The sequence below is a fragment of the Pseudomonas sp. A25(2017) genome (assembly GCF_002001065.1).
Lineage (GTDB): Bacteria > Pseudomonadota > Gammaproteobacteria > Pseudomonadales > Pseudomonadaceae > Aquipseudomonas > Aquipseudomonas kilonensis.
Genome location: NZ_MUOA01000076.1, coordinates 56,569 through 111,135, shown reverse-complemented (window position 1 = coordinate 111,135; position 54,567 = coordinate 56,569). Strand labels below are relative to the sequence as shown.

At 61.2% G+C, this 54,567-nt stretch carries 59 protein-coding genes (2 of these 59 cut by a window edge); 28 read left to right on the top strand and 31 right to left on the bottom strand.

All coding sequences use genetic code 11. The features are described from left to right. Positions 1-1,098 carry the 5' portion of a tetratricopeptide repeat protein gene (locus B0E42_RS20255; RefSeq protein WP_033062615.1) on the bottom strand. 627 nt of this gene lie to the left of the window's left edge, so the window shows 1,098 of its 1,725 coding nt (coding positions 1-1,098); the start codon lies at positions 1,096-1,098; its stop codon lies beyond the left edge, outside the window. Positions 1,099-1,270: 172 nt separating this feature from the next. On the opposite strand from B0E42_RS20255, the gene hemA reads away from it, so the two are divergent. The 6 genes from hemA (at position 1,271) to B0E42_RS20225 (ending at position 6,650) form a co-directional block, all read left to right on the top strand. Continuing rightward, positions 1,271-2,560: a glutamyl-tRNA reductase gene (gene hemA / locus B0E42_RS20250; RefSeq protein WP_018606462.1), complete on the top strand. Its 1,290-nt coding sequence runs from the start codon at positions 1,271-1,273 to the stop codon at positions 2,558-2,560. Then, positions 2,557-3,639: a peptide chain release factor 1 gene (gene prfA, locus B0E42_RS20245; protein ID WP_018606464.1), complete on the top strand. Its 1,083-nt coding sequence runs from the start codon at positions 2,557-2,559 to the stop codon at positions 3,637-3,639. The genes hemA and prfA overlap by 4 nt, the downstream gene beginning before the upstream one ends. A 14-nt stretch (positions 3,640-3,653) precedes the next feature. Continuing rightward, positions 3,654-4,484, top strand: coding sequence for a peptide chain release factor N(5)-glutamine methyltransferase (gene prmC / locus B0E42_RS20240; protein ID WP_018606466.1), 831 nt, complete (start codon positions 3,654-3,656; stop codon positions 4,482-4,484). Further along, positions 4,478-5,233, top strand: coding sequence for a molybdopterin-synthase adenylyltransferase MoeB (locus B0E42_RS20235; protein WP_024617811.1), 756 nt, complete (start codon positions 4,478-4,480; stop codon positions 5,231-5,233). The genes prmC and B0E42_RS20235 overlap by 7 nt, the downstream gene beginning before the upstream one ends. Beyond that, positions 5,226-6,017: a glutamate racemase gene (murI, locus tag B0E42_RS20230; protein ID WP_053189851.1), complete on the top strand. Its 792-nt coding sequence runs from the start codon at positions 5,226-5,228 to the stop codon at positions 6,015-6,017. The genes B0E42_RS20235 and murI overlap by 8 nt, the downstream gene beginning before the upstream one ends. A 114-nt stretch (positions 6,018-6,131) precedes the next feature. After that, on the top strand, positions 6,132-6,650 hold the full coding sequence (locus tag B0E42_RS20225) for an acyloxyacyl hydrolase (RefSeq protein ID WP_014340188.1): 519 nt from the start codon (positions 6,132-6,134) through the stop codon (positions 6,648-6,650). A 124-nt stretch (positions 6,651-6,774) separates the two neighbouring features. Here the strand turns inward: B0E42_RS20225 and B0E42_RS20220 are convergent, their stop codons facing one another. From B0E42_RS20220 to B0E42_RS20195, 6 genes are all read right to left on the bottom strand, one after another. Next, positions 6,775-7,080: a YkgJ family cysteine cluster protein gene (locus B0E42_RS20220; protein ID WP_024617812.1), complete on the bottom strand. Its 306-nt coding sequence runs from the start codon at positions 7,078-7,080 to the stop codon at positions 6,775-6,777. A gap of 27 nt (positions 7,081-7,107) precedes the next feature. Further along, positions 7,108-7,881 carry an SDR family oxidoreductase gene (locus tag B0E42_RS20215; protein ID WP_053181878.1) on the bottom strand — a complete coding sequence of 258 codons (774 nt, stop codon included), beginning with the start codon at positions 7,879-7,881 and terminating at the stop codon, positions 7,108-7,110. A 123-nt stretch (positions 7,882-8,004) separates the two neighbouring features. Next, complete coding sequence (gene phrB, locus B0E42_RS20210) at positions 8,005-9,456, bottom strand: deoxyribodipyrimidine photo-lyase (RefSeq protein ID WP_053181908.1); 1,452 nt, start codon at positions 9,454-9,456, stop codon at positions 8,005-8,007. A gap of 12 nt (positions 9,457-9,468) precedes the next feature. Further along, positions 9,469-10,416, bottom strand: coding sequence for a MerR family transcriptional regulator (locus B0E42_RS20205; RefSeq protein ID WP_053181875.1), 948 nt, complete (start codon positions 10,414-10,416; stop codon positions 9,469-9,471). After that, on the bottom strand, positions 10,416-11,378 hold the full coding sequence (locus B0E42_RS20200; RefSeq protein ID WP_077507131.1) for a DUF523 and DUF1722 domain-containing protein: 963 nt from the start codon (positions 11,376-11,378) through the stop codon (positions 10,416-10,418). Before B0E42_RS20200 ends, B0E42_RS20205 begins: the two co-directional genes overlap by 1 nt. Positions 11,379-11,552: 174 nt before the next feature. Further along, positions 11,553-12,539, bottom strand: coding sequence for an NAD(P)/FAD-dependent oxidoreductase (locus B0E42_RS20195; RefSeq protein ID WP_077507130.1), 987 nt, complete (start codon positions 12,537-12,539; stop codon positions 11,553-11,555). Between the two features lie 196 nt (positions 12,540-12,735). Between B0E42_RS20195 and B0E42_RS20190 the strand changes: the two genes are divergently transcribed. Both B0E42_RS20190 and hemH read left to right on the top strand, forming a co-directional pair. Further along, on the top strand, positions 12,736-13,635 hold the full coding sequence (locus B0E42_RS20190) for a TIGR01777 family oxidoreductase (protein WP_053181872.1): 900 nt from the start codon (positions 12,736-12,738) through the stop codon (positions 13,633-13,635). A 13-nt stretch (positions 13,636-13,648) separates the two neighbouring features. Then, a complete protein-coding gene (gene hemH / locus B0E42_RS20185; protein ID WP_018606482.1) occupies positions 13,649-14,674 on the top strand; it encodes a ferrochelatase in 1,026 nt (341 codons plus the stop codon). Positions 14,675-14,808: 134 nt separating this feature from the next. Here the strand turns inward: hemH and B0E42_RS20180 are convergent, their stop codons facing one another. Together B0E42_RS20180 and upp are read right to left on the bottom strand one after the other, a co-directional pair. Next, positions 14,809-16,083, bottom strand: coding sequence for a uracil-xanthine permease family protein (locus B0E42_RS20180; RefSeq protein WP_077507129.1), 1,275 nt, complete (start codon positions 16,081-16,083; stop codon positions 14,809-14,811). A gap of 2 nt (positions 16,084-16,085) precedes the next feature. Further along, on the bottom strand, positions 16,086-16,724 hold the full coding sequence (gene upp / locus B0E42_RS20175; RefSeq protein WP_018606486.1) for a uracil phosphoribosyltransferase: 639 nt from the start codon (positions 16,722-16,724) through the stop codon (positions 16,086-16,088). A gap of 162 nt (positions 16,725-16,886) precedes the next feature. On the opposite strand from upp, the gene B0E42_RS20170 reads away from it, so the two are divergent. After that, positions 16,887-17,444 (top strand): hypoxanthine-guanine phosphoribosyltransferase, encoded by a 558-nt coding sequence (locus B0E42_RS20170; protein ID WP_018606488.1) that lies wholly within the window; start codon positions 16,887-16,889, stop codon positions 17,442-17,444. 3 nt (positions 17,445-17,447) lie between these two features. After that, entirely contained in the window at positions 17,448-17,921 is a 474-nt protein-coding gene (locus B0E42_RS20165; protein ID WP_077507128.1) for a WbuC family cupin fold metalloprotein, read from the top strand. A gap of 171 nt (positions 17,922-18,092) precedes the next feature. Here B0E42_RS20165 and dauA read toward each other — a convergent pair whose 3' ends face one another. Beyond that, on the bottom strand, positions 18,093-19,835 hold the full coding sequence (gene dauA, locus B0E42_RS20160; protein WP_077507127.1) for a C4-dicarboxylic acid transporter DauA: 1,743 nt from the start codon (positions 19,833-19,835) through the stop codon (positions 18,093-18,095). A 324-nt stretch (positions 19,836-20,159) separates the two neighbouring features. Here dauA and B0E42_RS20155 point away from each other — a divergent pair, with 324 nt between their 5' ends. The 3 genes from B0E42_RS20155 (at position 20,160) to B0E42_RS20145 (ending at position 21,637) form a co-directional block, all read left to right on the top strand. After that, entirely contained in the window at positions 20,160-20,642 is a 483-nt protein-coding gene (locus B0E42_RS20155) for a hypothetical protein (RefSeq protein ID WP_003205495.1), read from the top strand. A 61-nt stretch (positions 20,643-20,703) separates the two neighbouring features. Continuing rightward, positions 20,704-20,991: a PA4642 family protein gene (locus B0E42_RS20150; RefSeq protein ID WP_018606494.1), complete on the top strand. Its 288-nt coding sequence runs from the start codon at positions 20,704-20,706 to the stop codon at positions 20,989-20,991. A 187-nt stretch (positions 20,992-21,178) separates the two neighbouring features. Next, positions 21,179-21,637, top strand: a complete 459-nt coding sequence (locus B0E42_RS20145) for a hypothetical protein (RefSeq protein ID WP_077507126.1) — start codon at positions 21,179-21,181, stop codon at positions 21,635-21,637. Positions 21,638-21,699: 62 nt separating this feature from the next. Here B0E42_RS20145 and mqo read toward each other — a convergent pair whose 3' ends face one another. Then, a complete protein-coding gene (gene mqo / locus B0E42_RS20140; protein WP_077507125.1) occupies positions 21,700-23,205 on the bottom strand; it encodes a malate dehydrogenase (quinone) in 1,506 nt (501 codons plus the stop codon). A 738-nt stretch (positions 23,206-23,943) separates the two neighbouring features. Beyond that, positions 23,944-24,177 carry a hypothetical protein gene (locus tag B0E42_RS20135; RefSeq protein ID WP_018606501.1) on the bottom strand — a complete coding sequence of 78 codons (234 nt, stop codon included), beginning with the start codon at positions 24,175-24,177 and terminating at the stop codon, positions 23,944-23,946. 205 nt (positions 24,178-24,382) lie between these two features. On the opposite strand from B0E42_RS20135, the gene B0E42_RS20130 reads away from it, so the two are divergent. After that, entirely contained in the window at positions 24,383-24,967 is a 585-nt protein-coding gene (locus B0E42_RS20130) for a YajG family lipoprotein (protein ID WP_003205489.1), read from the top strand. Positions 24,968-25,128: 161 nt separating this feature from the next. On the opposite strand, the gene B0E42_RS20125 is transcribed toward B0E42_RS20130, so the two are convergent. Next, positions 25,129-25,335 (bottom strand): hypothetical protein, encoded by a 207-nt coding sequence (locus tag B0E42_RS20125; protein ID WP_014340170.1) that lies wholly within the window; start codon positions 25,333-25,335, stop codon positions 25,129-25,131. 253 nt (positions 25,336-25,588) lie between these two features. On the opposite strand from B0E42_RS20125, the gene B0E42_RS20120 reads away from it, so the two are divergent. Next, positions 25,589-25,870, top strand: a complete 282-nt coding sequence (locus B0E42_RS20120) for a hypothetical protein (protein WP_014340169.1) — start codon at positions 25,589-25,591, stop codon at positions 25,868-25,870. A 185-nt stretch (positions 25,871-26,055) separates the two neighbouring features. Here the strand turns inward: B0E42_RS20120 and B0E42_RS20115 are convergent, their stop codons facing one another. Beyond that, positions 26,056-27,222 carry a 1-acyl-sn-glycerol-3-phosphate acyltransferase gene (locus B0E42_RS20115; RefSeq protein ID WP_053181857.1) on the bottom strand — a complete coding sequence of 389 codons (1,167 nt, stop codon included), beginning with the start codon at positions 27,220-27,222 and terminating at the stop codon, positions 26,056-26,058. A gap of 139 nt (positions 27,223-27,361) precedes the next feature. Between B0E42_RS20115 and B0E42_RS20110 the strand changes: the two genes are divergently transcribed. Genes B0E42_RS20110 through B0E42_RS20100 form a run of 3 tightly spaced genes read left to right on the top strand, consistent with a single transcriptional unit; the run spans position 27,362 to position 28,479 of the window. Continuing rightward, positions 27,362-27,544, top strand: a complete 183-nt coding sequence (locus B0E42_RS20110; RefSeq protein WP_053181855.1) for a CPXCG motif-containing cysteine-rich protein — start codon at positions 27,362-27,364, stop codon at positions 27,542-27,544. 11 nt (positions 27,545-27,555) lie between these two features. After that, the gene (locus B0E42_RS20105) at positions 27,556-27,816 is read left to right on the top strand and encodes a putative signal transducing protein (RefSeq protein ID WP_024619861.1); all 261 of its coding nucleotides are present in this window, start codon (positions 27,556-27,558) and stop codon (positions 27,814-27,816) included. A gap of 39 nt (positions 27,817-27,855) precedes the next feature. Beyond that, complete coding sequence (locus tag B0E42_RS20100; RefSeq protein ID WP_053181851.1) at positions 27,856-28,479, top strand: SOS response-associated peptidase; 624 nt, start codon at positions 27,856-27,858, stop codon at positions 28,477-28,479. A 233-nt stretch (positions 28,480-28,712) separates the two neighbouring features. Here B0E42_RS20100 and B0E42_RS20090 read toward each other — a convergent pair whose 3' ends face one another. The 3 genes from B0E42_RS20090 to algW form a co-directional block, all read right to left on the bottom strand. Beyond that, positions 28,713-29,432, bottom strand: a complete 720-nt coding sequence (locus B0E42_RS20090; RefSeq protein ID WP_024616622.1) for a DUF4198 domain-containing protein — start codon at positions 29,430-29,432, stop codon at positions 28,713-28,715. An 11-nt stretch (positions 29,433-29,443) separates the two neighbouring features. Continuing rightward, positions 29,444-31,546 (bottom strand): TonB-dependent siderophore receptor, encoded by a 2,103-nt coding sequence (locus B0E42_RS20085; protein WP_077507123.1) that lies wholly within the window; start codon positions 31,544-31,546, stop codon positions 29,444-29,446. Between the two features lie 243 nt (positions 31,547-31,789). Continuing rightward, a complete protein-coding gene (gene algW / locus B0E42_RS20080; protein WP_014340162.1) occupies positions 31,790-32,950 on the bottom strand; it encodes a Do family serine endopeptidase AlgW in 1,161 nt (386 codons plus the stop codon). A gap of 104 nt (positions 32,951-33,054) precedes the next feature. On the opposite strand from algW, the gene B0E42_RS20075 reads away from it, so the two are divergent. The 3 genes from B0E42_RS20075 (at position 33,055) to cysN (ending at position 37,049) form a co-directional block, all read left to right on the top strand. Next, on the top strand, positions 33,055-33,813 hold the full coding sequence (locus tag B0E42_RS20075) for a Nif3-like dinuclear metal center hexameric protein (protein ID WP_018612615.1): 759 nt from the start codon (positions 33,055-33,057) through the stop codon (positions 33,811-33,813). Between the two features lie 410 nt (positions 33,814-34,223). Next, on the top strand, positions 34,224-35,141 hold the full coding sequence (gene cysD / locus B0E42_RS20070) for a sulfate adenylyltransferase subunit CysD (RefSeq protein WP_003178041.1): 918 nt from the start codon (positions 34,224-34,226) through the stop codon (positions 35,139-35,141). Between the two features lie 9 nt (positions 35,142-35,150). After that, entirely contained in the window at positions 35,151-37,049 is a 1,899-nt protein-coding gene (gene cysN / locus B0E42_RS20065; protein ID WP_014340160.1) for a sulfate adenylyltransferase subunit CysN, read from the top strand. Positions 37,050-37,253: 204 nt separating this feature from the next. On the opposite strand, the gene B0E42_RS20060 is transcribed toward cysN, so the two are convergent. Genes B0E42_RS20060 through B0E42_RS20050 form a run of 3 tightly spaced genes read right to left on the bottom strand, consistent with a single transcriptional unit; the run spans position 37,254 to position 40,655 of the window. Further along, positions 37,254-38,162: an acyltransferase gene (locus B0E42_RS20060; protein WP_077507122.1), complete on the bottom strand. Its 909-nt coding sequence runs from the start codon at positions 38,160-38,162 to the stop codon at positions 37,254-37,256. After that, entirely contained in the window at positions 38,163-40,262 is a 2,100-nt protein-coding gene (gene pta / locus B0E42_RS20055; protein ID WP_014340158.1) for a phosphate acetyltransferase, read from the bottom strand. 54 nt (positions 40,263-40,316) lie between these two features. Continuing rightward, the gene (locus tag B0E42_RS20050; protein ID WP_018612608.1) at positions 40,317-40,655 is read right to left on the bottom strand and encodes a DUF3565 domain-containing protein; all 339 of its coding nucleotides are present in this window, start codon (positions 40,653-40,655) and stop codon (positions 40,317-40,319) included. Between B0E42_RS20050 and B0E42_RS20045 the strand changes: the two genes are divergently transcribed. The 3 genes from B0E42_RS20045 to B0E42_RS20035 all read left to right on the top strand — a co-directional run bounded on the left by B0E42_RS20045 (position 40,624) and on the right by B0E42_RS20035 (position 43,117). Further along, positions 40,624-41,109, top strand: coding sequence for a peptidylprolyl isomerase (locus tag B0E42_RS20045; protein ID WP_018612607.1), 486 nt, complete (start codon positions 40,624-40,626; stop codon positions 41,107-41,109). The genes B0E42_RS20050 and B0E42_RS20045 overlap by 32 nt on opposite strands. A 121-nt stretch (positions 41,110-41,230) precedes the next feature. Continuing rightward, positions 41,231-41,713, top strand: a complete 483-nt coding sequence (locus tag B0E42_RS20040; protein WP_018612606.1) for a glutathione peroxidase — start codon at positions 41,231-41,233, stop codon at positions 41,711-41,713. 300 nt (positions 41,714-42,013) lie between these two features. After that, positions 42,014-43,117: an NADH:flavin oxidoreductase gene (locus tag B0E42_RS20035; protein ID WP_018612605.1), complete on the top strand. Its 1,104-nt coding sequence runs from the start codon at positions 42,014-42,016 to the stop codon at positions 43,115-43,117. 118 nt (positions 43,118-43,235) lie between these two features. Here the strand turns inward: B0E42_RS20035 and B0E42_RS20030 are convergent, their stop codons facing one another. Both B0E42_RS20030 and cysZ read right to left on the bottom strand, forming a co-directional pair. Continuing rightward, positions 43,236-44,435, bottom strand: coding sequence for a glycosyltransferase family 1 protein (locus tag B0E42_RS20030; protein ID WP_018612603.1), 1,200 nt, complete (start codon positions 44,433-44,435; stop codon positions 43,236-43,238). 40 nt (positions 44,436-44,475) lie between these two features. After that, the gene (gene cysZ, locus B0E42_RS20025) at positions 44,476-45,231 is read right to left on the bottom strand and encodes a sulfate transporter CysZ (RefSeq protein WP_018612601.1); all 756 of its coding nucleotides are present in this window, start codon (positions 45,229-45,231) and stop codon (positions 44,476-44,478) included. A gap of 311 nt (positions 45,232-45,542) precedes the next feature. Between cysZ and trxB the strand changes: the two genes are divergently transcribed. Beyond that, the gene (gene trxB / locus B0E42_RS20020) at positions 45,543-46,505 is read left to right on the top strand and encodes a thioredoxin-disulfide reductase (protein ID WP_018612600.1); all 963 of its coding nucleotides are present in this window, start codon (positions 45,543-45,545) and stop codon (positions 46,503-46,505) included. A gap of 193 nt (positions 46,506-46,698) precedes the next feature. Here the strand turns inward: trxB and B0E42_RS20015 are convergent, their stop codons facing one another. From B0E42_RS20015 to B0E42_RS19980, 7 genes are all read right to left on the bottom strand, one after another. Further along, on the bottom strand, positions 46,699-47,949 hold the full coding sequence (locus B0E42_RS20015) for an aspartate aminotransferase family protein (protein ID WP_077507121.1): 1,251 nt from the start codon (positions 47,947-47,949) through the stop codon (positions 46,699-46,701). A 272-nt stretch (positions 47,950-48,221) separates the two neighbouring features. Then, the gene (locus tag B0E42_RS20005) at positions 48,222-48,560 is read right to left on the bottom strand and encodes a HopJ type III effector protein (RefSeq protein WP_077507120.1); all 339 of its coding nucleotides are present in this window, start codon (positions 48,558-48,560) and stop codon (positions 48,222-48,224) included. Further along, on the bottom strand, positions 48,553-48,849 hold the full coding sequence (locus B0E42_RS20000; protein WP_003205454.1) for a DUF1244 domain-containing protein: 297 nt from the start codon (positions 48,847-48,849) through the stop codon (positions 48,553-48,555). Before B0E42_RS20000 ends, B0E42_RS20005 begins: the two co-directional genes overlap by 8 nt. Positions 48,850-48,946: 97 nt before the next feature. Beyond that, positions 48,947-49,327, bottom strand: coding sequence for a dihydroneopterin triphosphate 2'-epimerase (folX, locus tag B0E42_RS19995; protein ID WP_014340149.1), 381 nt, complete (start codon positions 49,325-49,327; stop codon positions 48,947-48,949). Next, positions 49,328-49,888: a GTP cyclohydrolase I FolE gene (folE, locus tag B0E42_RS19990; protein WP_003205453.1), complete on the bottom strand. Its 561-nt coding sequence runs from the start codon at positions 49,886-49,888 to the stop codon at positions 49,328-49,330. Positions 49,889-49,908: 20 nt separating this feature from the next. Next, positions 49,909-50,619, bottom strand: coding sequence for a dihydromonapterin reductase (folM, locus tag B0E42_RS19985; protein WP_053181818.1), 711 nt, complete (start codon positions 50,617-50,619; stop codon positions 49,909-49,911). 211 nt (positions 50,620-50,830) lie between these two features. Continuing rightward, positions 50,831-51,400 (bottom strand): antibiotic biosynthesis monooxygenase, encoded by a 570-nt coding sequence (locus B0E42_RS19980; protein ID WP_018604180.1) that lies wholly within the window; start codon positions 51,398-51,400, stop codon positions 50,831-50,833. Positions 51,401-51,620: 220 nt separating this feature from the next. Between B0E42_RS19980 and B0E42_RS19975 the strand changes: the two genes are divergently transcribed. Then, on the top strand, positions 51,621-52,580 hold the full coding sequence (locus tag B0E42_RS19975) for a MerR family transcriptional regulator (protein WP_077507119.1): 960 nt from the start codon (positions 51,621-51,623) through the stop codon (positions 52,578-52,580). Here the strand turns inward: B0E42_RS19975 and B0E42_RS19970 are convergent. After that, positions 52,577-53,182 carry a hypothetical protein gene (locus B0E42_RS19970; RefSeq protein WP_018604184.1) on the bottom strand — a complete coding sequence of 202 codons (606 nt, stop codon included), beginning with the start codon at positions 53,180-53,182 and terminating at the stop codon, positions 52,577-52,579. The genes B0E42_RS19975 and B0E42_RS19970 overlap by 4 nt on opposite strands. Positions 53,183-53,236: 54 nt before the next feature. Further along, positions 53,237-53,710 (bottom strand): PAS domain-containing protein, encoded by a 474-nt coding sequence (locus B0E42_RS19965; protein WP_053181811.1) that lies wholly within the window; start codon positions 53,708-53,710, stop codon positions 53,237-53,239. Positions 53,711-53,863: 153 nt separating this feature from the next. Here B0E42_RS19965 and B0E42_RS19960 point away from each other — a divergent pair, with 153 nt between their 5' ends. Then, complete coding sequence (locus B0E42_RS19960; protein WP_077507118.1) at positions 53,864-54,319, top strand: flavodoxin; 456 nt, start codon at positions 53,864-53,866, stop codon at positions 54,317-54,319. Positions 54,320-54,455: 136 nt separating this feature from the next. Then, on the top strand, positions 54,456-54,567 hold the beginning of the coding sequence (locus B0E42_RS19955; RefSeq protein WP_018604190.1) for a class II aldolase/adducin family protein. It continues 671 nt past the right edge of the window; only the first 112 of its 783 coding nucleotides appear in the window; its start codon is at positions 54,456-54,458; its stop codon lies beyond the right edge, outside the window.

Genomic DNA, 54,567 nt, shown 5'->3' with positions numbered 1-54,567 from the left:
GCCGATCAGGATATCGGCCTGGCGCAACTGTGCCGGCAGGTAGTCGTTGCCCGGGCCAACCTGGGCGTACTCGATCAGTGCGCTCTCAGGGTCATTGCGTTCCTCGGCGATGCGACCCAGGTTCAGGTGGGCCGAGTCGACGTGGCTTTCCCGGGCGATCAGGTCTTCCAGGTAACCCTTGGCCTCTTCCCAGGCCTTGGCTTCCAGGCAGACCAGCGCCAGGGAGTAGCGCAAGTCGTCGTCTTCCGGGTATTGCTGGACCAGGCTGGAGAACTCCACCTTGGCGTCGTCCATGCGGTTGTTTTCCACCAACATGCGGGCGTAGGTGAGGCGCAGGCGTTTGTCGTCCGGGTACTTCTTGATGCTTTTTTCCAGCAGCGGCAGTGCTTCGTCGCCCCGGTTCAAGCCTTGCAGCAGGCGTGCGCGCAGCAGGATCGGCGCCACTTCGCCGGCTTCCGGCGGGTTGTCTTCCAACAGGGTGAGGGCGCCCTGGGTGTCACCGTCCTGTTGCAGCAGCAGGGCCTTGCCGAAAATCAGCTGGCCGTTGTTCGGGTGGCGCTGCAACAGGCGATCGAAGCTTTTCATCAGGCCGTTGCGAGTTTCCTGGTCGGTATCGGCGGCGGACAGGGCCAGGAAGTCGAAATGGGTGTCGCCCTTGCCCAGCAGGACTTTCTCCATATAGATCATGGAGTCGTCATAGCGCCCGGCCCGGGCCAGTTGCACGGCGGCGGCGCGCTGTGCTTCGAGGTCGTCCGGGGCATTCTTGGCCCAGATCAGCGCGGTATCCAGCGCTGGCTGGTCGGCGCCCAGGTATTCGGCAATGCGAAATGCCCGCTCGGAGATGCCCGGATCCTGGGTGTTGATGGCCTGGGTCACGTAGTTGTCCAGGGCAATGTCGAAGCGATTGCGCTGGCCTGCCAGTTCGGCGCTCAACAGGCTGAAGATGGTTTCTTCGCTGAACGAGCCGTAGACCTTGGGTTTTTCAGGTACCTGCACACTGTCTTCGACGGGCGGCGTACCGTCCGTCGAAACGGGGGCCATGGACTGGCAGCCGCTGAGCAAGGCAAGGGCGAGGAGCAACGCGGAAGATCTATTCATATAGGAAGAGGACGACTAACCTGCGGTCGGATCATCATGACACAAGCCTTCGGTCAAACATAACCGCCCCGTCGATTTACAACCCCGGGCAGGGCGATAGAGATCGAGTGGTTGTTCTGAATCTGACGAAGTAGGACAATTGCCGGCTTCACGTCACCATCAGCGACTTTGAATGGCCTTCCTTGCACTCGGTATTAACCACAAGACTGCTTCAGTAGACGTCCGCGAGCGCGTGGCCTTTACGCCTGAGCAGCTGGTTGAGGCCTTGCAGCAGCTCTGCCGACTCACCGACAGTCGCGAAGCTGCGATCCTCTCCACCTGCAATCGCAGCGAGCTATATATAGAACAGGATCACGTTTCGGCCGATTCAGTCCTGCGCTGGCTGGCCGAATACCACAACCTGAGCTTTGAAGAGCTGCGCGCCAGTGCCTATGTGCACGAAGACGATGCGGCCGTTCGTCACATGATGCGCGTCGCCTCGGGGCTCGACTCGCTGGTGTTGGGCGAGCCGCAGATTCTCGGCCAGATGAAGTCGGCCTACGCCGTGGCCCGCGAGGCAGGCACCGTCGGCCCGCTGCTGGGGCGCCTGTTCCAGGCGACGTTCAACGCCGCCAAGCAGGTACGCACCGACACCGCCATCGGCGAGAACCCGGTGTCCGTGGCGTTTGCCGCGGTCAGCCTGGCGAAACAGATTTTCAGTGATTTGCAACGCAGCCAGGCACTGCTGATCGGCGCTGGCGAGACCATCACCCTGGTCGCCCGCCATCTCCACGACCTGGGGGTCAAGCGCATAGTCGTCGCCAACCGGACCCTGGAACGGGCCAGTACCCTGGCCGAGCAGTTCGGCGCCCATGCGGTGCTGCTGTCGGACATTCCCGCGGAGCTGGTGCACAGCGACATCGTCATCAGTTCCACCGCCAGCCAGTTGCCGATCCTGGGCAAGGGCGCTGTGGAAAGTGCCCTGAAGCTGCGCAAGCACAAGCCGATTTTCATGGTGGACATTGCCGTTCCCCGGGACATCGAGCCGGAAGTCGGCGAACTGGATGACGTGTATCTCTACAGCGTCGACGACCTGCACGAGGTGGTCGCCGAGAACCTCAAGAGCCGGCAGGGCGCGGCCCAGGCGGCGGAAGAGATGATCACCGTCGGTGCCGACGACTTCATGGTGCGCCTGCGCGAGCTGGCGGCGGTGGATGTGCTCAAGGCCTATCGTCAGCAGAGCGAACGCCTGCGCGACGAGGAGCTGCAAAAAGCCCTGCGCCTGCTGGCCAACGGCGGCAGTGCCGAAGAGGTGCTGGTACAACTGGCCCGCGGCCTGACCAACAAATTGCTCCACGCCCCCAGTGTCCAGCTCAAGAAGCTGACCGCCGAAGGCCGCCTCGATGCGCTGGCCATGGCCCAGGAACTCTTTGCCCTCGGTGAGGGCTCACCGGATAGCTTTTCGGATAAAAAACCGCAATGAAAGCGTCACTGCTCAACAAACTGGACATTCTCCAGGACCGTTTCGAAGAACTGACCGCCTTGCTGGGCGATGGCGAAGTCATTTCCGACCAGAACAAATTCCGCACCTATTCCAAGGAATACGCGGAAGTCGAGCCGATTGTCGCCGCCTATAAACAGTTGCTCAAAGTGCAGGGCGATCTCGAAGGCGCCCAGGCGCTGCTCAAGGACAGCGACCCGGACATGCGCGAAATGGCCGTGGAGGAAGTCCGCGAAGCCAAGGATCAACTGGTTGAACTGGAAAGCAGCCTGCAACGCATGCTGTTGCCCAAGGACCCGAATGACGGGCGCAATGTGTTCCTTGAGATCCGTGCCGGTACCGGCGGCGACGAGGCGGCGATTTTTTCCGGCGACCTGTTTCGCATGTATTCGCGCTATGCCGAGCGTCGCGGTTGGCGGGTGGAGATCCTCTCGGAGAACGAGGGCGAGCACGGTGGCTATAAAGAAGTCATCGCCCGGGTCGAAGGCGACAACGTTTATGGCAAGCTGAAATTCGAATCCGGCGCCCACCGCGTGCAGCGCGTGCCGGCCACCGAGTCCCAGGGACGCATCCACACCTCGGCCTGCACCGTGGCGGTATTGCCCGAGCCGGACGAGCAGGAAGCCATCGAGATCAACCCGGCGGACCTGCGGGTCGACACTTACCGTTCCTCCGGCGCCGGCGGCCAGCACGTCAACAAGACTGACTCGGCGATCCGCATCACGCACTTGCCTTCGGGCATCGTGGTCGAGTGCCAGGAAGAACGTTCCCAGCACAAGAACCGCGCGCGGGCCATGGCCTGGTTGTCGGCCAAGCTCAACGACCAGCAGACCAGCGCCGCCGCCAATGCCATCGCCAGCGAACGCAAGTTGCTGGTGGGCTCGGGCGACCGTTCCGAGCGGATCCGTACCTACAACTTCGCCCAGGGCCGGGTCACCGACCATCGCGTCAACCTGACCCTGTATTCCCTGGACGAGATCCTTGCCGGTGGTGTCGATGCGGTGATCGAGCCGTTGCTGGCCGAATACCAGGCCGACCAGTTGGCGGCGATTGGCGAGTAAGCACAGGTGAACAAATGACCATCATCGCCAGTCTGTTACGCGCTGCCGAGTTACCGGATTCGCCCACGGCCCGGCTGGACGCCGAGTTGTTGCTGGCCGCAGCCTTGGGCAAGTCCCGCAGCTTCCTGCACACCTGGCCCGAGCGGATCGTGCCCAGCGAGGCAGCGTTGCTGTTCTCCGAATACCTGCGGCGACGTCGTTCCGGCGAGCCGGTGGCGTACATCCTCGGGCAACAGGGTTTCTGGAAACTCGACCTGGAAGTCGCACCCCATACCCTGATCCCGCGTCCCGACACCGAGCTGCTGGTGGAGACCGCGCTGGCGTTGTTGCCGGCGACACCAGCCCGGGTCCTGGACCTGGGCACCGGCAGCGGCGCGATTGCCCTGGCATTGGCCAGTGAGCGCCCGGCCTGGAAAGTCACGGCGGTCGACCGGGTGCTGGAGGCCGTGGCCCTGGCCGAACGCAATCGTCAGCGTCTGGACCTGCGCAACGTCACGGTGCTGAGCAGCCACTGGTTCAGTGCGCTGGAAGACGAGCGTTTCGAGTTGATCATCAGCAACCCGCCGTACATCGCGGCCAGCGATCCGCACCTTATCGAGGGCGACGTGCGTTTCGAGCCGGCCAGTGCCCTGGTTGCCGGGCCGGACGGGCTCGATGATCTGCGCCAGATCGTTGCCCAGGCCCCGGCTCATCTCGAGCCGGGCGGCTGGCTGATGCTTGAACACGGTTACGATCAGGCCGAGGCGGTGCGCGATTTGCTGCGCCTCCAAGGTTTTGCTGACGTCCACAGCCGCAAGGACCTGGGCGGTCATGAGCGCATCAGCCTGGGGTGCCGGCCGTGCTGAATGATCAGGAGCTGTTGCGCTACAGCCGGCAGATTCTGTTGCAGCACGTCGACATCGACGGCCAATTGCGTCTCAAGCAAAGCCGCGTGCTGATCATCGGCCTTGGCGGTCTCGGCGCGCCGGTGGCGTTGTACCTGGCCGCCGCGGGGGTGGGTGAGATGCACCTGGCGGATTTCGACACCGTCGACCTGACCAACCTGCAACGCCAGATCATTCACGACACCGACAGCGTCGGCCTGAGCAAGGTCGATTCGGCAATGCGGCGCCTGGGGGCGATCAACCCCGAGGTCCGACTGGTGCCTCACCAGGTGGCCATGGACGAAGACAGCCTGGCCGCGGCAGTCGCGGCGGTGGATGTGGTGCTCGACTGCTCGGACAATTTTTCGACCCGCGAAGCGGTGAACGCGGCCTGTGTCGCGGCGGGTAAACCGCTGGTCAGTGGCGCGGCGATTCGCCTGGAAGGGCAGTTGTCGGTGTTCGACCCGCGTCGCCCTGAAAGCCCTTGCTACCACTGCCTCTACGGCCACGGCAGCGAAGCCGAACTGACCTGCAGCGAAGCCGGTGTGATCGGGCCGCTGGTGGGGTTGGTGGGCAGCCTGCAAGCCCTTGAAGCCTTGAAGTTGCTGGCCGGTTTCGGTGAGCCGCTGGTGGGGCGCCTGTTGTTGATCGATGCCCTGGGCACGCGATTCCGTGAACTGCGGGTCAAGCGTGATCCAGGTTGCAGCGTCTGTGGTGGTCAACATGAGTGAAGCACCGGTCGGTGTGCTCGACTCGGGTGTCGGCGGGTTGTCGGTGCTGGGGGAAATTCGCCAATTGCTGCCCAATGAGTCGCTGTTGTACGTGGCCGACTGTGGGCATATTCCCTACGGCGAGAAGACCCCGGAATACATCCGTCAACGCTGCGCGATCATTGCCGACTTTCTCCTGGGCCAGGGTGCCAAGGCACTGGTCGTGGCCTGCAACACCGCAACGGTCGCCGCAGTTGCCGATCTACGCCGTGATTTCCCCCATTGGCCCATCGTCGGCATGGAGCCGGCGGTCAAGCCGGCCGCCGCCGCGACCCGCAGCGGTATCGTCGGTGTGCTTGCCACCACGGGCACCTTGCAGAGCGCCAAGTTCGCCGCTTTGCTCGACCGTTTCGCCACCGATGTGCGGGTCATCACGCAACCATGTCCGGGGTTGGTGGAACTGATCGAAGCGGGTGACCTGCACAACCCGGCCTTGTATCAATTGCTGCAACATTACGTCGACCCCTTGCTGGCAGCCGGCTGCGATACGCTGATCCTGGGTTGCACGCACTATCCGTTCCTCAAGCCATTGCTCGCGCGGATGATTCCGGAGCACATCAGCCTGATCGATACCGGTGCCGCCGTGGCCCGGCAACTTCAGCGCCTCCTGGCGGAGCGAGGGTTGTTGGCTGAAGGACCTGCCAGCGAAACGCACTTCTGGACGAGTGCAGACCCGATACATTTAAGAAAAATCCTACCGATGCTATGGCATTCGTCCGGCGTTGTGCGAAGCTTCGATCTGTAAAAAGAATGTGAAAACCGTGTGAAACGGGCTGAACTTCTGTTTGGATGCGGATTTCTATAGCTTTGTCTGTTTGTCACAAAACTAACTAAGTCTGTTCGGAAAAGGATGTTTCTAATGAAGCGCTTATTCTGCTTTGCCGCGTTTGCGGCTGCATTGTTGGGGCACACTTACACTGCACAAGCAGCGGGTGTGGAGTTTGGGGTTGGCCAGACCAGCGACTCGACCATGACCTACCGCCTGGGCATGCAGTTCGACTGGGACAAGAGTTGGCTGCAAAGTGATGTCGGTCGCCTGACCGGCTACTGGAGTGGCGCCTATACCTATTGGGAAGGGGACGAGACATCCAGCAATCACAGCCTGTCGTTCTCGCCTGTGTTTGTGTATGAATTTTCCGGTCAGAACGTGAAGCCTTACATCGAGGCAGGTATCGGCGTGGCGTTGTTTGCCAATACCGAAGTCGAAGACAACAAGCTCGGTACGGCCTTCCAGTTCGAAGATCGCATCGGCTTCGGCCTGCGCTTCAACGGTGGGCATGAAGTGGGCATTCGCGCCACTCATTACTCCAACGCCGGCATCAAGTCGACTAACGACGGTGTGGAAAGCTACGCGCTGCACTACACGATGCCGCTGTAACAAAACAGCTTGAGAACGGTGGGAGCGGGCTTGCTCGCGATGGCAATAGACCAGCCAAGATAAAATTGTCTGAGCCACCGCTATCGCGAGCAAGCTCGCTCCCACAGTAGATCAGACCAGACCTTTATCGATACGCCGTCGTAATGCCCTGGCGTTCTTCCAGGCACTCCGGCGCGCCCATCTCGAACTCGCGGCAGATCAGCGGGCGCTTTTCGTAGATGGTGCACATCATGCTGTCGCGATCCAGGGCCGCGCACCAACCGTCATCCAGCCGCAGCATCACCTCTCCACCCCAGTCGTCCGTGTCGATAAAGCGCTCCGGGACCCCGGTGTCGGTGATCAGCATCACTTCCAACTGGCAGCAGCACGCCGCGCACGTCGAACACGTGACGGCCGATGTCGGGATTTCATGGACGGGGATGGTTTTCATGGCGCGCAGTGTAAGGCAATCAGCGGCTCAGGGTCGTCCCTTGATCGGATAGCCGTTTTTCGCCTGGCATGAGCCCATATCGGTCGGCACGGTTTCGGTCGACGAAGGCAAAGGCCAGAGTGCGGTCATGGACGCAATGGGAAGCGCGACTTCCCGCGGGCGTTCGACCAACTGATTCAGCACGTGCCGCGCTGTTTCGTCCGCCGACCAGTGAATCGGGGTTTGGGGGCAATCGTCGGGCCCCGGCAATGGGGCGTTGTAGCCAGGGTGTACCAGCGTCACATCGACCCCCGCGTATGCCAGTTCTGCCCGAGCCGATTCGAACAGATGACGCATCCCGTGGCCACCCGCTTCTACTTGTGAAGGGGGCAGGTAAGTCGCCGGGCTGGCAATACCCACCAGATGAGGTTCGGTCCCGGCGCGCAGCAAGGGCATGGCCACTTCGATGCAGAAACTGGCAGCCAGCAGATTGCTGCGCACAATATGCTCGATCAATGTGTGATCAGCCGGCTGCCCGTCAACGTACTCAGCCGTCCCGGCATTGACGATCACCTGATCCAGGGCGCCCCATTGCCGGGCGATCTGTTCGCCGATCTCGCGCACGGCCTGGCTGTCGGTCAAATTGCCGGGCACGGCCAGCACGTGTCCTGGATAACGTAGCGAAAGGGTTTCGCATGATCGGGTCGAGCGCGAACTGACGGCCAGGTATGCACCCGTCTGCAGTATCGCTTCAGCCAACGAAGCACCGATTCCGTTGCCAGCTCCGGTGAGCCAATAGCGCCGTGGCAGTCTTAGACCCATTCCCTACTCCTTTCGATTGGACAGCGCACTGATTCGCAGCTTTTCAGTAGAGTCCGTACGACTAGTAAGACTATATGTTATCGGGTAAACAATGCATCCCGCAGGCTGGTAATTTCATGTTCGCTAATCGCCCATGCCTTCAAGGGCTGCGTCCCGTCGCGCCGGCAGGTTTCTGAACGCTGCCAGCGCGCGAGCCCTGGATTGGCTCAAGTCGACAATCGGTGCCGGATAATCCACGGCACCAAACAAGCCGCCCTGGGTATTTGGGCTATGGACCTGTTGCCTGTCCAGATCGTTCAGTTCAGGTAGCCAGCGTTTGATGAACAGGCCCTCACGGTCAAATTTTTCCGACTGGCTCAACGGGTTGAAGATGCGGAACCAGGGTGCCGAATCGGTGCCGGTGGACGCGCTCCACTGCCAGCCGCCATTGTTGGCGGCCAGGTCGCCGTCGATCAGATGCTGCATGAAAAAGCGTTCGCCTTCGCGCCAATCGATCAACAGGTTTTTGGTCAGGAACATGGCGACGACCATCCGCAAGCGGTTGTGCATCCAACCGGTCTCCAGCAATTGACGCATGGCTGCATCGATAATCGGCAGGCCGGTGCGCGCTTGTTTCCAGGCCTCCAGTTCTGCGGGGGCCTTGCGCCACGCCAGCGCCTCGGTTTCGGGGCGAAACGCACGATGGCGCGATACGCGTGGATAGCCCACTAGAATGTGTTTATAAAACTCGCGCCAGAGCAATTCATTGACCCAGGTCACAACACCGGCACTTCCGCTTTCGAATTCACCTTGGTTGGCTTGCAGCGCGGCGTGCAGGCACTGACGCGGCGACACCACGCCGGCCGCCAGATAGGCCGATAGCTGGCTGGTGCCGGGCTTGGCGGGAAAGTCCCGTTCGCCTTGGTAATCGTCGATGTGCTGCTCGACAAAGGTGTCCAGGCGCCGACGGGCTTCGGTTTCCCCGGCAGGCCAGAGGGCGCGTAGCGCTTCGCTGGGCGGTGCGAACCCATCGACTTGCGTCGGCACCGGGTCACGGGCAATGCCGTTGGGGGCCTGCCGGGCCGGCGTGGCGACCAGGCTCGGCAATGAAAAGTGCAGACGGCTGTAGCAGACCTTGCGGAACTGGCTGAACACTTGGAAATAGTTGCCGGTCTTGGTCAGTACGCTGCCGGGCTTGAACAGCAATTGATCGAGGTGGCTGTGAAATTCAACGCCCAGGTCATTCAGCGCGTGGGCGACTTCGGCGTCGCGTCGCGTTTCATTCAGGCCGTACTCTTCGTTGACATGCACGGCGGCGACGTTCAGTTCGCGACACAGCTTGAGCAGTACCTGCGGTGCCTGGTGCCAATGCGCGGCCTCGCGGAACAGCAGTGGGATGTTCAATTCGGCCAGGGCCGTACTCAACGCGCCGAGGTTGCGCAGCCAGAAATCGATCTTGCACGGCGCGTCGTCATGGGCGCGCCATTGTTCGGGGCTGGTCAGGTACACCGCCACGCAGGGGCCTTGGGCTGCGGCCGCCGCAAGAGCGGTGTTGTCGTGCAGGCGCAAGTCGCTGCGCAGCCAGATCAGTTGCATGCTGTCTTCCATCTAAAGGAGTTCTCGGCGGCTCAGTTCGCGCTGAGCCGATAACGGGTCTTCGGCCCAGGACACGTCAATCATCGCAACGCCTGTGGATAACCTGGCCTGGTGGATCGACGCTGCGGGGCCGGCGATGATGATTGGGCAATCAATTGCGCCCAGCAGCCTGGGCAGTTGGGACAGGTTGAGGGCGTGACTGGAATACAGCAGGACGCCGCGGGCCTTGAGGCGCTCGACCGCCAGGGCCAGTTCGCCGGCCGGTAGCGGGCAGTCGAACACTTCCACCGGGCAGTCGGCGCTGCTGGCCAGCCAGGCGGTGAGCCAGAGGTGCGGCTCCTGGGGCGAGTCCGAATGATTGACCAGCAACAGTGGCGCGCCGCGCAACTGACGGTTGTTGTGGTAGATCCGGCTGCCGAACTTGCTGCGCAGCCACGAGTACAGGAAGACCCGTTCCAGTTGCGCGCCGAACTGGCCTTGCCAGCGCAGGTGCAGCTCGGCCAGCAACGGCAAGAGCAACTGCTCGCACACGGTCCAGGGCGGGTACAGCGCCATCGCCTGGTTGACCAGGTCATCGATCTGGCGCTCGGCCAGTTGCGTCACCGCCAGCACCAGGGCATGGCGCTGACGCTGCCAGTCATTCTCCGGCACCTGGGAGGATTCGCTCGGTGGCTGCGGCGTGTCCAGCAACGGCTTGATCTTGCTCACCGCAACGCCACGGTCGATCCAGGTGAGGATGCTCAGGATCCGTTGCACATGCTCGGCATTGAACAGTCGGTGGCCCTTGGGCGTGCGGTGCGGCACGATCAGGCCATAACGGCGTTCCCAGGCTCGCAGCGTGACGGCGTTGACACCGGTTTGCCGGGCGACCTCGCGTATGGGCAGCCAGCCTTGCGCCAAGGCCTTGGCAAAGTCGACCCCCAGGTCTTCGCTGGCACTCGAATCGGGTTCGTTCCTCATCAAATAGCGTTTCGCAAGCTGAGGTTTTCCGGGTGTGGTTGCAGGTAGACCTGCTGCGCCAGGTAAGGATCGGGGTGCTGGCGCAAGTGATGCTTGAGCAGCGTCAGTGGCACCACCAAGGGCACGATGCCGAGGCGGTATTGCTCGATCAGATGCTGTACTTCCTGTTTGTCATCGGCGTCGATGGCGCGCTTGAGGTAACCGCTCAGGTGTTGCAGCACGTTGGTGTGGGTGCGGCGGGTGGCGCATTTCTTCAAGGCCGCCATCAATGCGCTGAAATAGCGTGGGCCCAACTCATTGGGGTCGGCCTTGCCCATGTTGCCCAGCAAGTTGCCCAGGGCCTTGTACTGCACCGGGTTGTGGGCCATCAGCAGGTATTTGTAGCGCGCGTGGAATTCGATCAGGTCGCGACGGGTCAGTCCGTCGCGGCGCAAAGGTTGCCAGGCGGCATAGGCGAACACCCGGGTCAGGAAGTTTTCGCGTAGCACCGGGTCGTTGAGGCGACCGTCTTCCTCCACCGGCAGGTCGGGGTGGCGTTCGCAGAAGGCCTGGGCATAGATGCCGCGGCCACCGCCGTCCTGGGTCACGCCGTTGTGGTCGTAGACCTTGACCCGCTCCAGTCCGCAGGACGGCGATTTCTGCATGAAGATGTAGCCGCAGATATCATCCAGCTCCCCAGCCATCTGCTGCCCGTAGTCGGCCAGTGCCCGGGTCACGTTGAAGTCGCGATTCACCGTGCCGAGCGCCTCGGGATGTTCGGGGTTGCCCACCAGGCGAATCGGCTCCCGGGGGATACCCAGGCCGATGGCGACTTCGGGGCACACCGGCACGAAATCGAAATAATCGACGAGGGTGCGGCTGCACAACTGCGATTGCTTGTGCCCGCCGTTAAAGCGAACTTCAGCACCCATCAGGCATGCGCTAATGGCGATTCTGGGTTTGGCGATGGCTGTGCTGGGCATGGGCGACCTCTGATTGCTAAATCTTGTACAGTTTTTCATTTCTGTACAATATTTTCATCATAGGTCCGAACGTGCACAAGTCAACCGGATTTGTGGGGCAAGGCGACGTCAATCGGTGTCGCAGGCAGGCTGCTGTCTCTTTCGACAGCAGCGAAGGGCGATGGGTGACGCGATCTACTGCAGGCTTGCATGCAGACGGCGTGCAGCTTCCTGGCCGCTGAGCCAAGCGCCTTCGACCCGACCGGACAGGCACCAGTCGCCGCACACATACAGGCCCAGGTCGGCATCGGCCAGCGCGCCCCATTCGTGGCTGCCGGCGGGGCGGGCGTAGAGCCAACGATGGGCCATGCTGAAGCTCGGTGCAGGCATTGCACTGTGCAGCAGTTCGGCGAAGGCGCCATGCAGGTGCTCGATCACCGCTTCCTTGGACAGGTCGATGTGCTGCCGGCTCCAGTCGCTGGTGGCGTGCAGGACCCAGGTGTCGAGCTTGCTGTCGCGTCCCGGTTTGCTGCGGTTGCGCGCCAGCCAGTCCAAGGGGCTGTCCTGTACGAAGCAGCCTTCCATGGGCGTATCCAGCGGTGCTTCGAAAGCCAGCGCCACGGCCCAGGTCGGGTCCATCTTCACGCCGGCGGCCACTGCGGCCAGCTTCGGTACGGCCGCCAGCAATGCGGTGGCCTGGGGAGCGGGCGTGGCGATCACCACTTGGCCGAAGGGGCCGTGGGTGAAACCTTCCGCGTCCTGCAAATGCCAGTGCTCCTGGCCGCGGTAGACCTCGGTGATCCGGCAGGCAAACTGCACTTGCAACTTGTCGAGCAAGGCGCGGGTGATGGCACTCATGCGCGGCGCGCCGACCCAGCGGGTCTGTTCGTCTGGCGATGGGCTCAGTTGGCCGTTCTGGAAGTTGTAGAGTTGTGGGTTCCATTCCGCCGCCCAGCCGTTGGCTTGCCAGCGCTGGACTTCCGTGACAAAGCGGCGATCGCGGGCGGTGAAGTATTGCGCGCCCATGTCCAATGCGCCGGCGTCGCTGCGCTTGCTCGACATGCGTCCGCCGCTGCCGTGGCTTTTATCGAAGAGTTGAACGATGTGCCCGGCCTCCGTCAGGGCCTGGGCGGCTGAAAGTCCGGCGATGCCGGTGCCGATGATTGCGATAGGTACAGTCATGAGGGCCTCGTTTACCTTTCTGTACAGACTACGCCGTCGTTTAAACCTGTACAATTCGGGTTTTTGGTATAAGTTTTACCGTTCGCGTTTGGGCAGGTTGTCCTATTGTTAAACACAGACCCTGTCCGATACGAAAAATCCCTGCTTATAAAAATAGACTAATGGGCCGGGTAAAACGCGATGCGAGGAACATCTCATGCACATATTGCTGACCGGCGGTACTGGTTTGATCGGACGTCAGCTCTGCCGCCTCTGGTTGGGGCAGGGACATCGCTTGACGGTATGGAGTCGTCGACCCGAAGAGGTGACGAAAATCTGTGGCGCAGATGTGCGAGGCGTTGCCAAGCTTGATGAAATTGTCGAGCCGGTGGACGCGGTGGTCAACCTCGCGGGAGCGCCGATTGCCGATCGGCCCTGGAGCCACAAGCGCAAGATGTTGTTGTGGAGCAGTCGCATCACGTTGACGGAAGTTCTGCTGGCGTGGCTGGAGCGTTGCGAGCAGAAACCGCAGGTATTGATTTCCGGTTCCGCGGTGGGCTGGTATGGCGACGGTGGTGAGCGTGAGTTGACCGAGGAATCGGGGCCGGTGAGCGAAGATTTCGCCAGCCAGTTGTGCATTGCCTGGGAAGAAACCGCACAACGGGCCGAGGCGTTGGGCATACGCGTGGTGCTGGTTCGTACCGGCCTGGTCCTGTCTGCCGAGGGCGGCTTTTTGTCGCGGCTGCTGTTGCCATTCAAACTGGCGCTGGGCGGGCGTATCGGCAATGGTCGGCAGTGGATGCCGTGGATTCATATTGACGATCAAATCGCCCTGATTGATTTTCTTCTGCACCGCTTTGAGGCCAGCGGTCCTTATAATGCGTGCGCTCCGAACCCGGTACGCAACCGCGATTTTGCCAAGGCCCTGGGGCATGTATTGCATCGGCCAGCCGTGGTGCCGATGCCGGAACTTGCGTTGAAAGTCGCGCTGGGGGAATTGTCCTTGCTGTTGCTCGGCGGCCAGCGCGCCACGCCGGCCCGATTGCAGGCGGCGGGTTTCACATTCCGCTTCACTGATTTGCCTGCGGCCCTGGAAGACTTGTCCAGCCGCCTTTGAAATAGGACGTTGCATGACCGATCACGCGTTGCTTCTGGTGAATCTGGGTTCGCCTGCCTCCACTTCGGTGGCCGATGTGCGCCGCTACCTCAATCAATTCCTGATGGACCCGTATGTCATCGACCTGCCATGGCCGGTGCGGCGCTTGCTGGTGTCGCTGATCCTGATCAAGCGTCCTGAGCAGTCGGCCCATGCCTATGCCTCGATCTGGTGGGAGGAAGGGTCGCCGCTGGTGGTGCTCAGCCGTCGGTTGCAACAGGCCATGACCGCACAGTGGACCCAGGGCCCAGTGGAACTGGCGATGCGTTATGGCGAGCCGTCCATTGAATCGGCGCTGGTGCGGCTGGCGAGCCAGGGGCACAAGAAGATCACGTTGGCGCCGTTGTACCCGCAGTTCGCCGACAGCACCGTGACCACGGTGATCGAGGAGGCCAAGCGGGTCGCGCGGGAAAAGAAACTCGATGTGCAGTTCTCGATTCTCCAGCCGTTCTACGATCAGCCCGAATACCTCGACGCCCTGGTGGCCAGCGCCAAGCCGTACCTGATGCAGGAGCACGATCATCTGTTGTTGAGTTTCCACGGCTTGCCGGAGCGACACCTGACCAAGCTCGACCCCACGGGGTTTCATTGCTTCAAGGATGCCGACTGCTGTAAGAACGCGCCGCCGGAGGTCATGGCGACCTGTTACCGCGCGCAATGCATTCGCACTGCCGAGCTGTTCGCCCAACGCATGGGGCTCAAGGCTGGCCAGTGGTCGGTGTCGTTCCAGTCGCGATTGGGCCGGGCCAAATGGATCGAACCCTATACCGAAGCGCGCCTGGAGGAACTGGCCAAAAGCGGCGTGAAGAAAGTCTTGGTGATGTGCCCGGCGTTCGTGGCCGACTGCATTGAAACCCTGGAGGAAATCGGCGATCGCGGCCGCGAGCAGTTCCGTGCGGCAGGGGGGGAGGAGTTGGTGTTGGTGCCTTGCCTTAATGATGAGGCGCAGTGGGCGCAGGCGTTGAGTACCCTCTGCGAACGGGCGCCGATAGCTCTGTAAACCTCGAAAAGCATCGCGGGCAAGCCTTGCTCCCACAGATTTTGTCTTGACCACTCAAGCATGGTCCACTCAAGACCTGTGGGAGCAAGGCTTGCCCGCGATGACGGCAGTGCGGGCGATGAAAGTTCTGCGTTTTACTGGAACGGCTCATCCGCCTGCTTCTGCTTCCAGCTGTCATTGCCCGGCAGCAGCAGGTTCAGCGCGATCGCCACCACCGCGCACAGCGCGATGCCTTTGAGGCCGAAGTCGTCCGGCCCAGTGCCGGTGCCCACCAGCACACCGCCGATGCCGAACACCAACGTCACCGAAACGATCACCAGGTTGCGTGCCTCGCCCAGGTCGATCTTGTGGCGGATCAAGGTGTTCATGCCCACTGCCGCAATCGAACCGAACAGCAGGCACAGGATCCCGCCCATCACCGGCACCGGGATGCTTTGCAGCAGCGCGCCGAACTTGCCGATGAATGCCAGGCTGATGGCAAAGATCGCCGCCCAGGTCATGATCTTCGGGTTGTAGTTTTTGGTCAGCATCACCGCGCCGGTCACTTCGGCGTAGGTGGTGTTGGGTGGGCCGCCGAACAGGCCGGCGGCGGTGGTGGCAATGCCGTCACCGAGCAGTGTGCGGTGCAGGCCGGTTTTTTTCAGGTAGTCGCGACCGGTCACGCTGCCCACGGCAATCACGCCGCCGATGTGCTCGATGGCCGGTGCCAGGGCGACCGGCACGATGAACAGGATTGCCTGCCAGTTGAACTCCGGCGCGGTGAAGGCCGGCAGTGCGAACCACGGCGCGGCGGCGATTTTCGCGGTGTCCACGACGCCGAAGAAAAACGCCATGGCAAAGCCCACCAACACGCCGGAAATGATCGGCACCAGGCGGAAAATGCCTTTGCCGAACACCGCCACGATCAGGGTGGTGAGCAGGGCCGGCATCGAAATCAGCATCGCGGTTTGATAATGAATCAGCTCGGTACCGTCGCCGGCCTTGCCCATCGCCATGTTGGCGGCAATCGGCGCCATGGCCAGGCCGATGGAAATGATCACCGGACCAATCACCACCGGCGGCAGCAGCCGGTCGATGAACCCGGTGCCCTTGATCTTCACCGCCAGGCCCAGAAAGGTGTAGACGAAACCTGCCGCCATCACACCGCCCATGGTCGCGGCCAGGCCGAACTGGCCCTTGGCGAGGATGATCGGGGTGATGAAGGCAAAACTCGAAGCCAGGAACACCGGCACCTGGCGCCCGGTGACGATTTGGAACAGGAGCGTTCCCAGGCCGGCCGTGAACAGCGCCACGTTAGGGTCCAGCCCGGTGATCAGCGGCATCAGTACCAGCGCACCGAAGGCGACGAACAGCATCTGCGCGCCAGACAGCACCTGGCGCCAGAGCGGATCGTTGAACTCATCCTGCATGCTCAAGCGTCCTTCTGCTTGGTGCCGAAGATTTTGTCGCCGGCATCGCCCAGGCCCGGGATGATATAGCCGTGTTCGTTGAGTTTCTGATCGATGGACGCGGTGTAGATGGTCACATCCGGGTGGGCATCGTGCACGGCCTTGATGCCTTCGGGGGCCGCGACCAGCACCATGGCGCGGATGTCCCGGCAACCGGCCTTTTTCAACAGGTCGATGGTGGCGACCATGGAGCTGCCGGTGGCGAGCATCGGGTCGATGATCATCGCCAGGCGCTCGTCGATTTCCGGCACCAGTTTTTCCAGGTAGGTGTGCGCCTGCAGGGTCTGCTCGTTGCGAGCTACGCCCACAGCGCTGACCTTGGCCCCCGGGATCAGGCTCAGTACGCCTTCGAGCATGCCGATGCCGGCGCGCAGGATCGGCACCACGGTGATCTTCTTGCCGGCGATTTTCTCGACCTGGACCGTACCGGCCCAGCCGTCGATTTCATAAGACTCCAGCGGCAGGTCCTTGGTGGCCTCGTAGGTGAGCAGGGCACCGACTTCCTGGGCGAGTTCACGGAAGTTCTTCGTGCTGATGTCAGCGCGGCGCATCAGGCCGAGTTTGTGTCTGATCAGCGGATGGCGGATCTCGAGGATGGGCATGGGGAAGGCTCCGACGGCGGGCAAAAAAACCGGTTTAGATTAATCTATCCGAGGGTGTTGTCCTATAGACAATACGGAACGTTAGTCCACAAACGCTTGATCTGGCCGGGCGGGGTGCGTACCTTTGCCGGTTTTTCCGATCCGCTACCCCTGGAGAGCGACATGTCCGCTGATCTCGAGCATATCCGTCAAATCATGCGAGAGGCTGACTGCCTGTACACCGAAGCCGAAGTCGAAGCGGCCATCGCCCGTGTCGGTGCGCAAATCAACGACCAACTGGCCGAGGCCAACCCGGTGGTGTTCTGCGTCATGAACGGCGGGCTGATTTTCTCCGGCAAGCTGCTGACCTACCTGAACTTCCCCCTCGAAGCGTCCTACTTGCACGCGACGCGTTATCGCAACGAAACCAGCGGCGGCGACCTGTTCTGGAAAGCCAAGCCGGAAGTCTCGTTCATCGACCGCGACGTGCTGATCATCGACGACATCCTCGACGAAGGTCACACCCTGGGCGCGATCATCGACTTCTGCAAACACGCCGGTGCCCGCGCCGTGCACACCGCCGTGCTGATCGACAAGGACCACGACCGCAAGGCCCGTCCTGACTTGAAAGCCGATTTCGTCGGCCTGCCGTGCATCGACCGCTATATCTTCGGCTACGGCATGGACTACAAAGGTTACTGGCGCAACGCCAATGGCATTTTCGCCGTCAAGGGCATGTAATCGATGACTCGGCCAAGCTTTCTGGATCATGCACTGTTCGATGACTTGGCCGAAAAATCTGCGGCCAGTCCTCGTGGGCGGCAGCATCATAACTTCCATGAGATGGATGAGCCGTGCCACCGCATGGCGGTGGGCTTACAGCCTTCGACCTACATCCCGCCGCACCGCCACCTGAGCGCCGACAAGGCGGAAACCTTGCTGGTGCTCAAGGGCCGGTTGGGGGTATTGATCTTCGATGAAGCCGGCGCGGTGGTGGACAAGCGCATCCTGCAGGCTGGTGGTGGTTGCCTCGGCGTTGACCTGCCGGCCGGTGTGTATCACGGATTGGTGGTGCTGGAAGCCGACAGCCTGATGTTCGAATGCAAGGCCGGCCCCTACCGGCCCGTGGGCGAGGGCGAACTGGCCCACTGGGCGCCCCGTGAAGGCGAGGCCGGCGTGGCGCAATACCATGCCTGGATGCGCGCCCAGTTCGACTAATACCTGTGGCGAGGGGATTTATCCCCGCTGGGTTGCGAAGCGACCCCAAACCGATCGACTCGATCAGCCTGACATAACGGGTTGCCTGTTTTTAGGGCTGCTTCGCAGCCCAGCGGGGATAAATCCCCTCGCCACATGAATTTAGCTGCCCATCTGCGCCCTCACTACAGATCAAGCCAGTCGTGAGTGGGCGGTGCTATTGGCAGCCAGCCATTGCTCGCTCTTGATCCGCGCCTGCTCCAGGGTCTGCACATACGCCAATTGCCGCTGCTCGCGATGAATGCCGGCGCGGCGCAGTTTCAGGCGCACCCTTGGCGCCGTCGCGACCAGGATCAGGCCGATGCCCTGCTTGCGGTAATCCTTCAGGATGTTTTCGAACGCGGCCAGCGCGGTCATGTCCAGCATGGGCACGGCGCTCATTTCCACGACCACCACCCGGACCCCCGGATCGAACTTGCGCAGCACATCCAGGGCTTTTTCCGCCGCGCCGAAGAACAGCGGTCCGCGAATCCCGTAGCAACGCACATGCTCGGGCATGTCCAGCAGGGCCTGGTGGAAGTGGCGGGGCAGTTCGGCGCTGTCGGTCAGTTCGCTCATGCGCTTGATGAACAGCCCGGCGGCCAGCAGCAGGCCGACGGCGACGGCCATGACCATGTCGAACAGGACGGTCAGGCTAAGGCAGGTCAGCAGCACCAGTACGTCGCTGCGCGGGGCGATGCGCAAGGTATGCAGCACGTGTCCGGCTTCGCTCATGTTCCAGGCCACTATCACCAGTAGCGCCGCCAGGGCAGCCATGGGCAGGTAGCTGAACAGTGGCGCCAGCAGCACCATCGCCAGCAGCACCACAAGGCTGTGAATGATCGCGGCCAGCGGTGAAGAGGCGCCGCTGCGCACATTGGTCGCACTGCGGGCAATGGCCGCCGTGGCGGTGATACCGCCGAACAGCGGCGCCACGAGGTTACCCAGGCCTTGGCCGATCAGCTCGGCATTGGGGTCGTGCTTGCTGCCGGTCATGCCATCCGCCACCACGGCGCACAACAGCGATTCGATGGCGCCAAGCATGGCAATGGCGAAGGCCGGGCCCAGTAATTGGCGGATCAGGTCATAGGAAAGCGTCAGGGGATGGCCTTGGCCATCTGGCAGGTTCCATGGCCAGTCGAAGCTCGGTAAAAACGGCGGGATACCGGGGTGGCTGATGCCATCGACCACGTAGCTGAAACGCTCACCCAATGTCGCCACCGGCCAACCGCCGTGCTCCAGCGCCAGTCCCAATAGGGCCCCGACCAGCAAGGCAACCAAATGCCCGGGAACCCGCGGTACCCAGCGTGGCCAGGCAATCAGTACTGCCAGGCACGTGACGCCGATGATGCCATCGCCGAGTCGGGCACTGGGCAGCGCCACGATCAGTTCGCCCAACTGTTCGATGTAGTGCTTGGCTTGCCCGACGGTGGTCAGCCCCAGCAGATCCTTGAGTTGCAAGGTGGCGATGACCACGCCGATCCCGGCGGTAAAGCCGAGGATCACCGGGTAGGGGATGTATTGGATCAGCCGTCCGGCGCGCATCAACCCCAGGGTGATGAGAATCAGGCCGGCGAGCATGGTGCATAACAACAGGCCGCCGAGGCCATATTGTTGGGTGATGGGCAGCAGGATCACCACGAACGCCGCCGTCGGCCCGCTGACGTTGAAGCGCGAGCCGCCGGTGAGGGCGATCAAGGGCGCGGCCACCAACACCGTGTACAAGCCATGTTGCGGCGGTACGCCAACGGCAATCGCCAGGGCCATGGCCAGAGGGATGGCGATGATGCCGACGGTCAGCCCGGCCACCAGGTCGCCACGCAGGCGCTCAAGGGTGTAACCGGCGCGCCAGGTTTGGCGCCAGGCGGCAAACAATGGTGGGGCGGAGAAAGACATGGGCACTCCACTAAGTGAACGGGGCAAACACCGAACTCCCGGCAAACACCCAACCTGTGGCGAGGGGATTTATCCCCGCTGGGCTGCGAAGCGGCCCCCATCGGGTTGGGGTGATCTATCTGACTCACCGAGTATCCGGTTTGGGGCTGCTTCGCAGCCCAGCGGGGATAAATCCCCTCGCCACAAAAAGCATTCTGTGGCGGGTGTCAGGGCTGATGGCTCTTTGAGTATGCCGTGCTCGTTGCGCGGATGTATTGATCTGGATCGTTATTTTTACCGCTTAGGCTCATGCTAGAGTGCCCGGCCAAGACCCCGGAGCTTGTCATGCGTGTATTGATCCGCTGCGCCACTTTGCTGTTGATCTCCAGTCTGCCCTTGGCGGCCGAGGCTGCGCCGATGCACAGTCAATTCCTGCCGCCTGATGACCTGGTGGTGCGCCAGGAACAGCCTGAACAGCAGCAGTTGCTGCAAGTGACCGAGTATTCGGTGGTACTGGGTAACCAGCGTCAGTCCAACCAGCAACCGATTCCGGTCACTTCGCCCTTGCTGGTCCGCCTCAAGGGCAAGCCGATGAACAAGGGCGCGACCCTCAGCCAGGTGATCCTCAACTTCGACGGCGAAAGCAAAAGCCTGAAGAAACCGGTTTTCGACGAGGCGAGCAAGACCCTGACGCTGTCTTATCCACAGGCCCAGTACCGGGTGGTCATCGATCTGCTGCGCAACAACACGGTCTATGTGCAGTTTCTTACTTACGCCAACGGCCATATCTGGGCCGACCTGCACACCGGTGCCGAACGCCCGCGTTGAGCCCCGAGGCCTGCCGGGGGTAAACTGCCCGCCCCGTGAACTGTGCGAGCTGGAGCCGGCAATGCGTAAAGACAAGAAACAAGTGATTGGCGACGAGATTGGCGATGAACAGATCAAGCTGTTCCTCAATTTCGAACCGGTCGATGCCACGTCGCCGTCGCTGCACAAACTGATCAAGGCCTACCGCGGCCTGCGGGTCGATGACTTTGAACGCTTCCTGACGTTCTTCGTCGAGGCCGGCCATGACCTCAACGGCAAGGATGAGCACGGCAATGATTTCGTTGCGCTGATCAAGGACCAGCGTAATGCCGAGGAATATATTGAGTTGATCAAAAAAGCCCGCGGCTGAATTAACGTCCATCAACGCTCTTCGGAGCGTTGAGTATTCCGCTTGAACGCAACTAATTTTTTCTTTTGCACATCGCTCTGAAAGGTTATGTCACCATTCGGGCTGTTCTGTTTTATTTGAAATTCCATTACTTTGCGTCGAAGCCAATTGGCTTTGACGTTATTGTTTAAATGGAGCTGTACTCATCATGGAAGTTAAAAATAAATGTATCGCTGGGGTGTTATTGCCTTTGGCAGCGTGCCTGGCAAGTTCAGTGTCCTATGCGCGGGATGACATTCTCAATGTCGAGATCTACAACGCAACAGCAACCGACATTGTTCCCGGTAGCGGCTTTAGCTGGACTGAATATTGGGCCAGTTCGGGCCACAATTTTTGGATAAGCCCCGGTGAAAGCCAGGAGCTAACGTACTATCTGCCCCAATCGCGCGACGAGCGGGAGGCCTTCAGCTACACGCAAGACCGCCGCACCTGTCATTTCAGCTTTGGGCATGTCGCAAGAACACCGATCAGTGAGGGGGCGATGCCTTATCGTCGCTGGGTCAAAGCGGAGCCGACGGATTATTGTGTCGCTCAATTGATTGATGTTGAAGATCATGACGGCTATGTTCGTAACGGTGGAACACGCGTCAAGTTCACCATGAAGTAACACCGCAGGAAAATAAAAAGCCCCCCGTCTGCACGGGAGGCTTTTTATATTGACTGCAAGCGTCAGGCGTAACTTTGCGCCTTGCTGTCTTCAACCAACTCCAACGCAACGTTGTTCTGCGCGTTGATCTTGCGATACAGCGCCGCGTCGGTTTCCAGCACTTTTTCCCGGGCCGGGAAGATTTCTGCGAGCTTGGTAGCCCACTCGCCCTTGGTTTTGTCCGGGAAGCAGCGCTCGATCAGTTCCAGCATGATCGACACGGTCACCGAAGCACCCGGCGATGCGCCGAGCAGGGCGGCGAGGCTGCCGTCCTTGGCCGCCACCAGTTCGGTGCCGAACTGCAGGACGCCACCTTTCTTCGGGTCTTTCTTGATGATCTGCACCCGTTGACCGGCCACTTCCAGGCGCCAGTCCTCGGCTTTCGCCTCGGGGTAGAAGCGACGCAGGGATTCCAGGCGCTGTTCCATGGACTGCATCACTTCGCTGATCAGGTACTTGGTCAGGTCCATGTTGTCCCGGGCCACGGCCAGCATCGGGCCGATGTTGCCGGCACGTACCGACAGCGGCAGGTCCATGATCGAGCCGTGCTTGAGGAACTTGGTGGTGAAACCGGCGTACGGCCCGAACAGCAGGGATTTCTTGCCATCGACCACGCGGGTGTCCAGGTGCGGCACCGACATCGGCGGCGAGCCCACGGCGGCCTGGCTGTAGACCTTGGCCTGGTGGTGCTTGACCACTTCCGGGTTGTCGCAACGCAGCCACTGACCGCTGACCGGGAAGCCGCCGAAGCCCTTGCTTTCCTCGATGCCCGAGGCCTGCAGCAGCGGCAACGCCGCACCGCCGGCACCGAGGAACACGAACTTGGCGTCGACATCGCGGCTGCTGCCGGAATTGACGTCCTTGATGCTCACGGTCCAGCCACTGCCGTTACGCTTGAGGCCGGTGACGCGCTTGCAGTATTTGACCTGGGTGTCCGGGGCGCTGGTCAGGTGCTTGAGCAACTGGTTGGTCAGGGCCCCGAAGTTGACGTCGGTACCGTTCATGACGCGGGTGGCGGCGATGACTTCGTCGTCAGGCCGGCCAGGCATCATCAGCGGCATCCACTCGGCCATCCGGGCCTTGTCCTCGGTGTATTCCATGTCGGCAAAGGCGTGATGCTGGTGCATCAGCTCGAAGCGCTTCTTCAGGAACGACACGCCTTTCTCGCCTTGCACGAAGCTCAGGTGTGGCACCGGGGCGATGAAGGACTTGGAGGAGCCGAACGTGCTTTTTTTGGTCAGGTACGTCCAGAACTGCTTCGACACCTCGAACTGGGTGTTGATGTGCACGGCTTTCTTGATGTCGACATTGCCGTCGGCCGCCTGGGGCGTGTAATTGAGCTCACACAGCCCGGCGTGGCCGGTACCGGCGTTGTTCCAAGGGTTGGAACTCTCCGCGGCACCGGAATCCATCAGCTCGACGACTTCCAGCGAGATCGCGGGGTCGAGCTCCTTGAGCAGTACGGCCAGGGTGGCACTCATGATGCCGGCCCCTACCAGAACTACATCAACTGCTTCGTTATGCGCCATTTAACGCGTCTCCAAAATCTGCAGCACCAAATTGTCGGCATAGCGGCCATGAGTGGCGGGGCAGGTCAGTTGCGCCCCAGTTATCCATGGCCAGGATCGCCATGTCCGAATCTTCGCAATTTTTCGCACCTACTGCGGATGCATGCAGCCTGGCCTCAAGAGTCACATGAACTCATTTAAGCGCCGGGCAGGCAATTCGACTTATGGCCGAGACATCCGTTCGTGCAACCAAATCCGTAGCGGACAGGCTTCAGGCGCCGGTTCTTGAGCGATATCCGGTCCTGTGTCGTTGGGCTGTTTCAGACGCTAATGGTGCTTGTTCAGACGCAAAACTCTTCATTTGCTCGCCACACTCTCGTGAAGTTGTGAAAACCCGTTTTTTCACGCTCTTTTGAAGACGTGAACCTCAAAAAAGGGCTGTCCCAGCCTGGCACTGCGCCCGGTTTGGTTGCCCCCATGTAGTACATGACAGGCAAAACGGGCAGACAGCTCAGTGACCGAGCGTAATGACAGCTCTGCAGATTCGCGAAAAGTGGTGTTTTGCCTGGAGGAACAGCAAGCACGCCAGCTTCACTCGATCTGTGTGGGCGGCTCTCTGTGGGCGTTGCGGGGTGCCAATACCAGCGCATCAGCGGTGTTGCGAGGCCCGATCAGGAGACGTCCTTATAATCGGGGGGAGATTATATCGAAGAAACGCAGGGAAATGGTCGTGTTTAATGACTTTTATTAGCCGTCCGGTCAGATGGTCAACAGCTGCCGGTTACGTGCGCGGGCAGGAAGCGGTTGCACGCGGGCGCTGGCGGGCAATGGCTGATGCAGCCAGTTGAGACGGATCTCTTCGATTTCCACCCAGCCTTCGCCCATGGGTTGCAGGCTGCACTGCTTGAACGCCTGGCAACGGCCGTCGCGATCGAGCAAAGCGAAGCTGCGGTGATGAGGGCGAGGGGTGAACAGGGAAATAAGGAAGCGCATGATCGAATACCGGGTCAGGGAGCTTGGGACAAGCCTGGCAGCGGCCCATGACATGCCGGTGTAAGGACCGTGACAATGGGGTGACAGGAACCGGCAACCACGGCCCGTGTCAGACATTTCAGTATTCATCGTGCGACGCTAGTTCACGGCGATGGCGCACCGCTATACTGCCGGCCTGTTTGTGCCCGATTCTGGAGAGAAGAGCATGTTGCAACGCCTGTTGTTCGGTTTGATCGCTGTGACCAGTCTGACCCTCGTCGGCTGCGCCCACAGCCCGCAACAACTTAACCCGGAGCCCAAGCTCAATGCCCAGCTGGCGCCTGTGGGTCGTGGCCAGCCGGTGGTGGTGCGGGTGGTGGACGGTCGTCCGTCGCCGACGCTCGGCACCCGTGGCGGGCTGTATCCGGAAACCAGTGTGATCACGGTGCAGGGCGCGCAGATCCTGCCCAAGCTGCAGGCCCAGGCTGAAGCCGCCGTGCGTTTGCTGGGCTTCACGCCGACCGCCAATGCCTTGAATGCACCGCAACTGACCGTGACCCTGGCCGAGCTCAAGTACCAGTCGCCCAAGGAAGGCATGTACGTGACCGAAGCCACCATCGGCGCGACCTTTCGCTCCGACGTGCAGAACGCCAACCGCCGCTACAGCGGTCGTTACGGTGCTTCCCTGGACCAGCGCTTCGGCATGGCGCCTAACCAGGACACCAACACCAAGCTGGTCAGCGATGTCTTGAGCGATGCCCTGACCCGGCTGTTCAAGGACCCGACCATTGGCCAGGTGCTGGCTGAGTAAGATTTCGGCCGCATGACCCTGGGCTGCAATGGCCCAGGGGGGCGATGAGGCTTGTGACCTGTGGGAGCAAGGCTTGCCCGCGATAGCGATCTGTCCTTCCCTGCATTGTCGAAGGTGCCGCCCTCATCGCGGGCAAGCCTTGCTCCCACAGAATGGAACCGTCATGCAGCCTCTGAGTACAGCTCCAGTACGCTGATCCCGGTCAGCAGGTCTGTCTCCGGCAGGTCGGCATGTTGATGGCCGCCGAGGGCGCAATACACCAGCCAATGTCGGTCCTGCACGTTGAAGGACAGACTGTCGACGAGGTTCTGTTGTTCGTCGCTTGGGCTGATGAGATAGAGGCGGTCCTGGTTTTCGGCGTGCAGCATGACGGGTTCCGTGCAGGTTTGAAGGGCGACAGAGTGGCCTAATCAGATGACGAAACCGTGACGGGTGAAATTAGAAAATTGAGCCCGCCCCTGTGGCGAGGGGATAAATCCCCTCGCCACAAAAGCATCCAATCCTGTAGGGGATCGTTACTGGTCGGAAAAAGCGGTGCAGGGCGTCAGGCTTTCGGTAGAATCCGCGCCCTGTTTGTAGGTCCCGGGCGTGTCCTGTCCGTTTTTTCGCTTGAGGTTCGTGATGTCGTCGCATCTGCTTTCGTTGTTCGCCGCCCACCCCGCCAAACTGATCAACCTGCTCGCGTTGCTGTTTGCCTGCCCGGGTGGCTGGGTGCTGCATGCGACGCGCCGCCGTGAACAACGGGCGCGAGCCTGCCTTGAAGCACGCAATCGCGATGGCAACGAACGATTTGAAGCGCTGCTGGATCTGGCCACTCAGCGGATGAACCGGTTTTTCTACCGGTTTGGCTTTGGTTGCCTGGCGCTGGCGTTGCTGGTGTCGTGGATCAGTACGCAGTTCTGATGAAGCAATCTGTGTCGAGTGTACTTCTTTGTGGCGAGGGGATTTATCCCCGCTCGAGTGCGTAGCAGTCGCAAGCCCTTGGGCTAGCCCGAGATCTCGGGGCTGCTACGCAGCCCAGCGGGGGTAAATCCCCTCGCCACAGCAAGCTCCCTCGCCAAAGGGAGCTTGTACCTCAGAGCTGTCGCTTAAAGCGCCAACCCAGCCTTGACCCGATACTGATTGCGCACCGGCGTTGCGTATTGCAGCACCAGGAACGGCCGGTGTTCCGGCGGGCAAGCGTCCAGCCGGCGTTGCCATTCTTCCTGGGCCTTGGCCAGCTCTTCGGCACCGAACACCTCGGCCGCCTTAGGCACCTGCAACTGCGGGTCGGTGTCGGCCCATTGGGCATAAGCCAGGTAGTGCACCGGGAACAGGCGGTAGCCGCCGAGAATCTGCCGATCCATCTCCTGGGCCAATTGCTTGGTGTCCTCGAACAGCTCGGTGATGGGCGCGGCGAAGTTCACGTGGACCCGGCCCTTGTAGCCGGTGATGCCCTTGGCGATGCTCACGTCGTCCTCGCCCGGGACCTTGGTGTAGGTGCCAGTGGTGGCGCGGATGTACAACTCGCGGGCCTTGGCCTGGTCGCAGGGGTCGTATTCGTAGCTGATCGACACCGGTGTGAGGTTCAGTGACTGGATCACCTCGCCGAACGGCTCGTCCTTGCGGCTCATGTGGAACATCTTGAGGATCGCCGATTCGGTCCGGTCGTCACCGTCCTTGGCCCGTCCTTCGGCCTGGGCGATCCAGATCGAGGCGCAGTCGTGGCGGATCGAATGGTTGATGTACGCCGACAACAACTGGTACGCCGCCATTTTTTCCCGTCGGCCGGTGATGGAGCGGTGCACGATGAAGCTCTTGTTCAGGCGCATCAGGTCGCTGACAAAAGGCTTTTGCAGCAGGTTGTCGCCAATGGCGATGCGCGGGGTCGGCAGGCCGGCGTGGTACACGGCATAGTTGACGAAGGCCGGGTCCATCACGATATCGCGGTGGTTGGCGATGAACAGGTACGCACTGCCGGACTTGAATTGCTCCACCCCGGTATAGGTCACGCCATCGGTGGCGCGCTCGATGGTGTGGTCGACGTAGAACTCCACCTTGTCCTGCAACGTGGCGACCGACGTCACGCCGGCGAACTCACGGCGCAATCTTTGCGCTATAAGGGGTTTGAGCATCCAGCCGAAGGCGCCGGCCAGGCGTGGGAAGCGGAAGTGGGTGAGGATATCTAGAAACGCCTTGTCGCCAAGCAGTCGTGCCAGCACCGCTGGGACTTCGCTGTCGTCGTAAGGTCGGATGGCATCGAATTCGCCCATCATGCTCTCTTGTTGGAAACGGCTAGGGTAAGTAAAGGTTCTAACGAAAAAACGACAGGGTACGGCCTGGAAGATAAGCCAGACAAAAATAGCCCTGCAAATAGACCGGCGATTATACGCACAAGTCACCTGGGAGACCGCGATGCTGGAAACCGAACGCTACGAATGTCCTTATTGCGGTGAACCAGCGGAAGCGGTTCTGGATTTGTCCGGCGGCGACCAGACCTATATTGAGGACTGTCCGGTGTGTTGCCGCCCGATCACCTTCGTGCTGCAGGTCCATGAAGATGAGTGGCATCTCGAGGTCCGCAGCGAAAACGAGTGAAGGGGGCGCCCATGCAGCGAATCTACGAGCTGGAAAACCTGATGGAAGGCGAGTTGCTGCAAGGCATGCTTGCCAGTGAAGGCATCACGGCGCATCTGGTGGGGCGCGATCTGCTGGGCGGTGCGGGGGAGTTGCCCATGCAGGGCCTGCTGGGACTGGCGGTGGAAGACGAGCAGGCGCAATACGCCCGGGAGTTGATCGCCGCGTACAATGTCGCACTGCCGTTGCCCGGCGATGAACCGGACAGCTACCCCGGCACGCTGGTCTGTTAGGCTGGCGGTCGTTCGTTCGATCAAGAGTCGTGTTGCCCCATGTGTGGACGTTTTGCCCTGTTTCGCTGGAACCCCAGCTTCGCGGCCCTGCCCGGTTTCCCCGCCGATCAGAAGGCCCAATGGAATATTTCGCCCAACGATTCGGTGCTGATGCTGCGGGCCGGCGCCGAGGGCCAGCGCGAACTGGCCCGGGCGCGCTGGGGCCTGACGCCGCCGTGGCTGACCGACCTGTCCCGCACGCCGGCCCATGCTCGGGCCGAAACCGTGGCCGAACAACCGATGTTCCGCGAGGCCTTGCGCCTGCGCCGCTGCCTGCTGCCGGCCAATGGTTTCTATGAGTGGCGCGGCGGCACGCGCAAGCGTCCGTACTGGCTGACGCCGGGAGAGGGTTCATCACTGTTTTTTGCCGCGATCTGGGAGGCGTATCCGGTACAGGAACAGGTGTGGCTGAGCACGGCGGTCATCACCCAGCCAGCGGCGGGCCAGCGCCGGCCGTTGATTCTGGACGAAGAAGGTCAGCGCCTGTGGCTCGACCCCGAGACACCGCTGCATGCCTTGCAAGGGCTGCTGGCAAGCGAGCCGGCGCCACTGCGCGAGCGGGTGTTGGCCAACATGGTCAATGATCCGAAACTCAATGGGCCGGAGTGCTTGACCCCGGCTTGAGTTTTGCGGCGACTGTGCTGCCCTCATCGCGAGCAGGCTCCCCACAGTGGATTACAGGTGTATTCAAATTTCCCGTACACCGACCATCCCCTGTGGGAGCGGGCTTGCTCGCGAAAGGGGCATGACATCCAACATTCATGCAAGCTGACCCACCGCTTTCGCGAGCAAGCCCGCTCCCACAATAGGCTGCGGGCGTTCACAAAAAATGTGTTCACCGCCTATCCCCTGCGGGGTTAATCGTGATGCGGCTCACCGAGGAAGGTCAACGAGGTGAACACGCCACGGGTGGCCACGTCCTTGTTGTCCTTGAGGGCAATTTCCATCTGCGCCGCGATCACATTCAAGCCTTCGTTGCGCACCAGCACCTTGGCCCGGCCTTCTGCGTCGGTTTCAGTCGATACGGTGTTCGGCGCGCTGCGGTAGTCGCCCACCAGTTTCACACCGGCCGCCGGTTTGCCGTCCAGCAGCACCCGTACCGGCAATGACTGGCCCGGGCCAACGGTCAGCGGGTCGACTTCCGGCAGGATCACGAACTTGATCGGTGCCAGCGTCGGCAGTTTCGCTCCCGGCTCATAGATCGCCAGGCTGTACTTGAACGTGTGGGTCGACTCGATCGCCCCGGGCACTTTGCTGCGGCCTTCGTTGATCCACTTCTTGTCGGCTGTCTGGGACCACATGCCGTTGTCCAGCGCCACGGCCAGCACCGCTGGCGGCTTGAGCGGTTGCAGGCGGGCGTGATCCGGCAGGCGCTCTACGGTGACCGGGATCATCTTGCCGCCCAGGTCATAGGCCCAGGCGCCGCTGACTTTCTGCGCCTTGAAGGCATTGTCTTCGGCGCCGTGGCCGTAGATCACTTCGATGTTGCCGCGACGCTGTTCGGTCCACAGACCATGGGCCGAGGCCTGTGTGGCCAGGAGCAGGCCGAGCAGGGCGAAGGTCTTGGGGTATTTCATGCTGACTTCCTTTATAGATCGAGGGTGAGGCTGACAGTGAAGTTGCGCGGATCGCCGGGGGTAACCCAGTAATTGCTGTAGGAGCGTTCGTAGTATTTCTCGTCGAAGACGTTGTTCAGGTTCAGGCCCACGGTGACGTCATCGCTGGCCTTGTAATGGGCCAGCAGGTCCACGGTGTGATAGGCCGGCAGTTCGAAATCCTTGCCGGCTTCGCCCGAGCGATCACCGACGTAAGTGAACGCCGCGCCGACATCCGAACCGCGCAGGTGGCCGTCCTGGAATTCGTAGACGCCCAGCAGGCTACCGCTGTGTTTGGCGACGCCGAGGATTCGGCTGCCGGTGGGATTTCCCTGGTCGCCCTGGGTCACTTCGGCATCGATGTAGGCATAGGCGCCGATCACGCGCACGGCGTCGGTCACCTGCCCAGCCACTTGCAGGTCGATGCCTTGACTGCGAGCCTTGCCGATGGCGCGGCTGAAGTCGGTCCCGGCGACCGGGCTCAGGACGTTTTCCTTCTCTATATGGAACGCCGCCAGGGTGGTGCTCAGGCGGTCGTCGAACAACTCGCTCTTGATCCCCACTTCATAGCCAACCCCTTCCTCGGGATCGAAGGTTTTGCCACCGGCATCCAGGCCGTTGTTGGGCTTGAACGAGGTGGAGGCGTTGGCGAACAGCCCGACTTCGGGTGTCAGTTGATACAGCAGGCCGGCCCGTTGCGTCAGGGTGTCGTGGCGCTGGCGGCTGGTTTTACTGCGGGTGTGATCGTCGATGCTCTGCTCGAAATGCTCATAACGTACGCCGAGCATGCCCCGCAGTTTGTCGGTGAAGACGATCTGGTCCTGCAGGTTCAATGCGCGGCTTTGCACACGCTCGAAAAAATCCGTGCCGGTACGATCACCATTGGGTTTCGGCTGGCCGTAGACCGGCTGATAGATGTCGATGGGGTAAGCGCCGGCGATGTTGGTCACGCGCTCGTTCTTGCGGTAATCCTCGTATTCGCTGCCGATCAGCAGCTCATGCTGCCACGGCCCGAGGTCGAACAGACCGCGCAATTCCAGTTGAGTGATGCTGTCGTGCCAATTGTTGTCGCGCTCGCGATAGCGGCGGTCCACCGTGTGGCCGTCGGCGTTCAGTGGTCGTGCTTCGGAGGCAAAACCCCAGAGTTCACCCTGCTTGTAATGGCTGGCCAGGCGCAGTTGCCAGGTGTCGTTGAGCTGATGTTCGAGGGCGGCCTGGAGCATGTTGTTGTGATTGTCGATGTCGCCGTCGTTGGGTTCGCCCAAAAAGGTCGAGCGGGAAACGCCGCTCCAGCGGTTGTTCGGGGCGACAATGCCACGGTCGAACGTCGAGCTGTGGCGCACGATTTCGCTTTCCACCAGTAACCGGGTGTCAGGGTTCAATTGCCAACTGATGGAAGGCGCGACGAAGACGCGCTGGCTGTCGACGTGATCGCGAAAGCTGTGGTTGTCCTCGATCGCCAGGTTGACCCGCGACAATAGGTTGCCTTCGGTGTCCAGTGGCGTGTTGACGTCCAGCGCGGTGCGGTAGCGATCCCAGCTGCCGGCGCTGGTTTGCAAGGTGGTGAAGGCTTCGGGCTGGGGTTTCTTGGTGACTATGTTCACCGTACCGCCGGGATCGCCCCGTCCATACAGGCTGGCGGCCGGCCCCTTGAGCACTTCGATCCGTTCGATGTTCGCCGTGTCCGGCGTGCTCGGATAACCGCGGTTGGCGCTGAAGCCGTCCTTATAGAACTCCGACGTCGTGAAGCCGCGCACGCTGTATTCGTAGAGCGTCAGGCCACCGAAGTTGTTCTGCTTCGATACACCGCCGGCGTATTCCAATGCCCGTTCGACGTTGGTGCTGCCCAGGTCCTTGAGCACGCTGGCGGGAATCACGCTGATCGATTGCGGGATGTCGCGCAGGGCCGTGTCGGTTTTGGTGGCGCTGGCCGAGCGCGTGGCGCGATAGCCTGTGACAGGTCCGGTGGGGGATTCGTAGTCGGACGTCACGGTGATGGCGTCCAGCTCCAGGGGCTGGCTCTCTTCGGCGTAGGCCGGATCGCCCAGCAGGCCCAAGGCGAGACTGGCAGCGGAAATCCGTTTCAGGGATGACATGTTAGGGTGTTCCAATTTTTAGTATTGAAACAATATAACACTACCGATGAGAATTTATGCTATTCCTGATTTTCAGAGAGATGGAGCCGCTGTAGGAGCTGTCGAGTGCAACGAGGCTGCGATCTTTCCCCAGACACTTGAGTCTCAAGCAAAAGATCAAAAGATCGCAGCCTTCGGCAGCTCCTACAGAGCCCAGCGGGAGCAAGCTCCCTAGCCACAGGGGGGTGGAAGGCTTGAAGCGGCTTACTGCTCTTCCTTGAGCACCACCGGCGCCGGCGGTGGGCGCAGGCCGATTTCAGCGGTGAGCTTGAGCTCCTTGCCGTTGCGCATGACCTGGATCGTCACCTTGTCGGTGGGCTTGATCCGCGCCACCTGGTTCATCGAGCGGCGGCCATCGCCGGCCGGCTCGCCATCGATGCTCAGGATCACATCGCCCAGTTGCAGGCCGGCCTTCTGTGCCGGGCCGTCGCGGAAAATCCCCGCCACCACGATGCCGGGCCGCCCGGACAAGCCGAAGGACTCCGCCAGTTCCTGGGTCAGCGGCTGGACTTCAATGCCCAGCCAGCCGCGAATCACCTGGCCGTGTTCGATGATCGACTTCATCACCTCCATCGCCAGCTTCACCGGAATGGCGAAACCGATGCCCTGGCTGCCGCCGGACTTGGAGAAGATCGCCGTGTTGATCCCGGTGAGGTTGCCGTTGGCATCCACCAGCGCGCCGCCGGAGTTGCCGGGGTTGATCGCGGCGTCGGTCTGGATGAAATCCTCGTAGTTGTTCAGGCCCAACTGATTGCGCCCGGTGGCGCTGATGATGCCCATGGTCACGGTCTGGCCAACGCCGAACGGGTTGCCGATGGCCAGGGTCACGTCGCCGATGCGGATGCTGTCGGAGCGGCCGATGGTGATGGCCGGCAGGTTCTTGAGGTCGATCTTCAGCACCGCGAGGTCGGTTTCCGGGTCGCTGCCGATTACCCGGGCCAGGGTTTCACGACCGTCCTTGAGCGCCACCACGATCTGGTCGGCACCGCTGGTGACGTGGTTGTTGGTCAAAATATAACCTTCCGGGCTCATGATCACGCCCGACCCCAGGCTCGACTCCATGCGCTTCTGCTTGGGCGAGTTGTCGCCGAAGAAGCGCCGGAATTGCGGGTCTTCGAACAACGGATGGCTGGGTTTGTTGATGACCTTGGTGGTGTACAGGTTCACTACGGCTGGCGCGGCGGTGGTCACGGCGTCGGCATAGGACACCGGCCCCTGTTGCACCGCCTTGGTTTGCGGCGCCTGCTGCAAGTTGACGTCGAGGCTCGGCAAGCCCACCCATTCCGGGTAGCGCTGGATAATCAGTAGAGCGACAAGCACGCCGGCCAACAGCGGCCAGCCGGAAAAACGCAGCGCCTTGAGCATTAAGCACGTCCTACAAAGGTTGCAGGCGGTATGAGACCGCCCATAATGTCGCGCATTATACGAGGCCGCGCGTGCCTCTGAACGGGATATTTAGGAGTCTTTTCATGGCCGTAGCCCTGAACACCCTGGTCGAAGAAGCGGACCGTTACCTGGCCAGCAGCCGGATTGCCGATTATTGCCCCAACGGCCTGCAGGTCGAAGGTGCGCCCCAGGTGATGCGCATTGTCAGTGGCGTCACCGCCAGCCAGGCGTTGCTTGATGCTGCCGTCGAGGCCGAGGCCGACCTGGTGCTGGTGCATCACGGTTACTTCTGGAAGGGCGAAAACCCTTGCATCACCGGCATGAAACAGCGTCGCCTCAAGACGTTGCTCAAACATGACATCAGCCTGCTGGCCTACCACTTGCCCTTGGACCTGCACCCGGAGGTGGGCAACAACGTGCAACTGGCCCGCCAGTTGGACATCACTGTCGAGGGACCGCTGGATCCGGACAACCCCAAGATCGTCGGCCTGGTCGGCTCCCTGTCCGAACCGATGACGGCGCGGGATTTCGCGCGCAAGGTCCAGGAAGTCATGGGGCGAGAGCCGTTGTTGATCGAAGGCGAGCAGATGATTCGCCGGGTCGGCTGGTGCACCGGTGGCGGCCAGGGCTATATCGATCAGGCGGTGTTGGCTGGCGTCGACCTGTACCTCAGCGGCGAGGCGTCGGAGCAGACGTTCCACAGTGCGCGGGAAAATGGCATCAGCTTCGTCGCCGCCGGGCATCATGCGACCGAACGCTATGGTGTCCAGGCGCTGGGTGATTATCTGGCGCGACGCTTCGCCCTGGAGCACATCTTCATCGATTGCCCGAATCCCATCTGACTGTTTATAACCCCTGTTTGTATTCCCTGTGGGAGCGAGCCTGTGGGAGCAAAGCCTGTGGGAGCAAAGCTTGCTCGCGATAGCGGCGTTGCATGTGCCGACGTCATCGCGAGCAAGCTTTGCTCCCACAGGGTTCACTGTCTCCCACAGGGTTCACTGTCTCCTACAGGGTTCACTGTCTCCTACAGGGTTCACTGTCTCCTACAGGGTTCACTGTCTCCTACAGGGTTCACTGTCTCCCACAGGGTTCACTGTCTCCCACAGGGCCCACTGCAACGGCCGAACCGTCAGGCATATCCATATGCTGTTTCGATCTAGTTGGCGCCCTGATTAGAAGAGGTCGCTGTGCTAGGATTCCCCGCTCGAACACGGCCCGCTGGCCGTTCATAAGAAAGTTTTCGTGAGTAGCCATGGTCGACAAACTGACGCATCTGAAACAGCTGGAGGCGGAAAGCATCCACATCATCCGCGAGGTGGCCGCCGAGTTCGATAACCCGGTGATGCTGTACTCCATCGGTAAAGACTCCGCCGTGATGCTGCACCTGGCACGCAAGGCGTTCTTCCCCGGCAAGCTGCCGTTTCCGGTGATGCACGTCGACACCCGCTGGAAATTCCAGGAAATGTACAAGTTCCGCGACCGCATGGTCGAGGAACTGGGCCTGGATTTGATCACCCATGTGAACCCGGACGGCGTGGCGCAGGGCATCAACCCATTTACCCACGGCAGTGCCAAGCACACCGACATCATGAAGACCGAAGGCCTCAAGCAGGCCTTGGACAAATATGGTTTCGACGCCGCGTTCGGCGGTGCCCGTCGCGATGAAGAGAAATCCCGCGCCAAGGAGCGCGTGTACTCGTTCCGCGACAGCAAGCACCGCTGGGACCCGAAGAACCAGCGCCCGGAGTTGTGGAACGTCTACAACGGCAAGGTCAACAAAGGCGAGTCGATCCGGGTATTCCCGCTGTCGAACTGGACCGAGCTGGACATCTGGCAGTACATCTACCTTGAAGGCATCCCGATCGTGCCGCTGTACTTTGCCGCCGAGCGTGAAGTGATCGAGAAGAACGGCACGCTGATCATGATTGACGACGAGCGCATCCTCGAGCACCTGTCCGACGAAGACAAAGCCCGTATCGTCAAGAAGAAAGTGCGTTTCCGTACCCTTGGCTGCTACCCGTTGACGGGCGCGGTGGAGTCCGAGGCCGAAAGCCTGACGGACATCATCCAGGAAATGCTCCTGACGCGAACTTCCGAGCGCCAGGGCCGGGTCATCGACCACGATGGCGCAGGCTCGATGGAAGATAAAAAACGTCAAGGTTATTTCTAAGGGGCTGTCATGTCGCATCAATCTGATTTGATCAGCGAGGACATCCTCGCCTACCTGGGCCAGCACGAGCGTAAAGAGCTGCTGCGCTTTTTGACCTGCGGTAACGTCGACGACGGCAAGAGCACCCTGATCGGGCGCCTGCTGCACGACTCCAAGATGATCTACGAAGATCACCTGGAAGCCATCACCCGCGATTCGAAGAAAGTCGGCACCACCGGTGACGATATCGACCTGGCGTTGCTGGTCGACGGCCTGCAGGCCGAGCGCGAGCAAGGCATCACCATCGATGTCGCCTACCGCTATTTCTCCACCGCCAAGCGTAAATTCATCATCGCCGATACCCCAGGCCATGAGCAGTACACCCGCAACATGGCCACCGGTGCGTCCACCTGTGACCTGGCGATCATCCTGGTGGACGCCCGCTACGGCGTGCAGACCCAGACCCGTCGTCACAGCTTCATTGCCTCGTTGCTGGGCATCAAGCACATCGTCGTGGCCATCAACAAGATGGACCTCAAGGACTTCGACCAGGGCGTGTTCGAGTCGATCAAGGCCGACTACCTGAAGTTCGCCGAAGGCTTGAAGATGAAGCCCACCACCATGCACTTCGTGCCGATGTCTGCCCTCAAGGGCGACAACGTGGTGAACAAGTCCGAGCGTTCGCCGTGGTACACCGGCCAGTCGCTGATGGAGATCCTCGAGACCGTGGAAGTGGCGGGCGACCGTAACTTCACCGACCTGCGTTTCCCGGTGCAGTACGTCAACCGTCCGAACCTGAACTTCCGCGGCTTCGCCGGCACCCTCGCCAGTGGCATCGTGCACAAGGGCGACGAAGTGGTGGTGCTGCCGTCGGGCAAGAGCAGCCGCGTGAAATCCATCGTCACCTTCGAAGGCGAGTTGGAACATGCAGGTCCTGGCCAGGCGGTAACGCTGACCATGGAAGACGAAATCGACATCTCCCGTGGCGACTTGCTGGTGCATGCCGACAACGTGCCGCCGGTCACCGACAGCTTCGAAGCGATGCTGGTGTGGATGGCCGAAGAGCCGATGCTGCCGGGCAAGAAATATGACATCAAGCGCGCCACCAGCTACGTGCCGGGCTCGATTGCCAGCATCGTCAACAAGGTGGATGTGAACACCCTTGAAGAAGGTCCGGCCAGCGCGTTGCAGCTCAACGAAATCGGCCAGGTGAAGATCGCCCTGGATGCGCCGATCGCTCTGGACGGTTACGAGAGCAACCGCACCACTGGCGCGTTCATCGTCATCGATCGCCTGACCAACGGCACGGTCGGTGCCGGCATGATCGTCGCCCAGCCGCTGGCTCACGGCAGCAGCACGCACCATGGCAAGCTGGCCCATGTGTCGGTGGAAGAACGCGCCCAGCGCTTCGGCCAGCAGCCGGCCACGGTCTTGTTCAGTGGCCTGTCGGGCGCAGGCAAAAGCACGCTGGCCTATGCGGTCGAGCGCAAGTTGTTCGACTCGGGCCGTGCGGTCTTTGTCCTCGATGGCCAGAACCTGCGCCATGACCTGAACAAGGGCTTGCCACAGGATCGCGCCGGGCGTACCGAGAACTGGCGCCGGGCGGCTCACGTCGCCCGTCAGTTCAACGAAGCCGGCCTGCTGACCCTCGCCGCGTTTGTCGCCCCGGATGCCGAAGGCCGCGAACAGGCCAAGGCGCTGATCGGCAAGGAGCGTCTGCTGACGGTCTACGTCCAGGCCTCGCCAACGGTGTGTGCCCAGCGTGATCCGCAAGGGCTGTATGCCGCCGCTGGCGACAACATCCCGGGCGAATCCTTCCCGTATGACGTGCCGCTGGATGCCGACCTGGTGATCGACACCCAGTCGCTGACCCTGGAAGAGAGTGTCAAGCAGGTGCTGGATCTGCTGCGCAAGCGTGGGGCGATCTAAGGTCCGCCGCTGTAACTAAAAGCCCGCAGATGAGCGATCATCTGCGGGCTTTTTCATTTCCAGAGAACAATTCGGTCAACTGTGGGAGCGGGCTGTGTGGGAGCAAGGCTTGCCCGCGATGAAAACGCCGCGGTCTCTTGAGGACCGCAGCGCCTGGATCGCGAGCAAGCCTTGCTCCCACACAGCCCGCTCCCACAGGGGAAGTTAGTGGGGGTTTGGATACTCCCGATGCATCTGCGCAAGCAACGCATCCTTGTCCTGCCACAACTGGTTGATCCAGCCCTGGAACTCCAGGCGATACACGCCGTCCTGGTCGTAGTTCTTGCCAATGAACTGCGCTGGGATCTTCAGTTCCTGGAAATGCACCACCACCTCTCCAACGTTGCCGCAGAGCAAATCCCAATAGCCCGGACGACCGCCCGGATAATGAATGGTCACGTTGATGATCGACTCCAGTTGCTCACCCATGGCATCCAGTACAAACGCGATGCCGCCGGCCTTGGGCTTGAGCAGGTAGCGAAACGGTGACTGCTGCTGGGCATGCTTGCCGTCGGTGAAGCGCGTGCCTTCGACGAAGTTGAAAATGCCCACAGGGTTGTCGCGAAACTTCGCGCAGGTCTTGCGGGTGGTTTCCAGGTCCTTGCCTTTCTTTTCCGGATGCTTCTCCAGGTAAGCCTTGGAGTAGCGTTTCATGAACGGGAAGCCCAGCGCCCACCAGGCCAGGCCGATCACCGGCACCCAGATCAGTTCCTGCTTGAGGAAGAACTTCAGCGGCCGGATGCGTCGGTTCAGCACGTACTGCAACACCATGATGTCGACCCAGCTCTGGTGGTTGCTGGTGATCAGGTACGAATGCTGGTAGTCCAGGCCCTCCAGGCCGCTGAGGTGCCAGCGGGTACGACGCAGCAGGCTCATCCAGGCCTTGTTGTTGCTGATCCAGGCTTCGTGGATGTGGCCCATCAGCCAGTTGGTGAAGCGCTGGGCGGCGGGGAAGGGCAGCAACAGCTTGAAGATCGCCACGATGAACAGTGGCGTGCAGCAGGCGATGGTGTTCAGCGCCAACAGCAGCGAGGCAATGACGCCGCGCAAAGGAGCAGGCAAAAAGTCCAGCATTTAAATGTCCAAAGGTCGGTTGGCGGCTTGGATCGCGGTCAGGGCGATGGTGTACACGATGTCGTCGACCTGGGCGCCGCGGGGCAAGTCATTCACCGGTTTACGCAAGCCTTGCAGCATCGGCCCGAGGCTGACGCAGTCGGCGCTGCGCTGCACGGCCTTGTGGGTGGTGTTGCCGGTGTTGAGGTCCGGGAAGATGAATACCGTCGCCCGGCCGGCCACCTGGCTGTTGGGCGCCAATTGCCGTGCCACGGTTTCGTTGGCGGCGGCGTCGTATTGCAACGGACCATCGATCAACAGGCCGTGCTGGGCCTCGTGGGCCAGCAGGGTGGCTTCGCGAACTTTTTCCACTTCTTCGCCACTGGCCGACTCGCCGCTGGAGTAGCTGAGCATCGCCACCCGCGGCGTGATGCCGAACGCGGCGGCCGAGTCGGCACTTTGCAGGGCGATTTCCGCCAGCTCCGCAGCGCTGGGGTGCGGGTTCATCACGCAGTCGCCGTAGACCAGCACTTCTTCGGGAAACAGCATGAAAAACACCGAGGACACCAGCGAGCATCCTGGCGCGGTCTTGATCAGTTGCAACGCCGGGCGGATGGTGTTGGCGGTGGAATGGATGACCCCGGATACCAGCCCGTCCACTTCATCCAGGGCCAGCATCATTGTACCGATGACCACGGTGTCTTCCAGTTGCTGCTCGGCCATCGGCGCGTTCAGGCTCTTGCTCTTGCGCAAACTCACCATGGGTTCGACGTAACGCTCGCGAATCGAATCCGGGTCGAGAATCTCCAGCCCCGGCGGCAGTTCGATACCTTGGGCGCGGGCCACTGCCTCGACGTCGGCCGGTTTGGCCAGCAACACGCAGCGGGCAATGCCCCGGGCCTGGCAAATGGCGGCAGCCTGGACGGTCAACGGTTCGCTGCCTTCGGGCAGCACGATGCGTTTGTTGGCGGCCTGGGCGCGCTGGATCAACTGATAGCGGAACACCGCTGGCGACAGGCGCATTTCCCGTGGCGTGCCGCAGCGCTGGTGCAGCCATCTGGCGTCCAGGTGACTGGCGACAAAATCGGTGATGATCTCCGCACGTTCGCGGTCATCGATGGGGATTTCCTTGTTCAAACCGTTGAGCAGGTTGGCAGTGTCATAGGAGCCGGTGCTCACCGACAGCACCGGCAACCCCGCCTGCAAGGCGCCGCGACACAAATCCATGATGCGCGGGTCGGGCAGGGTGTCACTGGTCAGCAGCAGGCCGGCCAGCGGCACGCCGTTGATCGCTGCCAGGCTCACGGCCAGGATGATGTCGTCGCGATCGCCGGGGGTCACCACCAGCACGCCAGGCTTGAGCAGCTCCACGGTGTTGCGCATGGTGCGCGCGCAAATGATGATGTTGCTCATGCGCCGGGTTTCGTAGTCGCCGGCGTTGAGCACCTGCGCGCCCATCAGGTCGGCCACGTCGCGGGTGCGCGGGGCATTGAGTTCGGGGCGAAACGGGATGCAACCGAGCAGGCGGAAATCGCCGCTGCGCAGCAAGGGCGAGTGTTCCTTGAGCCGTGCGGAAAACGCCTCCATGCTTTCGTCGGTGCGGACCTTGTTCAGGATCACCCCGAGAACTTTCGGGTCCTTCGGCCCGCCAAACAACTGCGCCTGCAACTCTACCCGGCCAGACAGTTCGGTCAGCACTTCGTTTTCCGGCGCCGACACCAGGATGACCTCGGCGTCCAGGCTCTTGGCCAGGTGCAGGTTGACCCGGGCGGCGTAGCTGGCGTTGCGGGTCGGGACCATGCCTTCGACGACCAGCACGTCCTTGCCGATGGCTGCCTGCTGGTACAGCGTAATGATTTCTTCCAGCAGCTCATCGAGCTGGCCGTCGCCGAGCATGCGCTCGACGTGCGCCAGGCCCAGTGGCTGCGGCGGCTTGAGGCCATGGGTGCGGGCCACCAGCTCGGTGGAGCGTTCCGGCCCGGTGTCGCCGGGATGCGGCTGGGCAATGGGTTTGAAAAAGCCGACTTTCAGCCCGGCGCGTTCAAGGGTGCGCACCAGCCCGAGGCTGATGGAGGTCAGGCCCACACCAAAATCGGTGGGCGCGATAAAAAAAGTTTGCATGCGAATTCTCTAAGGGGGAATGGCGCGGCCTATATCTGGCCGTCTACCCACGATTCAGTCGCCAAGGTTATCGCTAACCGGGCCTTGAGCGCACCAGCCGCAATCAAAGGGCTGACCTATTTTTTCAATACGTTGCCCGGGGTCCAGCACCCAGGCCCGGGACTGCCACGGTGGCTGGTGACGCAGATGCTGAGTGTGGCCACAGGACAGCTCGGCCACCCAGTGCCCGTCCTCGTCCTGATGGAAACCGGTGACCGTCGGTCTGTTCGAGCTAGCCCGTTTGTCCGGGTTCCGTTCGCTTTCGGGCAAATCCTTGTTTAGACTTGTCCGTTCTTCATTCTTATGCAAAAGGTCTCGCCCCATGCTGATCGCCGCCAATAAGGCTGTCTCCATCGACTATACCCTGACCAATGACGCTGGTGAGGTCATCGACAGCTCTGCCGGCGGCGCTCCGCTGGTCTACCTGCAAGGCGCAGGTAATATCATTCCGGGTCTGGAAAAGGCCCTGGAGGGCAAAGCCGTCGGTGACGAGCTGAAAGTGGCCGTTGAGCCGGAAGACGCTTATGGTGAATACTCCGCTGAGCTGGTCAGCACCTTGAGCCGCAGCATGTTCGAAGGCGTGGATGAGCTGGAAGTGGGCATGCAGTTCCACGCCTCGGCGCCCGATGGCCAGATGCAGATCGTCACCATCCGCGACCTGGAAGGCGATGACGTCACCGTTGACGGCAACCACCCGTTGGCCGGTCAGCGCTTGAACTTCCAAGTCAAGATCGTCGACATCCGTGACGCCAGCCAGGAAGAAATCGCCCATGGTCACGTCCATGGCGAAGGCGGCCATCACCACTGATTTCTGCGCTACGCTCAAGTAACCAGTGAACTGGAAAGGCGCCATACGGCGCCTTTTTAGTCGGTTGCTGTTAGCATCACCCATGGCTGTTTCGAAAAGATCCGCAAACCTGGAGTTCGTCATGAGTGCTTTTCACGACCTTAAATTGAAAGCCCTGGATGGTCAGGAGCTTGCTCTGGCGCCGTTCAAGGGGCAAGTCGTGCTGGTGGTCAACGTCGCCTCCAAATGTGGCCTGACGCCTCAATACGCGGCGCTGGAAAACCTCTATCAGCAATACAAGGCCAAGGGTTTCAGCGTGCTGGGCCTGCCCTGCAATCAGTTCGCCGGGCAAGAGCCGGGGACCGAGCAGGAAATCCAGGACTTCTGCAGCCTCAACTATGGCGTGACATTCCCGCTGTCCAGCAAGCTGGACGTGAACGGTCACGATCGTCATCAGTTGTACCGCCTGCTGGCGGGCGAGGGGGCCGAGTTTCCCGGGGACATTACCTGGAACTTCGAAAAATTCCTGCTCGGCAAGGACGGTCGGGTACTGGCGCGTTTCTCACCGCGCACGGCGCCGGATGATCCTGCCGTGATCCAGGCGATCGAAAAAGCGCTGGGCTGAAAGCCCGGCACTGAACCCTGTGGCGAGGGGATTTATCCCCGCTGGGTTGCGAAGCAGCCCCCAAAACCTGCTAACTCGGTGTGTCAGAAAAGACTCGGTCGCAGCTGATGGGGTTGCTGCGCAACCCAGCGGGGATAAATCCCCTCGCCACAGGTTTTGCACTCGCCTTGGCATTAGCTTCCAGACAGTCGCGATCTTTTGATCCTTAATCACTCCAATCAATAGTGCTACCCAGCGCTTACCATGCTCCATATTATCGTCGTCATATCCGACCTGTGACTTCGTCCCGTGGAGTGCCCCATGCCTGCAAAAGCCCTGTTCAAACCTTTCCACCTCGGCGCGCTCGAGTTGCCGACCCGGGTGGTGATGGCGCCGATGACCCGTTCCTTTTCGCCGGGCGGCGTGCCCAATGCCAAGGTCATCGAGTATTACCGTCGCCGCGCGGCGGCCGGGGTCGGCCTGATCATCACCGAGGGCACGACGGTGGGGCACAAGGCCTCCAACGGCTACCCGAACGTGCCGCATTTCTATGGCGACGCCGCGCTGGCCGGCTGGAAGAAAGTGGTTGATGCGGTGCATGCCGAAGGCGGCAAGATTGTTCCACAACTGTGGCATGTGGGCAGTGTGCGACGCATCGGCACCGAGCCGGACGCCAGCGTGCCGGGCTATGGCCCGACCGAAAAGCTCAAGGACGGTCAGGTGGTGGTCCACGGCATGACCCAGGCGGACATTGACGACGTCATCGCCGCGTTCGCCCAGGCGGCAAAAGACGCGCAAAGCATTGGCATGGACGGAGTGGAAATCCACGGTGCCCACGGCTACCTGGTGGACCAGTTCTTCTGGGAAGGCAGCAACCAGCGCACCGACGGATATGGCGGCAGCCTGGCCAACCGCTCGCGCTTTGCGATCGAATTGATCCGTGCCGTGCGCGCGGCGGTGGGAGAGGGCTTCCCGATCATTTTCCGCTTCTCCCAATGGAAGCAGCAGGACTACACCGCGCGCCTGGTGCAGAGCCCTGAAGCCCTGGGCGAATTCCTCAAGCCGTTGTCTGACGCGGGCGTGGATATTTTTCACTGTTCGACACGGCGCTTCTGGGAGCCGGAGTTCGAAGGCTCCGAGCTGAACCTGGCCGGCTGGACCCGCAAGCTCACCGGCAAGCCGACCATCACCGTTGGCAGCGTCGGCCTGGATGGCGAGTTTCTGCAGTTCATGGTCAACACCGACAAAATCGCGCAACCGGCCAGCCTGGAGAAACTGCTGGAGCGCTTGAACAACGATGAGTTCGACCTGGTGGCGGTGGGGCGTGCGCTGCTGGTGGATCCGGACTGGGCGCAGAAAGTTCGCGAAGGTCGGGAGCAGGAGATCTTGCCGTTCAGTCGTGAGGCGTTGATGACCCTGGTTTAAGCGGCGCCTTGTAGGGCCTCATCGCGGGCAAGCCTTGCTCCCACATTGATCTTCAGCGAACACATTTTGCGTGAACGACTGATAACTCTGTGGGAGCAAGGCTTGCCCGCGATGCTTTTCAGCGTTGCGACACGGCCTGGGGCAGCGACGATTCGACCTGGCAAACCCCGCGCAACTGCGCCTCGAATTGCTCGATCACCGACGCCCAGCCCTGGCGACTGGCATGCTGGCGCGCATTGAGCCGTACGCAACGCAAAGTCTCGCGCTTCTCCAGCAGCCAACGGGCCGCATCGCAAAACGCCTCTTCATCCCCCGGCATCGCCAGCACGCCGTTATAGCCGTGGCGAATATGTTGCGCCGCCGCAGCCTGATCGTAGGCCACCACACCCAGCCCGGACGCCAGCGCTTCCAACACCACATTGCCGAAGGTTTCGGTCAGGCTCGGAAAGACAAACACATCCCCGGATGCATAATGGCTGGCCAGCGCCTCGCCGCGTTGCGAGCCACAAAAGATCGCTTCGGGCAGTTCCTGTTCCAGCGCGGACCGCTGCGGGCCGTCGCCGATCACCACCAGTTTCATCCGTCGCCCTGGGAAAGCGCTGCACAGCGTGGCGAAACTGCGCTTGAGCAGCCCGAGGTTTTTCTCCGGAGCCAGGCGTCCGACGTGGATCACGGCGATGTCATCGTCGCCCAGGCCCCACGCCTCACGCAGGCTCGCCGAGCGCTTGACCGGATGAAACAGTTGGCTGTCCACGCCGCGCGACAGCAGCGCCACGCGCTCGAAATGTCGTCGCTCCAGTTCCAGGCGCTGGCTGACGCTGGGCACCAGGGTCAGGTTGGAGCGGTTGTGAAACCAGCGCAGGTAATGGGTGAGCACGCGACTCAACAGCCCGAGGCCGTACTGCTGGGTGTATTGCTGGAAATTGGTGTGGAAACCACTGACCACCGAGATGCCCAGGCGACGTGCCGCGCGCAGTGCCGACAAACCCAGTGGCCCTTCGGTGGCGATGTACAGCACGTCCGGACGATGGCGTTTCCAGCGCCTGAGCAGTTTGTGCATGGACGCCTGGCCCCACTGCAAACCCGGATAGCCCGGCAACGGCCAGCCCCGGCACAGCAGCAACTGCTCGTCACTGGCCAGGTGTTGGTCGTCGACCTGGCGCGGCCGTATAAGCTCGACCTGATGCCCGCGGGCGCGCAGGCCGTCGTACAGGCGGCCCAGGGTATTGGCCACGCCATTGATTTCCGGCGGGAAGGTTTCGGTGATCAGGGTAATGTGCAGGGGTGTGGTCATGACCCCAGTGTCGACCGGGGCCATTTCGTCATTGTGACGTCAGGATGATGGATTTGTGACGGGCTCAGCCCTGCCGCGCCAAAGCGGTCTCGGCGCCTTGCTCACGGACCCAGAACAACGTCGCCCCGGCCACCGCTGCCGGCATCATCAGGATATTCACCACCGGGATCAGCAACACCAGGTACACGCTGCCGCCAAAGCCCAGGCTCTGCCAGCGTTTTTCCCGCAGCCAGGCGAGCATCTCGTTCCAGCCCAGCTTGTGGTTGTCCGCCGGGTAGTCGATGTACTGGATCGCCATCATCCACACGCCGAACAGCAGCCACAGCGGTGCCGCCACCAGGTTGACCACGGGGATGAACGACAGCACGAACAGCCCCAGGGCGCGGGGCAGGAAATAGCCGAGCTTGCGCGCTTCCCGGCTGAGAGTCCGCGGGATCATGGCGATCAATTCGGCCCAACTGAAGGCCGGGAAGTCGTCGGTGCCGCGGATGACCACTTCGACTTTTTCCGCGAGAAAACCGTTGAACGGTGCGGCGATGACGTTGGCGAGCATCGTGAAGGAGAAAAACACCATCAGCACGACGAGCACCACAAACAGTGGCCAGAGCACATAGCTGAGGAAACTCAGCCAGTCTGGCAGCGACGGCATCAGCGTATCGACCCACAGGCTGAACTGATGGCCGGCCAGGTAGATCAATCCGACAAACAGCACCAGGTTGATCGCCAGGGGCAAGAGTACGAAGAGGCGCAGGCCCGGGCTCAAGACCAGCTTGAGGCCTTCTCGCAAATATTGCGGGCCGGACAGGACGGGGGCGGGCATAGGTGACTCCGAGCGAAGGTGAACGCGCCGACCTTACCGGCTTTGCCCCGCCCGGGAAAGCGGCGACATGGCGTGTAACAACGTTTCTTCAGGCGAAGGCGCCTATTGAAAGGACCGCTGGGGATAGAGCTCACCTATGAGCTGGATTGTTAAACCGTATTTCCTTAATCTTCGCTCCCTCGATACGCTGCACCCATTCTTTTCCAGGACTGTCGAACCCAAGCCTTCCCCAAGTGCGTCAACGGTCCTTTTTTATTCGCGCCGCTCACCCGGCGTTCCGGCCCGCAAGGTCCGGTCAACAGGAGCAGGTCATGTCTGAAGTGCGTCATTCGCGAGTGATTATTCTCGGTTCCGGCCCTGCCGGTTACAGCGCTGCGGTTTATGCGGCCCGTGCCAACCTCAAGCCGCTGCTGATCACCGGCATGCAGGCCGGCGGTCAATTGACCACCACCACCGAAGTCGACAACTGGCCGGGCGACGTCCACGGCCTGACCGGCCCGGCCTTGATGGAGCGCATGAAGGAACACGCCGAGCGTTTCGAGACCGAGATCGTTTTCGACCACATCAATGCCGTGGATTTCGCCGCCAAGCCCTACACCCTGACCGGCGACAGCGCGACCTACACCTGCGATGCCTTGATCATCGCTACCGGCGCCAGCGCTCGTTACCTGGGCCTGCCGTCGGAAGAAGCCTTCATGGGCAAAGGTGTTTCCGCCTGCGCCACCTGCGATGGTTTCTTCTACCGCAACAAGCCTGTGGCAGTGGTCGGTGGTGGTAACACCGCCGTTGAAGAAGCGCTGTACCTGGCCAACATCGCCAGCACGGTCACCCTGATCCACCGTCGCGAGACTTTCCGCGCCGAGAAGATCCTGATCGACAAGCTCAATGCCCGCGTCGCCGAAGGCAAGATCATCCTCAAGCTCAACGCGACCCTGGACGAAGTACTGGGCGACAACATGGGCGTGACCGGTGCCCGCCTGAAGAACAACGACGGCAGCTTCGACGAGATCAAGGTTGACGGCGTCTTCATCGCCATCGGCCACACCCCGAACACCTCGCTGTTCGAAGGCCAGCTGGAACTCAAGGACGGCTACCTGGTGGTCAAGGGCGGCCGCGACGGCAACGCCACTGCCACCAGCATCGAAGGTATCTTCGCGGCCGGCGACGTGGCCGACCACGTCTACCGCCAAGCGATCACCTCGGCCGGTGCCGGCTGCATGGCAGCCCTGGACACCGAGCGCTACCTGGATGGCCTGCAGAACGCTTCGTTCTGATTCAGCGGGTACAAAAAAACCGGCTTCGGCCGGTTTTTTTATGGGCGGGTATTAATACATCCTGCGGGAAACCTTTGTGGGAGCGAGCCTGCTCGCGATGGCGTCAGACCAGCCAGCATCGATGTTGGCAGATATACCGCTATCGCGAGCAGGCTCGCTCCCACAAGGTTTTGTGTGGTCAGACGCATTGCATTCAGGCCAGCTTCGCCAAGCACGCCTCCAGGATATCCAAGCCTTCCTGCAATACTGCCGGCTCGGTCGTCAACGGTGCCAGCAGTCGAATGATGTGCCGCGATTTTCCGCTGGGCATCAGCAGCAAGCCCGATTCCCGCGCCAGGGCCAGCAGTTGCGTCAGTTGTGCCGAGGCCGGGCTGCCGTCGGCGTGGGTCAGCTCGATGCCGCGCATCGCGCCGACGCCGGTCAGGCGGCCCAGGTAGGGCGTCAGCCCACGGCTGCGCCAGGATTGGTAGCGGCTGACGATCGCCTCTTCCTGTTGCGAGCCCCAGGCGTGCAGGTTGGCGTCGGTCATTTCATCCAGGGTCGCCAGGGCGGCGGCGCAGGCGATGGGGTTGCCCGAGTAGGTGCCGCCGAGGCCGCCCTTGGGCAGGTTGTCCAGCAGCGCCTTGCGTCCCACCACCGCGCCCAAGGGCACGCCGCCGGCGATGCTTTTACCGAGCAGGATCAGGTCCGGTTCGATGCCCAGTCGCGAGAAGGCAAAGCGTTGGCCGGTGCGGCCGAAGCCGGACTGGATTTCATCGATGATCAGCACAATGCCCTTGTCATCACAGAACTGCCGCAGGGCCTGGGCGAAGGGCACGTCCATCGCCAGGAAGCCGGCTTCGCCCTGCACCGGTTCGACAATGAAACAGGCGACGTCATTCACGTCGATCTCGACGCTGAACAGTCGCTCCATGGCCTTCAAGGCCTCTTCGCCGGTGACGCCGTTGTCCTGGCTGGGGTACGGCAGGTGATACACCGGCCCGGGCAGTACGCCGACTTTCTGCTTGTAAGGCGCGACCTTGCCGTTGAGGTTGAGGGTCGCCAGGGTGCGGCCGTGAAAGGCGCCATCAAACGCGATCACGGCGGTACGGCCCGTGGCGCCGCGGACGATCTTCAAGGCGTTCTCCGCCGCTTCGGCGCCACTGTTGGTGAGCATGCCGCTGACCGGATAATCCACCGGGACAAACGCCGCCAGGCGTTCCATCAATTCAATGTAGGGCGCGTGGGGCGCGGCATTGAATGCGTAGTGCGTCAGCCGGGTGGCCTGTTCACGGATTGCCTCGACAATGCGCGGATGGCAATGGCCGAGGTTCAACACACCGATGCCGCCGACGAAATCGATGTAGCGTTTACCGTCGGTGTCCCAAACCTCGGCATTCTGGCCGTGGCTGAGGCTGACGGGATGCACGATGGAGATCGATTGGCTGATGGTTTCGCTGCTCATGGATGACGGCTCGGACGATGGAGAAATTTCCGTTATCTAAGCCGCGAGCAGAGGGGCCCGGCAAACGAAATAAAGTTGCCGGGTCAATCTTAAAAGTCGGGATGTGGGGCGGAAGGATTTATTTGCGGGAGGAAGACCTGTGGGAGCATGGCTTGCCCGCGATGAACGATAACGCGGTTCGGCTGTTAAACCTCGGCGCGCCCATCGCGGGCAAGCCATGCTCCCACAGATGAATGCCCTCGCCACAGAAGAGGGCTGCAAGAATTTGTGGATCAGCGCCGCTGCAGCGGCTGTGCCTCGAACGTCACACCGGCCAGCCCATGGACCATCAGCGCGCGGATATTGCCGTGATCGCTGCCGTCGGGCGTGGCCAGCACCGAGCGGTAATGTTCGCCGAACGCCCGCAGCGCTTCTTCATCGCTCAAGCCTTCGAGCAGCGCCAGGCCCAGGGTCTTGCACGAACCTTCGTTCTGCCCGGCGGCGTTTTCCACGCCACCGTTGTTGAAGGCCTGGGGCTGGTAGTCGTAACCGGCGGCGATAAAGGCCAGGGTGTCGGCGAAGGCATGTTCGCCGCTCTTGAGACGGGTACGCAGGGTATTGAGATCAGGCATCGGGTTTTCCTTTGGCGAACGCCGCTTGTTGTTCGGCGCTGGCTTCTTTCTGGTATTGGGCTTTCCACTCGGCGTACGGCATGCCGTAGACCACTTCGCGGGCGTCGTCGAGGCTGACCTCGACCTGGCGTTCATCGGCGGCGGCCTTGTACCACTTGGACAGGCAGTTGCGGCAGAAGCCGGCGAGGTTCATCAGGTCGATGTTCTGCACATCCTTGCGGCTGTCCAGGTGGGCAACCAGCCGACGGAAAGCGGCGGCTTCGAGTTCGAGGCGTTGTTGGTCGTTCATGGTGTTCCCTGACGGGCAGCTGCAAGCGGCGAGCTTCAAGCTGCAAATTGGATGGCGTTGATCAGGCTTGAAGTTTATCGCTTGAAGTCAGTAGCGGCTACGAAGCCGCCCGGCTTGCCGCAAGGGTAATCGACACCGACTCGGCAAATCGCAAGGCGTGGGGTTTGTCGACTTCGACTTCGGCGTACAGCACCGATTCGTTGGCCATGACCAGGTCGAGCAATTCCTGGGTCAGGCGTTCGAGCAGGGCGAAGCGGTTGCCTTCCACGTGGGCGATGATCGCCTTGGTGATGGTGCGGTAGTTCAGCGCGTGGTCGATGTCGTTGTCGCGCACCGCTTCCTGGGCGGCGTAGAGGATGGTCAGGTTGATCAACACATCCTGCTTGTTGAGGATTTCATCCTCGTTGATGCCGATGAAGGTGCGTAGGCGCAGGTCCTTGACCTTGATGCGTGCCATGGCTGGCTGAAGTTGTGGCATTTAATTGCTCCGTCGAATCAATTGCAGGAACTCCTGGCGCGTGGTGCTGGAGTCGCGAAAGGCGCCGAGCATCACCGAGGTGTTCATGGTCGAGTTCTGTTTTTCGACACCGCGCATCATCATGCACATGTGCTGGGCCTCGATCACCACCGCCACGCCGGCGGCCTGGGTGACCTGCTGCACCGCGTCGGCGATTTGCCGGGTCAGGTTCTCCTGGATTTGCAGGCGGCGGGCGAACATGTCCACCAGCCGGGCGATCTTCGACAGCCCCAGGACCTTGCCCGTAGGAATATAAGCCACATGGGCCTTGCCGATGAAGGGCAACAGGTGATGTTCGCAGAGTGAATAGAGTTCGATGTCGGCGACGATCACCATTTCATCGCTGTCAGAGGCGAACAGCGCGCCATTGACGATCTGCTCGACGCTTTGTTCATAGCCATGGCAGAGGTACTGCATGGCCTTGGCGGCACGGACCGGGGTATCGAGCAGACCCTCTCGCTCGGGGTTTTCCCCCAGGCCTATAAGGATTTCGCGGTAGTTCTGGGGCAGGGATAGCGTCATGGTGCATCCTCGAAACAAGGCTATTTGACGTGCCGCCCGCCGTTGACGGTCAGGGTCGTGCCGGTGACATAAGGGTTGTCCAGCAGATAACGCAGGCTCTGGTAGATCACTTCGCTGCCGGGTTCGATGCCCAGCGCGGACTTGGCCAGGGCCTTGGCGCGGTAAGCCGCGTCGTCTTCGGGGTTGAACAGTAGCAGGGCCGGGGCGATGCCGTTGACCTTGATCGCCGGGGCGAACTTCGCCGCGAACGACAGGGTCAGGCTTTCCAGGCCAGCCTTGGTGGCGCAATAGGCGATATGCCGGGCGCTGCCCTTGCGGGTCACATCATCGCTGATGTGCACGATATCCGCCGGGGTTGAACGCTGCAGCAGCTCGGCGCCGTGCAGGTTGATCAGGTAAGGCGCAAGCATGTGCACGCCGAACATGGCGTTGAAGGCCGCTGCTTCGCTGCCCGGGTCCTCGGCCAGCCAGGCCGAGGCGTTGTGCACGATGGCCCGCAGCCGGTCGGTGTGCTGCTTGAGTTGTTCGATAAAGGCCAGGATCCCCGCTTCGCTGGAGAAGTCGGCAAACAGCATGACCGCGCCCAGGTCTCGCAACGTTTGCACGCCTGGGCGTTCGGTTCGATAGGTCGCGATCACCGGTTGCCCGTCTTCCAGCAATCGCCGGGCGCAATGCAGGCCGACGCGCTGGGCTGCGCCAGTGATCAGGATCGGAGCGGTGGCGCTGGACATAGGACGGCTCGGTTCACGGCAAGAGCAAAACTATAACAGCGACGGGTAGTGTGTACCTATTGATGGCTAATCCAGCGGATATATCGCCGTATTCCACTGTGGGAGCGAGCCTGCTCGCGATGTGCTGGGTCAGCCAACACAAATATCGCCTGACACACCGCTATCGCGAGCAGGCTCGCTCCCACAGAAACCGCTGCCAAGGCTGGCAGCATCACCGATTCTGTGTGAAAGGCTTGGCCGGCAACGTCCGCTGTGGCGCGCCGTTGAGCCAGTTCGCCAGCAGATGGGTCGACATCGGGATAAACAGATAGACCATCAGTGGCGTCAGGATCAGCGTGCTGATGAACACCCGGCTCAACAGGCCCAGTTCGCTCAGCAGCGGCCCCAACAGGAAATTGAACAACAGCGAGACGGGAAAAAACGCCAGCCAGATGGCCACGGCCTGTTTCCAACGTGGCGGACGCTGACCGACTGCGCCGAACCAGCCATCGATGCCACGCACCCGGTGTTCGGAGGGATGGGCAAACAGATCGCTGCCCCGTCCCAGCCAGGCCGTGCGGGAGGCCGAGTGTTCCCAGGCGTGCAGCGTCTGCTCGTCGGCAAAACGGAAGATGATCTGGAATTCATCGTCCTCGGGCGGTGGCGCGAGCACGCCGGAACCCAGGTAGCCAGGAAAGTCGGTTGCCAGTTGTTCGCCTTCGCGCAACCAGGCGATCAGGTCCTGATAACGTCCATTGGCAACGCGGCGGGCAACCATCAAAGTGACGGGTGAGGTAGACATTATGTATCTCCGTAAGACAGGCGCGGCACTCCGGGTAGGAGGTTCGCTGGGGACGCCCCGGGGTGGTGGGTAGCGTCTGGTCGCCAAAAAACAGGCAAGGATTATTCCTGATTGTGCGTAAAACAACAAAACCGCACATCGAGTACGTTTATCCTTGTCATGACATGTCCTGGGAGGGGTAAACTAGGATCCAATTTGCCAGCCGGAATTGTCTGCCAAAATGAGTGTAATCACAGAGGATGGCTTCGTTTTCCAGGCATCAGGTGCCTTGAAGCGGGAAGACCTGTTTCCCATTCGCGAAGTCGCGCGCATGACCGGCGTTAACCCCGTGACCCTGCGTGCCTGGGAGCGGCGCTACGGTTTGATCCAACCTACCCGCACCGAAAGCGGGCATCGCCTGTACTCGTTGGGCGATATTGAAAAAGTGCGCAGCATTCTGGCTTGGATAGAGCGCGGGGTGGCCGTCAGCAAAGTGGGAAAGATCCTGGCGAAGACCGAGTCGGTGCAACCGGTTTCCACGCTGATCTCATCCGATCTGGTCAGGGCCGATCACGCCCGCTGGCAACAACAGGTGGCGGACGCGGTTAGCAACTTTGACGATGTGGAGCTGGATCGCGTCTACGGGCAGGTCTTTTCCACTTACACCGTGCCGGTCGTATTCCAGGACATTCTGATGCCGCTCTGGCGACAAATGCTGTATCGCCAGCCAGAGTTCGGGCAAATCAGCGAATGGGTGTTTTTCGATGGGTTCCTGCGTTCGCGCATCATCCAGCGGCTTTTGCTCAAGCGCGAAGCTGGGGCGCCGCGTGTCCTGGTCTGTGCCATTGCCGGCCAATGCCGTGAGCTGGAGTTGCTGGTCGCGGCGCTGTTCCTCTCCAAGGCGGATGTGGGCGTCAGGGCGCTGTCGATCGGCCTGCCATTCAACGAGCTGACCCTGGTGTGCCAGAAGATCCAGCCGGTGGCATTGGTGCTGGTTTCCAATCATGCGCCGCTCCCGGATTTGCCCAAGCGCCTGGGCAAATTGGCGATGAGCCTGGACTGTCCGGTGATGCTGGCCGGTGAAGCATCCGACTTGGCGCAGGAAAGCCTGGCTAGCTCGTCAATCGGCTGCCTGGGCAATGAAGGAACGGTGATGCGCCAGCGCCTGTGTCAATTTCTGGCAGGCAACCTCGACACCTAGAGATGCATGGAAGGATGGGTCAGGCGATGTTGCTGCAGGATGTACTGGCGCAGGCGCTCCGTCTCGTCCTGGTCATTCTGGCTCAGGTGGTAGGCAAACAGGCCGCGATCGGTTTCCCGTTCGAAGGTGCCTCGCAACGAAATTCTCTCGTAGCCTGATGGGCTGAACCACAAGGCAAACTGCTTTGGCGGTTTGGTCCGACTGCGGTTTTCCAGCAATACGCCCTTGCAGGAGACTTCGTGGACCCACAGCGGTCCCGGCTGACCCTTGATATTTTCCAGCGCCACCGGCTCTTCGAGCGCCAGACGCCATGGGCGTATCTTCGGTCCGTCCTCGTAGATGCTTGGTACACCCAAGCGCAGGTGCATCGCATGGAATTCGTCTTCCACCAGATGCAGCGGAAAGGTCATTTGCTGGTTTTCGAAATTGGCTTGCAGCGTAACCTGCTCATTTGCCGCCAGACGTGTCAGCAAGTCACGGATCTGCGACCCACCGTTTACCAGCAAGCTCGACGTGACATCCCGCTCGTTCAGCTGCGGGTTGTGTTGCATGGTTCGGATGAAATCCAGTTCATCCTGCGTCAGAAGGGCATCGCGCTGCATGATCTGCTCGAAATAATAATTTACGTGTTCACTGGTGATTGTAGTGACTGACCATTAATTCGTGGTTTTGTTTGAACCGTTCGTCGCTTCGAGCCGGGCAATTGTCGCCCGCGCGTCGGCCAGCTCCTTTTCCAGCTGTGCGACGCGTTGTTGAGCCTTGACCTGGGTTGTGACGTCTTTTTGCACACCCACGAAATAGGTATGTCCGTCAGCCTGGTTTTTTACCGTGGACAGTGACAACTCATTCCAGAACGGCGTGCCGTCCTTGCGGTAATTGCGCAGCACCTCACGACAGGTACCGCCCTCTTGCAAGGCTTTGCGAATCGGCTCCAGCGAGGGCTGGTCCCGATCACCCGATTGCAGGAACCGGCAATCCTGATAGAGGATTTCGTCGCGGTGATAACCGGTCAATCGTTCGAAGGCCGGGTTCACGTAGATCAGGATATTGTCTTCACCTTCTTTTTCGGCGATGACAATCCCGTCGTTCGAAGCATTGATGACCAGTTGCATCAGTTGAGCGTTGATCATGGGGAGAACCCTTTGAACATCCTTGTAGAAGCAGCATTCTAAAAGAAATCGATAGACTGTCCACTGGCCATTAGGGCCGTTGAGAGCCATTCGCAGCCTGACAGGTGCAACTGTTACTATCCCGGCTCTTTTTTCAGGTTCAGGATCAGATTGATGAAAGTCGCCATTCTTTCCGGCTCGGTGTATGGCACCGCCGAAGAAGTCGCCCGGCACGCCGCCAAACTGCTTCGCAAGGCAGGTTTCGACGCCTGGCACGACCCGCGTGCGACCCTGGCGGATGTGCAGGCATTCGCCCCAGAGGCCGTGCTGGCAGTGACTTCCACCACCGGCATGGGTGAGTTGCCGGACAATCTGATGCCGTTGTATTCGATCATCCGCGACCAATTGCCGGGGTTCTTTCGTGGTTTGCCTGGCGCGGTGATCGGCCTGGGCGACGCCAGTTATGGGGATACCTTCTGCGCCGGCGGCGAGCAGATGTGCGAACTGTTCGTCGAATTGGGCGTACGCGAGGTGCTGCCGATGCTGCGCCTGGATGCCAGCGAAAGTGTCACGCCGGAAACCGACGCCGAGCCATGGCTCGCTGAGTTGATCGACACATTGCGCGCTTGAAGCGGGTGCGCTGACTCGTTCGGCCAGTAAGCTGGCTGCCAACGCAACTACCGCCTCTTAAAGAGCTGACTAGACTGATTTTCTTGCGTACGACGTTTCGATCGAGACATATAACAAGAAACCAGAGGTCAGAGCCGTGAGCGTAGCGCCCGTCCAAACGATACTCAGCATCAAGGATCAGGTCAGTGCGGCCGAATGGCAAACCCGGGTGGACCTTGCCGCCTGTTATCGGCTTGTCGCGCTGCATG

Bases quoted from the DNA above. Each gene is read 5' to 3' on its own strand.
- hemA (WP_018606462.1), top strand. From the start codon at position 1,271: ATGGCCTTCCTTGCACTCGGTATTAACCACAAGACTGCTTCAGTAGAC.
- prfA (WP_018606464.1), top strand. From the start codon at position 2,557: ATGAAAGCGTCACTGCTCAACAAACTGGACATTCTCCAGGACCGTTTC.
- prmC (WP_018606466.1), top strand. From the start codon at position 3,654: ATGACCATCATCGCCAGTCTGTTACGCGCTGCCGAGTTACCGGATTCG.
- murI (WP_053189851.1), top strand. From the start codon at position 5,226: ATGAGTGAAGCACCGGTCGGTGTGCTCGACTCGGGTGTCGGCGGGTTG.
- B0E42_RS20225 (WP_014340188.1), top strand. From the start codon at position 6,132: ATGAAGCGCTTATTCTGCTTTGCCGCGTTTGCGGCTGCATTGTTGGGG.
- B0E42_RS20220 (WP_024617812.1), bottom strand. From the start codon at position 7,080: ATGAAAACCATCCCCGTCCATGAAATCCCGACATCGGCCGTCACGTGT.
- B0E42_RS20215 (WP_053181878.1), bottom strand. From the start codon at position 7,881: ATGGGTCTAAGACTGCCACGGCGCTATTGGCTCACCGGAGCTGGCAAC.
- phrB (WP_053181908.1), bottom strand. From the start codon at position 9,456: ATGCAACTGATCTGGCTGCGCAGCGACTTGCGCCTGCACGACAACACC.
- B0E42_RS20205 (WP_053181875.1), bottom strand. From the start codon at position 10,416: ATGAGGAACGAACCCGATTCGAGTGCCAGCGAAGACCTGGGGGTCGAC.
- B0E42_RS20200 (WP_077507131.1), bottom strand. From the start codon at position 11,378: ATGCCCAGCACAGCCATCGCCAAACCCAGAATCGCCATTAGCGCATGC.
- B0E42_RS20195 (WP_077507130.1), bottom strand. From the start codon at position 12,539: ATGACTGTACCTATCGCAATCATCGGCACCGGCATCGCCGGACTTTCA.
- B0E42_RS20190 (WP_053181872.1), top strand. From the start codon at position 12,736: ATGCACATATTGCTGACCGGCGGTACTGGTTTGATCGGACGTCAGCTC.
- hemH (WP_018606482.1), top strand. From the start codon at position 13,649: ATGACCGATCACGCGTTGCTTCTGGTGAATCTGGGTTCGCCTGCCTCC.
- B0E42_RS20180 (WP_077507129.1), bottom strand. From the start codon at position 16,083: ATGCAGGATGAGTTCAACGATCCGCTCTGGCGCCAGGTGCTGTCTGGC.
- upp (WP_018606486.1), bottom strand. From the start codon at position 16,724: ATGCCCATCCTCGAGATCCGCCATCCGCTGATCAGACACAAACTCGGC.
- B0E42_RS20170 (WP_018606488.1), top strand. From the start codon at position 16,887: ATGTCCGCTGATCTCGAGCATATCCGTCAAATCATGCGAGAGGCTGAC.
- B0E42_RS20165 (WP_077507128.1), top strand. From the start codon at position 17,448: ATGACTCGGCCAAGCTTTCTGGATCATGCACTGTTCGATGACTTGGCC.
- dauA (WP_077507127.1), bottom strand. From the start codon at position 19,835: ATGTCTTTCTCCGCCCCACCATTGTTTGCCGCCTGGCGCCAAACCTGG.
- B0E42_RS20155 (WP_003205495.1), top strand. From the start codon at position 20,160: ATGCGTGTATTGATCCGCTGCGCCACTTTGCTGTTGATCTCCAGTCTG.
- B0E42_RS20150 (WP_018606494.1), top strand. From the start codon at position 20,704: ATGCGTAAAGACAAGAAACAAGTGATTGGCGACGAGATTGGCGATGAA.
- B0E42_RS20145 (WP_077507126.1), top strand. From the start codon at position 21,179: ATGGAAGTTAAAAATAAATGTATCGCTGGGGTGTTATTGCCTTTGGCA.
- mqo (WP_077507125.1), bottom strand. From the start codon at position 23,205: ATGGCGCATAACGAAGCAGTTGATGTAGTTCTGGTAGGGGCCGGCATC.
- B0E42_RS20135 (WP_018606501.1), bottom strand. From the start codon at position 24,177: ATGCGCTTCCTTATTTCCCTGTTCACCCCTCGCCCTCATCACCGCAGC.
- B0E42_RS20130 (WP_003205489.1), top strand. From the start codon at position 24,383: ATGTTGCAACGCCTGTTGTTCGGTTTGATCGCTGTGACCAGTCTGACC.
- B0E42_RS20125 (WP_014340170.1), bottom strand. From the start codon at position 25,335: ATGCTGCACGCCGAAAACCAGGACCGCCTCTATCTCATCAGCCCAAGC.
- B0E42_RS20120 (WP_014340169.1), top strand. From the start codon at position 25,589: ATGTCGTCGCATCTGCTTTCGTTGTTCGCCGCCCACCCCGCCAAACTG.
- B0E42_RS20115 (WP_053181857.1), bottom strand. From the start codon at position 27,222: ATGATGGGCGAATTCGATGCCATCCGACCTTACGACGACAGCGAAGTC.
- B0E42_RS20110 (WP_053181855.1), top strand. From the start codon at position 27,362: ATGCTGGAAACCGAACGCTACGAATGTCCTTATTGCGGTGAACCAGCG.
- B0E42_RS20105 (WP_024619861.1), top strand. From the start codon at position 27,556: ATGCAGCGAATCTACGAGCTGGAAAACCTGATGGAAGGCGAGTTGCTG.
- B0E42_RS20100 (WP_053181851.1), top strand. From the start codon at position 27,856: ATGTGTGGACGTTTTGCCCTGTTTCGCTGGAACCCCAGCTTCGCGGCC.
- B0E42_RS20090 (WP_024616622.1), bottom strand. From the start codon at position 29,432: ATGAAATACCCCAAGACCTTCGCCCTGCTCGGCCTGCTCCTGGCCACA.
- B0E42_RS20085 (WP_077507123.1), bottom strand. From the start codon at position 31,546: ATGTCATCCCTGAAACGGATTTCCGCTGCCAGTCTCGCCTTGGGCCTG.
- algW (WP_014340162.1), bottom strand. From the start codon at position 32,950: ATGCTCAAGGCGCTGCGTTTTTCCGGCTGGCCGCTGTTGGCCGGCGTG.
- B0E42_RS20075 (WP_018612615.1), top strand. From the start codon at position 33,055: ATGGCCGTAGCCCTGAACACCCTGGTCGAAGAAGCGGACCGTTACCTG.
- cysD (WP_003178041.1), top strand. From the start codon at position 34,224: ATGGTCGACAAACTGACGCATCTGAAACAGCTGGAGGCGGAAAGCATC.
- cysN (WP_014340160.1), top strand. From the start codon at position 35,151: ATGTCGCATCAATCTGATTTGATCAGCGAGGACATCCTCGCCTACCTG.
- B0E42_RS20060 (WP_077507122.1), bottom strand. From the start codon at position 38,162: ATGCTGGACTTTTTGCCTGCTCCTTTGCGCGGCGTCATTGCCTCGCTG.
- pta (WP_014340158.1), bottom strand. From the start codon at position 40,262: ATGCAAACTTTTTTTATCGCGCCCACCGATTTTGGTGTGGGCCTGACC.
- B0E42_RS20045 (WP_018612607.1), top strand. From the start codon at position 40,624: ATGCTGATCGCCGCCAATAAGGCTGTCTCCATCGACTATACCCTGACC.
- B0E42_RS20050 (WP_018612608.1), bottom strand. From the start codon at position 40,655: ATGGAGACAGCCTTATTGGCGGCGATCAGCATGGGGCGAGACCTTTTG.
- B0E42_RS20040 (WP_018612606.1), top strand. From the start codon at position 41,231: ATGAGTGCTTTTCACGACCTTAAATTGAAAGCCCTGGATGGTCAGGAG.
- B0E42_RS20035 (WP_018612605.1), top strand. From the start codon at position 42,014: ATGCCTGCAAAAGCCCTGTTCAAACCTTTCCACCTCGGCGCGCTCGAG.
- B0E42_RS20030 (WP_018612603.1), bottom strand. From the start codon at position 44,435: ATGGCCCCGGTCGACACTGGGGTCATGACCACACCCCTGCACATTACC.
- cysZ (WP_018612601.1), bottom strand. From the start codon at position 45,231: ATGCCCGCCCCCGTCCTGTCCGGCCCGCAATATTTGCGAGAAGGCCTC.
- trxB (WP_018612600.1), top strand. From the start codon at position 45,543: ATGTCTGAAGTGCGTCATTCGCGAGTGATTATTCTCGGTTCCGGCCCT.
- B0E42_RS20015 (WP_077507121.1), bottom strand. From the start codon at position 47,949: ATGAGCAGCGAAACCATCAGCCAATCGATCTCCATCGTGCATCCCGTC.
- B0E42_RS20005 (WP_077507120.1), bottom strand. From the start codon at position 48,560: ATGCCTGATCTCAATACCCTGCGTACCCGTCTCAAGAGCGGCGAACAT.
- B0E42_RS20000 (WP_003205454.1), bottom strand. From the start codon at position 48,849: ATGAACGACCAACAACGCCTCGAACTCGAAGCCGCCGCTTTCCGTCGG.
- folX (WP_014340149.1), bottom strand. From the start codon at position 49,327: ATGCCACAACTTCAGCCAGCCATGGCACGCATCAAGGTCAAGGACCTG.
- folE (WP_003205453.1), bottom strand. From the start codon at position 49,888: ATGACGCTATCCCTGCCCCAGAACTACCGCGAAATCCTTATAGGCCTG.
- folM (WP_053181818.1), bottom strand. From the start codon at position 50,619: ATGTCCAGCGCCACCGCTCCGATCCTGATCACTGGCGCAGCCCAGCGC.
- B0E42_RS19980 (WP_018604180.1), bottom strand. From the start codon at position 51,400: ATGTCTACCTCACCCGTCACTTTGATGGTTGCCCGCCGCGTTGCCAAT.
- B0E42_RS19975 (WP_077507119.1), top strand. From the start codon at position 51,621: ATGAGTGTAATCACAGAGGATGGCTTCGTTTTCCAGGCATCAGGTGCC.
- B0E42_RS19970 (WP_018604184.1), bottom strand. From the start codon at position 53,182: ATGCAGCGCGATGCCCTTCTGACGCAGGATGAACTGGATTTCATCCGA.
- B0E42_RS19965 (WP_053181811.1), bottom strand. From the start codon at position 53,710: ATGATCAACGCTCAACTGATGCAACTGGTCATCAATGCTTCGAACGAC.
- B0E42_RS19960 (WP_077507118.1), top strand. From the start codon at position 53,864: ATGAAAGTCGCCATTCTTTCCGGCTCGGTGTATGGCACCGCCGAAGAA.